Origin of the sequence: Caballeronia sp. LZ028 (genome assembly GCF_031451415.1) — a bacterium.
GTDB lineage: Bacteria > Pseudomonadota > Gammaproteobacteria > Burkholderiales > Burkholderiaceae > Caballeronia > Caballeronia zhejiangensis.
The window spans coordinates 2350573-2405725 of sequence record NZ_JARUXN010000001.1; the positions used below are offsets into that span (position 1 = coordinate 2350573).

Annotated in this window: 57 protein-coding genes and 2 tRNA genes (2 of these 59 running past the window's edge); 29 read left to right on the top strand and 30 right to left on the bottom strand. The window is 64.2% G+C overall.

Annotated features, from left to right (window positions below):
- The 8 genes from fabF to QCE58_RS11170 all read right to left on the bottom strand — a co-directional run.
- Positions 1-502, bottom strand: the start of a protein-coding gene (gene fabF, locus QCE58_RS11135) for a beta-ketoacyl-ACP synthase II (RefSeq protein WP_008342106.1). 737 nt of this gene lie to the left of the window's left edge; the window shows 502 of its 1239 coding nt (coding positions 1-502); it begins with the start codon at positions 500-502; its stop codon lies off the left edge, out of view.
- 143 nt (positions 503-645) lie between these two features.
- Complete coding sequence (acpP, locus tag QCE58_RS11140; protein ID WP_004197638.1) at positions 646-885, bottom strand: acyl carrier protein; 240 nt, start codon at positions 883-885, stop codon at positions 646-648.
- A 250-nt stretch (positions 886-1135) separates the two neighbouring features.
- Positions 1136-1876, bottom strand: coding sequence for a 3-oxoacyl-ACP reductase FabG (gene fabG, locus QCE58_RS11145; RefSeq protein WP_034473531.1), 741 nt, complete (start codon positions 1874-1876; stop codon positions 1136-1138).
- Positions 1877-1887: 11 nt separating this feature from the next.
- A complete protein-coding gene (fabD, locus tag QCE58_RS11150) occupies positions 1888-2820 on the bottom strand; it encodes an ACP S-malonyltransferase (protein WP_250458311.1) in 933 nt (310 codons plus the stop codon).
- Between the two features lie 121 nt (positions 2821-2941).
- Positions 2942-3931 carry a beta-ketoacyl-ACP synthase III gene (locus QCE58_RS11155; protein WP_008342249.1) on the bottom strand — a complete coding sequence of 330 codons (990 nt, stop codon included), beginning with the start codon at positions 3929-3931 and terminating at the stop codon, positions 2942-2944.
- The gene (gene plsX, locus QCE58_RS11160) at positions 3931-5082 is read right to left on the bottom strand and encodes a phosphate acyltransferase PlsX (protein ID WP_250434957.1); all 1152 of its coding nucleotides are present in this window, start codon (positions 5080-5082) and stop codon (positions 3931-3933) included. Before plsX ends, QCE58_RS11155 begins: the two co-directional genes overlap by 1 nt.
- A 138-nt stretch (positions 5083-5220) precedes the next feature.
- On the bottom strand, positions 5221-5400 hold the full coding sequence (rpmF, locus tag QCE58_RS11165; protein ID WP_008342254.1) for a 50S ribosomal protein L32: 180 nt from the start codon (positions 5398-5400) through the stop codon (positions 5221-5223).
- Between the two features lie 119 nt (positions 5401-5519).
- On the bottom strand, positions 5520-6140 hold the full coding sequence (locus QCE58_RS11170; RefSeq protein WP_250440015.1) for a DUF177 domain-containing protein: 621 nt from the start codon (positions 6138-6140) through the stop codon (positions 5520-5522).
- A 322-nt stretch (positions 6141-6462) separates the two neighbouring features.
- Between QCE58_RS11170 and QCE58_RS11175 the strand changes: the two genes are divergently transcribed.
- Positions 6463-7080 (top strand): Maf-like protein, encoded by a 618-nt coding sequence (locus QCE58_RS11175; protein ID WP_250521236.1) that lies wholly within the window; start codon positions 6463-6465, stop codon positions 7078-7080.
- Positions 7077-7796: an SAM-dependent methyltransferase gene (locus QCE58_RS11180; RefSeq protein WP_034473543.1), complete on the top strand. Its 720-nt coding sequence runs from the start codon at positions 7077-7079 to the stop codon at positions 7794-7796. Before QCE58_RS11175 ends, QCE58_RS11180 begins: the two co-directional genes overlap by 4 nt.
- 3 nt (positions 7797-7799) lie before the next feature.
- Here the strand turns inward: QCE58_RS11180 and QCE58_RS11185 are convergent, their stop codons facing one another.
- Genes QCE58_RS11185 through QCE58_RS11205 form a run of 5 tightly spaced genes read right to left on the bottom strand, consistent with a single transcriptional unit; the run spans position 7800 to position 11219 of the window.
- Positions 7800-8762, bottom strand: a complete 963-nt coding sequence (locus QCE58_RS11185) for a S49 family peptidase (protein WP_008342262.1) — start codon at positions 8760-8762, stop codon at positions 7800-7802.
- 25 nt (positions 8763-8787) lie between these two features.
- The gene (locus tag QCE58_RS11190; RefSeq protein ID WP_008342264.1) at positions 8788-9162 is read right to left on the bottom strand and encodes a Rieske 2Fe-2S domain-containing protein; all 375 of its coding nucleotides are present in this window, start codon (positions 9160-9162) and stop codon (positions 8788-8790) included.
- Complete coding sequence (locus QCE58_RS11195) at positions 9159-9818, bottom strand: HAD-IA family hydrolase (RefSeq protein WP_008342265.1); 660 nt, start codon at positions 9816-9818, stop codon at positions 9159-9161. The genes QCE58_RS11190 and QCE58_RS11195 overlap by 4 nt, the downstream gene beginning before the upstream one ends.
- A complete protein-coding gene (locus tag QCE58_RS11200) occupies positions 9819-10817 on the bottom strand; it encodes an RluA family pseudouridine synthase (protein WP_034473545.1) in 999 nt (332 codons plus the stop codon). It abuts the gene before it with no gap.
- A gap of 45 nt (positions 10818-10862) precedes the next feature.
- On the bottom strand, positions 10863-11219 hold the full coding sequence (locus QCE58_RS11205) for a hypothetical protein (protein WP_144403826.1): 357 nt from the start codon (positions 11217-11219) through the stop codon (positions 10863-10865).
- 495 nt (positions 11220-11714) lie between these two features.
- Here QCE58_RS11205 and QCE58_RS11210 point away from each other — a divergent pair, with 495 nt between their 5' ends.
- From QCE58_RS11210 to QCE58_RS11235, 6 genes are all read left to right on the top strand, one after another.
- Positions 11715-14984, top strand: a complete 3270-nt coding sequence (locus tag QCE58_RS11210; protein ID WP_250521237.1) for an Rne/Rng family ribonuclease — start codon at positions 11715-11717, stop codon at positions 14982-14984.
- 214 nt (positions 14985-15198) lie between these two features.
- Positions 15199-16305: a GTP 3',8-cyclase MoaA gene (gene moaA / locus QCE58_RS11215; RefSeq protein ID WP_008342271.1), complete on the top strand. Its 1107-nt coding sequence runs from the start codon at positions 15199-15201 to the stop codon at positions 16303-16305.
- Positions 16306-16387: 82 nt separating this feature from the next.
- The gene (gene mobA, locus QCE58_RS11220) at positions 16388-16942 is read left to right on the top strand and encodes a molybdenum cofactor guanylyltransferase MobA (protein ID WP_250521251.1); all 555 of its coding nucleotides are present in this window, start codon (positions 16388-16390) and stop codon (positions 16940-16942) included.
- 102 nt (positions 16943-17044) lie between these two features.
- On the top strand, positions 17045-18349 hold the full coding sequence (gene glp, locus QCE58_RS11225; RefSeq protein WP_250521238.1) for a gephyrin-like molybdotransferase Glp: 1305 nt from the start codon (positions 17045-17047) through the stop codon (positions 18347-18349).
- A gap of 60 nt (positions 18350-18409) precedes the next feature.
- Positions 18410-18685: a hypothetical protein gene (locus tag QCE58_RS11230; protein ID WP_008342276.1), complete on the top strand. Its 276-nt coding sequence runs from the start codon at positions 18410-18412 to the stop codon at positions 18683-18685.
- Positions 18686-18741: 56 nt separating this feature from the next.
- Positions 18742-19161 (top strand): GNAT family N-acetyltransferase, encoded by a 420-nt coding sequence (locus QCE58_RS11235; protein WP_051078884.1) that lies wholly within the window; start codon positions 18742-18744, stop codon positions 19159-19161.
- Positions 19162-19174: 13 nt separating this feature from the next.
- On the opposite strand, the gene QCE58_RS11240 is transcribed toward QCE58_RS11235, so the two are convergent.
- From QCE58_RS11240 to pncB, 5 genes are all read right to left on the bottom strand, one after another.
- Positions 19175-20635 (bottom strand): DNA recombination protein RmuC, encoded by a 1461-nt coding sequence (locus tag QCE58_RS11240; protein ID WP_250521239.1) that lies wholly within the window; start codon positions 20633-20635, stop codon positions 19175-19177.
- Positions 20632-21615, bottom strand: a complete 984-nt coding sequence (locus QCE58_RS11245) for a D-glycerate dehydrogenase (protein ID WP_250521240.1) — start codon at positions 21613-21615, stop codon at positions 20632-20634. Before QCE58_RS11245 ends, QCE58_RS11240 begins: the two co-directional genes overlap by 4 nt.
- A 9-nt stretch (positions 21616-21624) precedes the next feature.
- A complete protein-coding gene (locus tag QCE58_RS11250; RefSeq protein WP_034472647.1) occupies positions 21625-23037 on the bottom strand; it encodes a sodium:proton antiporter in 1413 nt (470 codons plus the stop codon).
- Between the two features lie 4 nt (positions 23038-23041).
- Complete coding sequence (locus QCE58_RS11255) at positions 23042-23713, bottom strand: lactate utilization protein C (RefSeq protein WP_008342286.1); 672 nt, start codon at positions 23711-23713, stop codon at positions 23042-23044.
- Between the two features lie 136 nt (positions 23714-23849).
- The gene (gene pncB, locus QCE58_RS11260; RefSeq protein ID WP_008342288.1) at positions 23850-25040 is read right to left on the bottom strand and encodes a nicotinate phosphoribosyltransferase; all 1191 of its coding nucleotides are present in this window, start codon (positions 25038-25040) and stop codon (positions 23850-23852) included.
- A gap of 290 nt (positions 25041-25330) precedes the next feature.
- Between pncB and fdxA the strand changes: the two genes are divergently transcribed.
- The 3 genes from fdxA (at position 25331) to QCE58_RS11275 (ending at position 26003) form a co-directional block, all read left to right on the top strand.
- Positions 25331-25654 carry a ferredoxin FdxA gene (fdxA, locus tag QCE58_RS11265; protein WP_008342289.1) on the top strand — a complete coding sequence of 108 codons (324 nt, stop codon included), beginning with the start codon at positions 25331-25333 and terminating at the stop codon, positions 25652-25654.
- Between the two features lie 119 nt (positions 25655-25773).
- A tRNA-Asn gene (locus QCE58_RS11270) sits at positions 25774-25849 on the top strand.
- Positions 25850-25927: 78 nt separating this feature from the next.
- Positions 25928-26003 (top strand) — tRNA-Asn (locus tag QCE58_RS11275).
- A gap of 66 nt (positions 26004-26069) precedes the next feature.
- Here QCE58_RS11275 and QCE58_RS11280 read toward each other — a convergent pair.
- Genes QCE58_RS11280 through QCE58_RS11290 form a run of 3 tightly spaced genes read right to left on the bottom strand, consistent with a single transcriptional unit; the run spans position 26070 to position 28779 of the window.
- Entirely contained in the window at positions 26070-26651 is a 582-nt protein-coding gene (locus QCE58_RS11280; protein ID WP_250521241.1) for an LUD domain-containing protein, read from the bottom strand.
- Positions 26648-28039 (bottom strand): lactate utilization protein B, encoded by a 1392-nt coding sequence (locus QCE58_RS11285; protein WP_250434969.1) that lies wholly within the window; start codon positions 28037-28039, stop codon positions 26648-26650. The genes QCE58_RS11280 and QCE58_RS11285 overlap by 4 nt, the downstream gene beginning before the upstream one ends.
- On the bottom strand, positions 28036-28779 hold the full coding sequence (locus QCE58_RS11290; protein ID WP_008342295.1) for a (Fe-S)-binding protein: 744 nt from the start codon (positions 28777-28779) through the stop codon (positions 28036-28038). Before QCE58_RS11290 ends, QCE58_RS11285 begins: the two co-directional genes overlap by 4 nt.
- A 110-nt stretch (positions 28780-28889) precedes the next feature.
- Between QCE58_RS11290 and QCE58_RS11295 the strand changes: the two genes are divergently transcribed.
- The 6 genes from QCE58_RS11295 to QCE58_RS11320 all read left to right on the top strand — a co-directional run bounded on the left by QCE58_RS11295 (position 28890) and on the right by QCE58_RS11320 (position 33392).
- Complete coding sequence (locus tag QCE58_RS11295; protein WP_250521242.1) at positions 28890-29633, top strand: FadR/GntR family transcriptional regulator; 744 nt, start codon at positions 28890-28892, stop codon at positions 29631-29633.
- Between the two features lie 299 nt (positions 29634-29932).
- Positions 29933-30409, top strand: a complete 477-nt coding sequence (locus QCE58_RS11300; protein WP_008342297.1) for a CreA family protein — start codon at positions 29933-29935, stop codon at positions 30407-30409.
- Positions 30410-30483: 74 nt separating this feature from the next.
- Positions 30484-31305, top strand: a complete 822-nt coding sequence (locus tag QCE58_RS11305) for an AraC family transcriptional regulator (RefSeq protein WP_250521243.1) — start codon at positions 30484-30486, stop codon at positions 31303-31305.
- Between the two features lie 137 nt (positions 31306-31442).
- Complete coding sequence (locus QCE58_RS11310) at positions 31443-32144, top strand: AzlC family ABC transporter permease (RefSeq protein ID WP_250521252.1); 702 nt, start codon at positions 31443-31445, stop codon at positions 32142-32144.
- Entirely contained in the window at positions 32141-32464 is a 324-nt protein-coding gene (locus QCE58_RS11315; protein ID WP_008342300.1) for an AzlD domain-containing protein, read from the top strand. The genes QCE58_RS11310 and QCE58_RS11315 overlap by 4 nt, the downstream gene beginning before the upstream one ends.
- Positions 32465-32627: 163 nt before the next feature.
- Positions 32628-33392, top strand: coding sequence for a DUF4088 family protein (locus QCE58_RS11320; RefSeq protein ID WP_008342301.1), 765 nt, complete (start codon positions 32628-32630; stop codon positions 33390-33392).
- 8 nt (positions 33393-33400) lie between these two features.
- On the opposite strand, the gene QCE58_RS11325 is transcribed toward QCE58_RS11320, so the two are convergent.
- From QCE58_RS11325 to QCE58_RS11335, 3 genes are all read right to left on the bottom strand, one after another.
- Positions 33401-35521 carry an ATP-dependent helicase gene (locus QCE58_RS11325; protein WP_250521244.1) on the bottom strand — a complete coding sequence of 707 codons (2121 nt, stop codon included), beginning with the start codon at positions 35519-35521 and terminating at the stop codon, positions 33401-33403.
- A gap of 149 nt (positions 35522-35670) precedes the next feature.
- On the bottom strand, positions 35671-35928 hold the full coding sequence (locus QCE58_RS11330; protein WP_250440027.1) for a hypothetical protein: 258 nt from the start codon (positions 35926-35928) through the stop codon (positions 35671-35673).
- A gap of 70 nt (positions 35929-35998) precedes the next feature.
- Positions 35999-36415: a hypothetical protein gene (locus tag QCE58_RS11335; protein ID WP_250440028.1), complete on the bottom strand. Its 417-nt coding sequence runs from the start codon at positions 36413-36415 to the stop codon at positions 35999-36001.
- Between the two features lie 297 nt (positions 36416-36712).
- Between QCE58_RS11335 and QCE58_RS11340 the strand changes: the two genes are divergently transcribed.
- The 4 genes from QCE58_RS11340 (at position 36713) to fumC (ending at position 42018) form a co-directional block, all read left to right on the top strand.
- A complete protein-coding gene (locus QCE58_RS11340) occupies positions 36713-36934 on the top strand; it encodes an RNA-binding S4 domain-containing protein (protein ID WP_008342305.1) in 222 nt (73 codons plus the stop codon).
- Positions 36935-37155: 221 nt separating this feature from the next.
- The gene (locus QCE58_RS11345; protein WP_034472804.1) at positions 37156-38604 is read left to right on the top strand and encodes an MATE family efflux transporter; all 1449 of its coding nucleotides are present in this window, start codon (positions 37156-37158) and stop codon (positions 38602-38604) included.
- A gap of 406 nt (positions 38605-39010) precedes the next feature.
- Positions 39011-40585: a phospholipase D family protein gene (locus QCE58_RS11350; protein ID WP_250521253.1), complete on the top strand. Its 1575-nt coding sequence runs from the start codon at positions 39011-39013 to the stop codon at positions 40583-40585.
- A 26-nt stretch (positions 40586-40611) separates the two neighbouring features.
- Positions 40612-42018: a class II fumarate hydratase gene (gene fumC, locus QCE58_RS11355; protein ID WP_175980381.1), complete on the top strand. Its 1407-nt coding sequence runs from the start codon at positions 40612-40614 to the stop codon at positions 42016-42018.
- Between the two features lie 27 nt (positions 42019-42045).
- Here fumC and QCE58_RS11360 read toward each other — a convergent pair whose 3' ends face one another.
- Both QCE58_RS11360 and QCE58_RS11365 read right to left on the bottom strand, forming a co-directional pair.
- Positions 42046-42567, bottom strand: coding sequence for an acyl-CoA thioesterase (locus tag QCE58_RS11360; RefSeq protein WP_250521245.1), 522 nt, complete (start codon positions 42565-42567; stop codon positions 42046-42048).
- A gap of 51 nt (positions 42568-42618) precedes the next feature.
- Complete coding sequence (locus QCE58_RS11365; protein ID WP_250460486.1) at positions 42619-42762, bottom strand: hypothetical protein; 144 nt, start codon at positions 42760-42762, stop codon at positions 42619-42621.
- 146 nt (positions 42763-42908) lie between these two features.
- Between QCE58_RS11365 and QCE58_RS11370 the strand changes: the two genes are divergently transcribed.
- Both QCE58_RS11370 and QCE58_RS11375 read left to right on the top strand, forming a co-directional pair.
- Positions 42909-43658 carry a helix-turn-helix transcriptional regulator gene (locus QCE58_RS11370; protein WP_008342310.1) on the top strand — a complete coding sequence of 250 codons (750 nt, stop codon included), beginning with the start codon at positions 42909-42911 and terminating at the stop codon, positions 43656-43658.
- A 134-nt stretch (positions 43659-43792) separates the two neighbouring features.
- Positions 43793-45793, top strand: a complete 2001-nt coding sequence (locus QCE58_RS11375) for a DUF6600 domain-containing protein (RefSeq protein ID WP_250521246.1) — start codon at positions 43793-43795, stop codon at positions 45791-45793.
- Between the two features lie 65 nt (positions 45794-45858).
- Here QCE58_RS11375 and QCE58_RS11380 read toward each other — a convergent pair whose 3' ends face one another.
- A complete protein-coding gene (locus tag QCE58_RS11380) occupies positions 45859-46830 on the bottom strand; it encodes a thymidylate synthase (protein ID WP_250440030.1) in 972 nt (323 codons plus the stop codon).
- A 148-nt stretch (positions 46831-46978) separates the two neighbouring features.
- Positions 46979-48358: a sigma-54 dependent transcriptional regulator gene (locus QCE58_RS11385; protein ID WP_008342313.1), complete on the bottom strand. Its 1380-nt coding sequence runs from the start codon at positions 48356-48358 to the stop codon at positions 46979-46981.
- Positions 48359-49013: 655 nt separating this feature from the next.
- Between QCE58_RS11385 and QCE58_RS11390 the strand changes: the two genes are divergently transcribed.
- A complete protein-coding gene (locus QCE58_RS11390) occupies positions 49014-49214 on the top strand; it encodes a hypothetical protein (protein WP_008342315.1) in 201 nt (66 codons plus the stop codon).
- A gap of 101 nt (positions 49215-49315) precedes the next feature.
- Positions 49316-49813: a dihydrofolate reductase gene (locus tag QCE58_RS11395; protein WP_008342320.1), complete on the top strand. Its 498-nt coding sequence runs from the start codon at positions 49316-49318 to the stop codon at positions 49811-49813.
- Between the two features lie 62 nt (positions 49814-49875).
- Here the strand turns inward: QCE58_RS11395 and pmbA are convergent, their stop codons facing one another.
- Positions 49876-51246: a metalloprotease PmbA gene (pmbA, locus tag QCE58_RS11400; RefSeq protein WP_008342321.1), complete on the bottom strand. Its 1371-nt coding sequence runs from the start codon at positions 51244-51246 to the stop codon at positions 49876-49878.
- A gap of 215 nt (positions 51247-51461) precedes the next feature.
- Here pmbA and yjgA point away from each other — a divergent pair, with 215 nt between their 5' ends.
- A complete protein-coding gene (gene yjgA, locus QCE58_RS11405) occupies positions 51462-52067 on the top strand; it encodes a ribosome biogenesis factor YjgA (protein WP_034472813.1) in 606 nt (201 codons plus the stop codon).
- A complete protein-coding gene (gene mog / locus QCE58_RS11410; RefSeq protein WP_250502315.1) occupies positions 52054-52662 on the top strand; it encodes a molybdopterin adenylyltransferase in 609 nt (202 codons plus the stop codon). The genes yjgA and mog overlap by 14 nt, the downstream gene beginning before the upstream one ends.
- On the opposite strand, the gene orn is transcribed toward mog, so the two are convergent.
- Positions 52659-53267, bottom strand: a complete 609-nt coding sequence (orn, locus tag QCE58_RS11415) for an oligoribonuclease (protein ID WP_250434985.1) — start codon at positions 53265-53267, stop codon at positions 52659-52661. The genes mog and orn overlap by 4 nt on opposite strands.
- 103 nt (positions 53268-53370) lie before the next feature.
- On the opposite strand from orn, the gene QCE58_RS11420 reads away from it, so the two are divergent.
- Positions 53371-54639 carry a M48 family metallopeptidase gene (locus tag QCE58_RS11420; protein WP_008342330.1) on the top strand — a complete coding sequence of 423 codons (1269 nt, stop codon included), beginning with the start codon at positions 53371-53373 and terminating at the stop codon, positions 54637-54639.
- A protein-coding gene (gene rsgA / locus QCE58_RS11425) for a ribosome small subunit-dependent GTPase A (protein WP_250434988.1) crosses the window boundary here: on the top strand, positions 54636-55153 show its 5' portion. The gene runs 409 nt beyond the window's last position; 518 of the gene's 927 nt are visible here — the first part of the coding sequence; its start codon is at positions 54636-54638; its stop codon lies beyond the right edge, outside the window. The genes QCE58_RS11420 and rsgA overlap by 4 nt, the downstream gene beginning before the upstream one ends.

Consider the following 55153-nt stretch of genomic DNA (forward strand, 5'->3'; position numbering starts at 1 on the left):
GGCCGGTGGTGCAGGCCGTGACCATCGACAGATTCGGGCCTTTCAGACCGAAGCGGATCGAAAGATGGCCGGAGATCATGTTGATGATCGACGCCGGCACGAAGAACGGCGAAATGCGGCGCGGGCCGCGATTGAGCAGTTCGGTTTGCGTGACTTCGATCATCGGCAGACCGCCGATGCCCGAGCCGACCACGACGCCCACGCGCTCCGAGTTTTCATCGGTGATTTCGAGGCCGCTGTCCTGCATGGCCTGCACGCCCGCGGCGAAACCATAATGGATGAACGTATCCATATGGCGCGCCTCTTTGGCGGGCATGTAGTCTTCGATATTGAAGCCCTTCACCTCACCGGCGAAACGCGTGGAAAAGTTCGTCGCGTCGAACTTCGTGATATTGGCGATGCCCGACTTGCCCGCGACCAGATTGGCCCAGCCGTCGGCAACAGTATTGCCGACAGGCGATACGAGCCCAAGGCCTGTAACAACAACTCGACGACGGCTCACGGTAACCCCTTATCCATAGAATGACGAAAAACAAAAGCCACAGCGGCCACAGGAAACCGCCCTGTGTGCCCTGTGGCTGTCAAATCGGTTTGCAGCGACGATGCATCGAGCTGATTGACGATGAGTCGCTGGCGCGTCCGGCCTTAGGCCTTGACGTTGGCGCGCGCGTAGTCGATCGCTTGCTGAACCGTGGTGATCTTTTCGGCCTCTTCATCGGGAATTTCCATGCCGAATTCGTCTTCCAGCGCCATGACGAGTTCGACCGTATCGAGCGAGTCAGCGCCCAGATCGTTCACGAACGAAGCTTCGTTCTTGATTTCGGCTTCCGCCACGCCCAGTTGTTCGGCGACGATCTTCTTCACGCGCTGTTCGATGTTGTCCATGCAGCCCTCCGAGGGGAAAAAAGTTCAAAAATACAAGTGCGCGCATTTTATCAGGTTTGGACCCGCAAAATACGACGCGTCAGTTCCATGCTCCACCGTGTCCTGCCCTTCATCAAGAGGGCGGCGGCCGGCATTGCATCGATTCTTCACTGCCGCGCGAAAGCGGTACGCACGATGCTCTTTCGAGCATTTTGCGCGCCCGTTCCGGCGCGGATATTAAGCGAAATTCTGCGAAATGCCTATTAAGGCCTTACATGTACATGCCGCCGTTCACATGCAGCGTCGTGCCGGTGATGTAACCGGCGAACGGCGAGGCCAGGAATGCCACAGCATGCGCGATATCTTCGGGCGCGCCCAGTCGGCCAAGTGGGATAGACGCAGTGAGCGCGGTGCGCTGCTCTTCCGGCAGGACCTTGGTCATGTCGGTGTCGATGAAACCGGGCGCGATGCAGTTCACGGTAATGCCACGGCTGCCGATCTCACGCGCGAGCGCGCGCGTCATGCCGGCGACGCCAGCCTTTGCCGCCGCGTAGTTGGCCTGGCCAGGATTGCCCGACGAACCCACCACCGACGTGATGTTGATGATGCGGCCGCCGCGCGCCTTCATCATCGGGCGCAGCACCGCGCGCGAAAGACGGAACACCGCGCGCAGGTTCGTATCGATGACGGCGTCGAACTCGTCGTCCTTCATCCGCATCGCGAGCTGATCCTTCGTGATGCCCGCATTGTTGACGAGCACGTTCAGCCCGCCGAATTCCTTGACGATGCCGTCGATGAATGCATCCGCCGCGGCGGCGTCGTTCACGTTCAGCACCGCGCCACGGCCCTTGCCGCCCGCTTGCTGCAACGCTTCGCTGATGCCCGCAGCACCGCTTTCGCTCGTCGCCGTGCCGATGACCGTCGCGCCCTGCTTCGCGAGTTCGAGCGCGATCGCGCGTCCGATGCCACGCGACGCGCCCGTGACGATTGCTACCTGGTTTTGCAGATTCATGTTGTTCGTCCTTAGCCAGCGATCAGTTTGCGCGTTTCTTCGAGCGATGCCGGATCGAAGATCGAGCCGCCGACGAGATTACCGTCGATACGCTTCGTCAGGCCCGCGAGCACCTTGCCCGGACCGCATTCGATGACGTGCGTGATGCCGTCTTTCGCCATCGCCTGCACGCACTCGACCCAGCGCACCGGACCGGCGGCCTGACGCACCAGCGCGTCCTTGATCGCGGCCGGATCGGAGACGATCGCGACGTCGACGTTATTGATCAGCGGAATCTGCGGCGCCTTCACTTCGACGTTGGCGAGATAGTCGCGCAACTGATCCGATGCGGGCTTGAGCAGCGAAGAGTGGAACGGCGCGGAAACCGGCAGCGGCAGCGCACGCTTCGCGCCCTTCGCCTTCGCCAGCTCGCACGCTTTCTCGACGGCCGCCTTCGAACCGGCGATGACCACCTGCGCCGGCGCATTGAAGTTCACCGCTTCGACGACGCCCGCCGACGAGGCTTCAGCGCACACGGCGCGCACGGTGTCGTCGTCGAGGCCGAGGATCGCGGCCATGCCGCCTTCGCCGACCGGCACCGCGTTCTGCATCGCCTGCGCGCGAAAACGCACGAGCGGCACGGCGTCCGCGAACGCGAGCGCGCCCGCCGCGACGAGCGCGGTGTATTCACCGAGGCTGTGACCAGCGACGAGCGCAGGCTTCAGGCCCGTTTCCTTTTCCCACACGCGATAAATCGCATACGCGGCCGTCAGCATGACGGGCTGCGTGTTCGTCGTCAGGTTCAGCTCTTCTGCCGGGCCTTCGGCGATCAGCTTGCCGAGATCCTGGCCGAGCGCGTCGGAAGCCTGCTGTACGGTCTCGCGCACGATCGCGTGATCGGCGAATGCGTTGAGCATGCCGATGGACTGCGAGCCTTGTCCGGGGAAAACGAACGCAAATTTCATATCGTCCTCGTTGATTGGAATGATCCGCGATGTCCTCATGGACCGCGCGCTGGAGGAGCGCGCGGGGTCAGCGATGAAGAGGGATCAGTTACGAATTGGGTAGAGGGATCTGATCGGCGAATCAGTAGCGGATGACCGACGCGCCCCACGTGAAGCCGCCGCCCACGCCTTCGATGAGAATGTTGTCGCCGCGCTTGATGCGGCCGTCGCGCACCGCGACGTCGAGCGCGAGCGGAATCGATGCCGCCGACGTGTTGCCATGCTCGCCGACCGTCACGACCATGCGCTCCGGCGGCAGATGCAGCTTGCGCGCCGTGCTTTGCATGATGCGGATGTTGGCCTGATGCGGAATCAGCCAGTCGATGTCTTCAGGCGTGAGCTTCGCCTTGTCGAGCGCTTCGAGCGCGACCTTTTCGAGCACGTTGACCGCGAGCTTGAACACCGCTTGCCCGTCCATGTGCAGGAACGCGCTGCCCTGAACCACGCCGCCGTTCACGTTGCCCGGCGTGCAGAGAATGTCCGAATAGCTGCCGTCCGCGTGCAGCGCGCTCGACAGCACGCCGGGCTCATCGGACGCCTGGAGGATGACCGCGCCCGCGCCGTCGCCGAACAGCACGCATGTGGTGCGATCGTTGAAATCGAGAATGCGCGAGAACGTCTCCGCGCCGACAACGAGCGCCGTGCGGTTCAGGCCGCTGCGAATGAAGCTGTCCGCCGTCGCGACGCCGTAGGCGAAACCGGAGCACACCGCCTGCACGTCGAAGGCCGCGCCGTTGTTCTTGATGCCGAGCTTGTTTTGCAACAGGCACGCCGTGCTCGGGAACACGAAGTCAGGCGTGGAAGTCGCGACGATGATCAGATCGATCGATTGCGGATCGATGCCCGCCGCCTCGATCGCCTTCTGCGAAGCGATCAGCGCGAGATCGCTCGTGGTTTGATCCGGTGCTGCGAAATGTCGCGCGTGAATGCCGGTGCGCGCGACGATCCATTCGTCATTGGTCTCGACGCCCTGCTTCGCGAGACGGTCCGCCAAGTCCTGATTCGTGACACGCTCGGACGGCAGATAGCTGCCGGTGCCCAGCACGCGAGAGTAAAGATTGGATTGAGCCATTATGCCTTCGAATGTAGCGCAGTACCGGACTCGCCCGGCGGGTTCGGCTGCGAGTTTGGCTGTGGGTTCGGCTGTGAAGCGGCCTGCTGGATCGATTGATCCGCGGCCGCCGACGCGGGACCCTTCGCGTCCGCCTCGCGCGCGGCGGGAGCGTTTTCTTCCATCGCGCGCACCAGGCGTTCGAGCACGCCATTTTTGACGGCATCATACCCGCGTTTGATGGCCCACTCAAACCCGAAGGCCTCGGCCGAACCGTGACTTTTGATTACAAGCCCGCGCAGGCCGAGCAAGGCCGCGCCGTTATATTGCGCCGGATCGACACGCCTCTTGAAACGCTTCAGCACGGGCAGCGCGACGAGCGCCATCAACTTCGAGGCGAAGTTGCGGCTGAACTCTTCCTTGATCATGTCGGCGAGCATTTTCGCGAGACCTTCGGAGGTCTTCAGCGCGACATTGCCGACGAAGCCGTCGCACACGACGACATCGGTCGTACCTTTATAGATGTCGTTGCCTTCCACGTTGCCGTAGAAGTTGAGCGTGCTCGCGCGCAGCAGTTCGCCCGCGCGCTTGATCGTTTCGTTGCCCTTGATGACTTCTTCGCCGATGTTGAGCAGACCGATCGTGGGCCGTTCGCGCCCTTCGATCGCCGATACGAGCGCGTGGCCCATCTCCGCGAACTGCAGCAGATGCTCGGGTTCGCAATCGACGTTGGCGCCCAGGTCGAGCACCGTGGTGTAGCCCTTCTGGCTCGGCATCGCGAACGCAATGGCAGGCCGCTCGATACCGGCGAGCGTCTTCAGCACATAGCGCGACACCGCCATGAGCGCGCCGGTGTTGCCGGCGGAAATGCAGGTCTGCGCCTCGCCCTCTTTCACGAGATTGAGCGCGACGCGCATCGACGAATCTTTCTTCTTGCGCAGCGCGACTTCGACCGGGTCGTCCATCGCGACGACTTCGCTGGCGGGAACGACGGTCAGACGCGGCTCGTCGGAAGCCTTGTACTTCTTGAGCTGAGCGCGGATGGGCTGCTCGAGACCGACGAGCATCAGGTGCGCGTCGGGATGCGAGCGCACGAAATTGACGGCAGCGGGAACGGTCACGGCCGGACCGTGGTCGCCTCCCATGCAGTCGATGGTTATCTTTACAGTCATGGAACGCGACGAATTTCGGACACAAAAAAGCGGCAGTGAAATGCCGCCTTCTCGTCGTACCGGGAAAGTGTCAAGAGCGAGTTGCGCCCGCGCGCCCGTGGAATGATTCCGGCGGGCGCATCGAGCGTCGATGAACGCTTAGTCGTTCTTCGTCTTGATGACTTTCTTGCCACGATAGTAGCCGTTCGGGCTCACGTGGTGGCGCATATGCACCTCGCCCGTGCTCGGCTCGACAGCCAGCGGAGCCGTCGGGAGGAAGTCGTGGGAACGGTGCATGCCGCGCTTCGACGGCGACTTCTTGTTTTGCTGAACTGCCATGATTACTCCAGAAAAATTTTGCGAATTCTAACACAGCCCGATCCGCCGACAGCCCTCGGCCGTTCGGCCATCGGGTGCGCACATCGCGCTACCAGTTTGTTGCGTGCTACAAAACCATTTCAGTGCTTCTTGCCGTCGGAGCCGCCCTTGAGCTTCTCCAGCACGGCAAACGGATTCGGCTTTTCGTCCTCATCCGTCACACCGCTTTCATCCGGCTCGTCGTCCGCCGTGCCCGGAAGCAGACTTTCGTGCGTCTCGGGACATACGTTGTGCTTGGGCACGAGCGGCAAGGACAACAACAACTCCTCTTCGATCAAGTCGACGAGATCGAACTGGCGCGAGCCCACGATCACTTCGACTTCATCGTCGTCGAGCGGAAATTCGTCCGCTTCTTCTTCCGTCGCCACGATCCGATATGTCGCATCGACATCGAGATGCTGCGAATACGGCTGAAGGCAGCGCTGGCACGTGAGCCACACCGAACCGTGCACCGCAAGACGCAGATACGGCTGCGGCGCCTCCGTGCCGTCGTCCTGCAATTCCGGCTGGGTCGAGCCCTCGCCTTGCCAGGTGAACACGGTATCGCCGTCTGGCACATCAGCCGGCACTTCGGCTAACATGCGCGGCATCTGCGACACACGCAGCGCGCCGGCCGATTGCCTGCCGCTCTTGGCGAATTCGTAAATGTCGAGCGCGCGCGGATCGGCGGGGCTCACAGGTTTGCCAGGATTCTGAGTCATGTGCGCTCCTGCTTGACCTTACTTGGGTTAGTGCTACCGGTGAGTGCTCAGTATGCACCGCGACTCGGCTTAAATGCAGCTTCAATGCAGGCCCGACTTGCCCGAATTTGCCCCAATGTGCATCTGGCCGGCATCATGCTGTCTGACCTCGTGCTTTCTGACTCTTCGGCTCGACCGGTTTCATCGATGACAGGAGAGCCTTCGCCCGCGCACGTACCGATGAAAAGCCCAAAATCATATCGGCTTTGTTCTTTCGAGTCAAATACTTAAGGGCTGAATCGCAGCCCGTCGTTTTTACACCCTTTTTTGTCCGGTTCGTCTCATGTCTGAAGCTTCGAAATCGCCGCCACGCCTGATTCTGGCGTCCAGTTCACCTTACCGGCGCGAATTGCTCGAACGCCTGCGCATTCCGTTCGACGTCGTGTCGCCCGATATCGACGAAACGCCGCTCGCCAACGAAACGCCCGAAGCGACCGCGGTTCGGCTCTCGATCGCCAAGGCGCGTGCGGCGGCCGGACGGAGCGGCAACGACGCGAACGCCCTCGTGATCGGCTCCGATCAGGTGGCGACCTTCGACGGCAAGCAGATCGGCAAGCCCGGCACGTACGAGAAAGCCTTCGCCCAGCTCCAGGCGATGCGCGGACGCAGCGTCGAATTCCACAGCGCGCTTTGCCTGTTCGACAGCCGCACGGGCGACGCGCAATCCGCCGATATCGTCACGCGCGTGCGGTTTCGTCGCTATTCGGACGCCCAGATCGAGACGTACCTGCGCGCCGAAACGCCGTACGACTGCGCCGGCAGCGCCAAGGCGGAAGGCCTGGGCATCGCGTTGCTCGAAGCGATCGAATCCGACGATCCCACCGCGCTGATCGGCCTGCCGCTGATCGCACTGACCGGAATGCTCGCGAACGCCGGCCATCCGGTGCTGGAGGCGGCATGAGCGGCGTTCTCTATCTGATTCCGAACACGCTCGGCGAAGGCGACGCCGACGCGCTCGCCCAAGTTCTGCCCGAACCGGTGCGCGCGCAGGCGGCCGCGCTCGCGTACTACATCGGCGAAAACGCCAAAACGACGCGCGCCTTTCTGAAGAAAGTGGGCACCGAACGTCCGATTCAGGAAATCGAGGTGCGCGAGCTGAATGTGAACACGCCGCCAGCGGAAATCGACAAGCTGCTCGCGCCGATCCTCGCCGGCACCGACGCCGGCCTCGTCTCCGAAGCGGGCTGTCCCGCCGTCGCCGATCCCGGTGCGTTGCTCGTGCGGCGCGCGCATCAGCGTGGCGTGAAGGTCGTGCCGTTCGTCGGACCGAGCTCGATCTTGCTCGCGCTGATGGCTTCCGGCATGAACGGCCAGAGCTTCGCGTTCAACGGCTATCTGCCGGTCGATGCCGGCGAACGCGCGAAACGGCTGCGCGAGCTGGAGCAACTGTCGCGCAAGGCCAATCAGACGCAGATTTTCATTGAGACGCCCTATCGCAATAAGGCGATGCTCGACGCGCTCATCGCTGGCTGCGCGCCGTCGACGCTCATTTGCGTCGCCGTCGATCTGACGCTGCCGGGCGAAAACATCGTCACGCGCACGGCGGCCGACTGGAAGAAGCAGGCCGCGCCGGACCTGCATAAGCGCCCGGCGATCTTCCTCTTGCTGGCTTCGTAAAACTCAGCGCAACTGGGGCTTGCCGCCGAGCGTGAGCGCGCGCATGGCGGCATCGCCCACGGATGCGCCGAAGCGCCGCACCACACGCTCGCTGATGCTTTCCTTTTGCGTGTAATCGACGATATCCGGCTGCTTGATGACCTCGCGCGCGACATAGCTGGCGTCGCCGAAACCATCGGCGAGACCGAGTTCGACGCTCTTTTCGCCGGTCCAGAACATGCCCGAGAACAGCTCCGGATCGTCCTTCAGACGCTTGCCGCGCCCGAGCTTCACGGCATCGATGAACTGCGTGTGGATCTGATCGAGCATTTCCTGCGCGTGCGCGTTCATCGCGGGCGTTTCCGGCGAGAACGGGTCGAACGCGCCCTTGTTCGCGCCCGACGTGTGCATGCGGCGCTGGATGCCGAGCTTGTCCATCAGGCCCGTGAAGCCGAAGCCGTCCATCAGCACGCCGATCGAGCCGACGATGCTCGCGCGGTCGACGTAAATCTTGTCCGCCGCCGCCGCGACGTAATAGCCGCCCGACGCGCACATGTCGTCGACGACCACGTACAGCGGCGTCTTCGGATACTTCGCGCGCAGCCGCCGGATTTCGCCGTTGATGATTCCCGCCTGCACCGGACTGCCGCCCGGACTGTTGATGCGCAGAATCACGCCCGCCGTGTTCTCGTCCTCGAACGCGCTCTGTAGCGCACCGTCGATGTTGTCGGCGCTGGCATCGCTGTTCGCGGAGATCTCGCCCTGCAGATCGATGAGCGCCGTGTGCTTGCCAGCCTTCGCGGCACGATCGCCGGTGAAATCGAACACGCCCCAGGCGATCAGCGCGATCACGCCGAGAAACAGGAAGCGAAAGAAGATGCGCCAGCGACGCGCGGCGCGCTGCTCGCGAATCGCGGCGAGCGCGATGCGTTCGAGCGCTTCGCGCTCCCAGTTGTCGTTATTGCGCGGCGGAATGTTGTCGGACATGCGTCGTGGATGTGTAGAGATTGAATCAGGCGGGACGCACGGCGTCGTCGGGCAGCCAGAAGACCGCGCGCCCTTCCGGCGTGTCGCGCTCTTCGACCGTCACGGCCCGCAGGCGCGCGCCGCGGCAAGGACCGCCGACGCATTTGCCGGTATCGGGCTCGTAGATCGCCCCGTGCGTCGCGCACATCAAGTATAGGCCCGAGCTTTCGAAGAACTGGCCCTCGTTCCAGTCGAGCTCCATCGGCACGTGCGCGCACCGGTTCAGATAACCGAACGCTTCGCCGCCGTATCGGACGAAGAACACGACCGCGTCGCCGCTCGCTTCGGTCGCGTTGACGCGCACGCCCGCGCCGCCATCGACGAGTTCGTCGGACGCGCATACCCGCACCGGTTCGCTCATGCGTGCTCCCGCAGCCAGCCGGCGAGCGACGCGACGCTGTCGGCGCAGTACTGCGGCTTGAGCGCCGCGAGAGAATCGGCCGGATGCGCGCCATAACCGACGCCGACGCCCGCCGCGCCCGCGTTGATCGCCATCTGCAGATCGTGCGTCGTGTCGCCGATCATCACCGTGCGCCCGAGATCCTGCCCGAGCTCGCGCGTGAGTTCCTGCAACATTGCGGGATGCGGCTTCGAGAACGTTTCGTCCGCGCAGCGCGTGCTGTCGAAGAGGCTCGTGAGCCGCGATTCGTCGAGCGCGCGATTCAGTCCGACGCGGCTCTTGCCCGTCGCGACCGCGAGAAAATAGCCGAGATCGCGCAATTCCTGCAGCAGTTCGCGCACGCCGCCGAAGAGTTCGGTTTTCTGGCCCATCGTCAGGAAATGGAAGCGGTAACGTTCGGCCAGGCGCGGATAGTCGGACGGATCGAGCGTCGGCGCGCATATCTGCAGCGCGTCCTTCAGGCCGAGGCCGATCACATAGCTCGCGGATTCATCGGCGGGAACCGGCAGCCCGAGGTCGCGGCACGCGGCCTGAATGCTGCGCGTGATGTGGACGGTCGAATCCATCAGCGTGCCGTCCCAGTCGAAAACGATCAGATCGAATTGCTGCCGCGCCATTTACTCGGTCTCCCGGTTTTTCAGTTGTTCGATGAACCGTTTGCACTCGACGGGCAGCGGCGCTTCGAATTGCAGCGGCTCGCCCGTCGCCGGGTGCGTGATTTTCAGTCGATACGCGTGCAAAAACATGCGTTTCAGCGACGGTTTCGCGCTCGGGCGGGCCAATTCCTTGTTCAGCGCGAAATCGCCGTATTTGGCGTCGCCCGCGATCGGCAGGCCGATGCTCGCCATATGCACGCGAATCTGGTGCGTGCGGCCGGTTTTCAGCTCTGCCTCGACCCACGCGTAGTCGCGCCAGCGCTCGATCAGATTGAAGACCGTATGCGACGGCAGCCCGTTCTCCTGGATTCGCACGCGCCGCTCGCCATCCGCTGCGACATATTTATGCAACGGCGCCTTGACGATGCGCCGGCGGCCCCAGTCGCTCTGCCAGTCGCCGTGACCGCACGCGTAATAGCGCTTGTCGACCCGATTTTCGCGAATCTGCTCGTGCAGCCCGACGAGCGCCTGGCGCTTCTTGGCGAGCATGAGCACGCCCGACGTCTCGCGATCCAGCCGATGCACCAGTTCGAGAAATTTTGCGTGCGGCCGCGCATTGCGCAACTGCTCGATGACGCCGAACGCGACGCCGCTGCCGCCATGCACCGCGACGCCGGACGGTTTATCGATGACGATCAGATGGTCGTCCTCGAAGAGAATCGGGAATTCGGCGGCGGGCGCGTTCGACGACACCGGCGCCGCGTCCTGCTGCGCGATGCGGATCGGCGGCACGCGCACGAGATCGCCCAGTTCGAGCCGGTAAGCCGCGTCGATGCGCCCCTTGTTCACGCGCACTTCGCCACTTCGGAGAATGCGGTAAATATGGCTCTTCGGGACGCCCTTGCAGACGCGCAGCAAAAAATTGTCGATCCGCTGACCGGCGGCCGTTTCGTCGACTTCGATCATCGACACTTGTTCGCTTGCGACCTGTTTATGGGATGTTTTGCCTAACTCATTCATTCTGAATATAATTTGCGAGCAGCCTGAAAAGGTCGACGCTTAGGATCAAGCAGCGGCCGAATTATTCAGACTGTATCGGTGCAAGCGATAAACCATCATTTTACTTGCGCCCAAGGTCGGTTGCTCACCCGGAAAATCGAGAGCGACGAGTTGCACGCACGGCGATATCACCGGCAAGGACGGAGCCCACAGGCGCGTTCGGTCGAGTCGATCGCCGACGGTAACGGATTTTTGGTCAAAAAGAATTTTATCGGCGAGAAGCGACGGCGCCCGGCAAAACCGGATGCCAGCCCGGATCGACCCTGCCGTCGAGCGGGAGAAAAAGGCAAATCGACGCTCGCCGATTTTGCGAACAACTGACGGCGAAATCGCTGCTGCGCTGATTTCTGCGAAGCGCGACAACGCCGCAAACGAGGCGAGACATGCGGCCGCGAGCCGACGGGAGCCGACAGAAACAAGTCGGGCCCGCGGCCGTGCCGGCGCGGCAAGGCAGCAAAGAGGATCGGTTACGAAGCATCGCGCCGGTTTGCGCGAGACCGCTCTTCCTCGCGGCCGCCGTTGGGAGGAATCAGGCTCTTTGCAAGAGCGCAGGCCGGTTCGGCGCGTCCATTTTGAGACGCGGAGCCGCAGCGCCGCCGTTCATCCTCGCCACGAGCCGAGCGATCTGTCGTACGTCTCGCAGTTGCTTCGCAATGCGCCCCACGGCGCGGCTGTCCGATGCGGAAGCCGCGGCCTGCTTTCGGCAATTCTCCCGCCAGAAGTCCCGCTCCAGCGTGCTTTGTGACAACACACAAAAAAGCGTGGCACGCCCACCTTCCCGCTTCGCGCGCGTGATGCATCAGTCACCGACGCCGATTCGCACGACGAGGGAGGACGGAGCCATTCTGGAGCCGTTTCATGAAACGAATGCTGTTTAACGCGACGCAGCAAGAGGAATTGCGCGTCGCCATCGTCGATGGGCAGAAGCTCATCGATATCGACATCGAAACCGCCGGGCGCGAACAGCGCAAAGGCAACATCTACAAGGGAGTCGTCACCCGCATCGAGCCATCGCTCGAAGCCTGCTTCGTCAACTACGGCGAAGACCGCCACGGCTTCCTGCCGTTCAAGGAAGTCGCCCGCCAGTATTTCCGCGATGGCGTCGAGATGCGCTCCGCGCGCATTCAGGACGCGCTGCGCGAAGGCCAGGAACTCATCGTCCAGGTCGAGAAGGAAGAGCGCGGCAACAAGGGCGCGGCGCTGACCACGTTCATCTCGCTGGCCGGACGTTACCTCGTCCTGATGCCGAACAACCCGCGCGGCGGCGGCGTGTCGCGCCGCATCGAAGGCGACGAACGGCAGGAACTGCGCGAAACCATGGCGCAGCTCGAACTGCCGGAAGGCATGAGCATCATCGCGCGCACGGCGGGTATCGGCCGTTCGGCGGAAGAGCTCCAGTGGGACCTGAACTACCTGATGCAACTGTGGCGCGCGATCGAAGCCGCGTCGCAGAGCGGCGTCGCCGGCCAGCCGATGCTCATTTATCTCGAATCGAGCCTCGTCATCCGCGCGATTCGCGACTACTTCCAGCCGGATATCGGCGAAATTCTCATCGACACGACCGAAATCCATGACCAGGCGCGCGCCTTCATGGATATCGTGATGCCCGACAACCTCTCGAAGGTGAAGCGCTATCACGACGACGTGCCGCTCTTCTCGCGCTTCCAGATCGAGCATCAGATCGAAACCGCGTACTCGCGCACGGTGCCGCTGCCGTCGGGCGGCGCGATCGTGATCGATCACACCGAGGCGCTCGTCGCCATCGACGTGAACTCGGCGCGCGCGACCAAGGGCGCGGACATTGAGGAAACCGCGACGCGCACCAATCTCGAAGCCGCCGACGAAGTCGCGCGTCAGCTTCGTCTGCGCGATCTGGGCGGGCTGATCGTGATCGATTTCATCGACATGGAATCGGCCAAGAGCCAGCGCGAAGTCGAGCAGCGCCTGAAAGATGCGTTGAAGCACGACCGCGCCCGCGTACAAATGGGCAAGATTTCGCGCTTTGGCCTGATGGAACTGTCGCGTCAGCGCCTGCGTCCGGCGCTGTCGGAAGGCAGCCACGTGACCTGCCCGCGCTGCAACGGCACGGGTCACATCCGCGATACCGAATCGTCCGCGCTGCAAGTGCTGCGGATCATTCAGGAAGAAGCGATGAAGGAAAACACCGCGGCGATCCATTGCCAGGTGCCGGTCGAGGTGACCGCCTTCCTGCTCAACGAAAAGCGCTCGGAAATCAACAAGATCGAGTCGCGCTTCAAGGTCAATGTCGTCCTGATTCCGAACAAGCATCTCGAAACGCCGCACTACAAGCTGGAGCGTCTGCGTCACGACGATGCGCGTCTCGACGATCCGCGCGCGTCGTGGAAGATGGCCGTCGAAGCGGCGAGCGAGCTCGAATCGGAGACCGGCTACAGCAAGCGCACCGAAGAGGTGAAGCCGAAGCAGGAAGCCGCCGTGAAGGGCATCACGCCCGAGAAGCCCGCGCCGAGCGCGCCGGTGAAGCCCGCGCCCGTCGAGGCCGCGCCCGCGCCGACGCCCGTTCCGGCGAGCGGCGGATTCATCGCGTGGATCAAGAATCTGTTCGGCATTCAGCCTGCGCCGCAACCCGCGCCGGCTCCGGTCGAAGCACAACCGGCCACGCGCGCGCCGCGCGAACGCGGTGAACGCACCGGCGGCGGCGATCGCAACCGCAATCGCCGTAGCGGCGGCGCCGCGCGCGAAGGCGCTGCGGCAGGCACGGCGGCGGGCGCCAACGGCGCGGCGCGCCAGGGCGGCCGTCGCGAGGATCGCGAGGCGCGTGGCGGACGCGAAGGTCGTGAAGTGCGCGAGCCGCGTGAGGCTCGTGAGGCGCGCGAACCCCGCGAAGCACGCGAGCCGCGTGAGGCACGCGAGCCACGCGAACCGCGTGAAGCGCGCGACCGCAACGCGGAACGCGCAGCGCGTCCGGAAGCAACCGAACGTCCGGAACGCCGCGAGCGTCCGGATCGTGGCGAACGCGCCGAGCGTGGCGACCGCGCTGAACGAGCCGAGCGCGCGGAACGCGGCGAGCGTCGCAAGCCGCAACCGGAAGCCGCCGTCGAGGCGCTGACGCAGGGCGAAACGGTGCCGTCGGAAATCGTCGAAGCGGCGCAAGCCAATGCCGACGCGCAAGTGGCCGGCATCGATGCGGCATCCGACGCGGCGGCCGCACGTGACGGCGAAGAGCGTCGTCGCCGTCGCCGTGGGCGTCGTGGCGGTCGTCGCGAGCGCGAAGAAGACGGCATGACGGTGAATCACGCGGCGGACGTCGCCGAAGCAGAAGGCGCAGCAGAGAGCACTTCGGCGCAAGCCGGCGTGTTTGATGCGGAAGCCGCGCAGGAAGCGGCTGCACGTCGCGAACCCCGCCCGGCCGCGCCGCAACCGGTGGAAGCGTCGGTGCAGCAACCGGCCGCTCAGCCGCTCGAAGCGAAGCCGCAAGAGCAAGCGCCCGCCGCTGCGGAGGAAGCGCCGGTCGCCAAGACTGTTGAGGCCGAGCCTTTCGAACTGAAGGCGCAAACGCCCGAACCGACGAACTTCGATCTCTTCGCCAAGCCCGCTCCGGCACCGGAGGTCGAGAATCCGTTCGGTCCGGAGCCGAAGGTCGCCGAGACGAAATTGGCCGATCCGTTCGCACCCGCGTCCGCTCCGGTCGCATCCGAAGAGCCGAAGCCCGTGGAAACGGCGCCGACGCCCGTCGAGCCGGTTGCGGCCGAGCCTGCCGAAGTCGCCGAGCCGGTGAAGACCGCCGCTGTCGCATCGACGCCCGAAGCGACGGCCGTCGAGCCAGTGAAGCCGGTCGAGATCGCGCAAGCGCAGACGCAAGCGCCGGTCTTCGCGCCGGAGCCTGTCGCAGTCGTCGCCGAGCCGGTGAAGGTCGCTGCGCCCGCCGCGCCTGCAACGTCGACGCCGATCGCCGTCGACACCCTTCAGCCGATGCTGGAGCGTGCGGGCCTCGTCTGGGTGAACACCGACGAAGGCAAGCTGCGCGAAGCCAATGCCGCCGCCGCACGCGAGCCGGCTGCGGTGCGCGTGCCGCGCGAACGCAAGGCACTTCCGCCGGCCGACACCGCGCCCATGCAGCAAGTGGAAACCAGCAAGCAGGCCCACTAAGCGCGCGCGTCCCGTTCACTCCGGTGAACGGGCAAAAGCCAGAAACGCCATCGATCCCCGATCGATGGCGTTTTTTTGCGTCGTAAAACGGCTGAACCGAGGGAAAACCGCAACTCCGTGGCAGTGCGTCCCGATGTCCCGCTTCCGTTAGAATGGAACGATCCAACCATTATTCGAACAAGGCCGAAGCGGCCGAGCCGAGCCCCGAGTCATCATGCCCCGACGCATCATTCCTCTCGCCGATGTCAGCGCGATCCCGGATTTCTCCGGCGCCGCGACATCGCCGTCCGGGCTGCTCACGGACACGCTCGCGCGCCCATTGCGGGATTTGCGCATTTCCGTGACAGATCGCTGCAACTTTCGCTGCGTGTACTGCATGCCACGCGAAGTGTTCGATAAGGATTACCAGTTTCTCCCGCACGCCGCCCTGCTCTCGTTCGAGGAAATCGAGCGCCTCGCGCGCGTATTCGTTGCGCATGGCGTGGAAAAGATTCGCCTTACGGGCGGCGAGCCGCTTCTGCGCAAGAACATCGAATTCCTGATCGAGCGGCTCGCGCTGTTGCGCACGCCCGAAGGCCGCCCGCTCGATCTGACGCTCACGACGAACGGCTCGCTCCTCGCGCGCAAGGCGAAGTCGCTGAAGGACGCGGGTTTGTCGCGCGTCACCGTGAGCCTCGATGCGCTCGACGACGCCCTCTTTCGCCGCATGAACGATGCCGATTTCGCGGTCGCCGACGTGCTGAACGGCATCGAGACGGCGCAAGCCGCCGGGCTCGCTCCGATCAAGGTGAACATGGTCGTGAAGCGCGGCACGAACGATCAGGAAATCGTCCCGATGGCGCGCCATTTCAAAGGCAGCGGCGCGGTTCTGCGTTTCATCGAATATATGGATGTCGGCGCGTCGAACGGCTGGAACATGAGCGAAGTGCTGCCTTCGGTGCAAGTGGTCGAACGCATCGACGCGCACTTTCCGCTGGAACCGCTCGAAGCCCACACGGCCGCGGAAACGGCGCAGCGCTGGGGCTATCGCGACGGCAGCGGTGAAATCGGCGTGATTTCGAGCGTCACACGCGCGTTTTGCGACTCGTGCACGCGTGCCCGGCTCTCGACGGAAGGCAAGCTGTATCTGTGTCTCTTCGCGGTTTCCGGCCACGACCTGCGCGGACTGATCCGCAGCGGCGCGGGCGACGACGAAGTCGCCACAGCCATCGCGCGAATCTGGGAGGCGCGCGGCGACCGGTATTCGCAATTGCGCGGCAGCGCATCGGCGCCATCTCGCGACGATGCACGTCGCGTCGAGATGTCGTACATCGGCGGCTGAGCGCGGCGGATCGTTCGTGCTGAGCGCTCATTCATCGTCCAGCGTCACGGCGCTCGTGCTCGCGGGCGGACGCGGCTCGCGCATGGGCGGCATCGACAAGGGCATGCAGCCGTTTCGCGGTGAGCCGCTCGCGTTGCACGTGATGCGGCGCATCGCGCCTCAGGCGGGCGCGCTTCTGATCAGCGCAAATCGTTCCATCGAAGACTACGCGCGCCTCGGCGCGGCATTCGGCGCGCGCGTTGTCGCGGACGCGCGCGCGGATTTCCCCGGGCCGCTCGCCGGCATCGCCGCTGCGTTGCGCGTTGCGAGCACCGAATTCGTTCTGACCGCGCCTTGCGACGCCCCTTTCGTCGACGAACACATCGGCGCCGCGTTGATGCAAGCACTCGACGCGCACGGCGGCGACGTTGCATACGCAGCAACAATCGACGCGTCGGGCGAAGTCATGGCCCACCCCGTTTTCGCGTTGCTGCGTGCGTCGCTCGCCGACGACCTGGACGCCTGGCTGGACGCGGGCGAGCGCAAGGTGCGCGCGTGGTACGCGCGCCACAAGGCGGTGGAAGTGCAATTTCACGACGAACGCGCGTTTTACAATATCAACGATTTACAGCAGCTCGCCGATCTGGAACGCCGCTGACTCGTTCAACCGGCTGCCCGCTCACATCGCCATTGCGGGCGCTCAACCACCGCGCGGCCATGTGCTGCTTCGCCGGATTCCGGCCGCGATCCACGCCGATTCATGACCACGTCCAAGGATTTTTCCGCCTGCGTCGCCCACTACGATCCGAATGCGCTGCCCGTTGAAGCCGCGCAGGAAATCGTGCGTCAGTGGGCCATGCCGCGCATGCGGGACGCGCAGATCGAGCGCGTGAGCCTGTTTGACGCGCTCGGCCGCGTGCTCGCCGAGGATGTGATCTCGCCCATCGACGTCCCCGCTTACGACAATTCCGCGATGGACGGCTACGCGTTCGCCGGCGATGTGCTCTCGCGCGGTGGCGATACGGTCGGCTTGTCCGTCGCGGGCACGGCGCTCGCCGGGCGGCCGTTCGAAGGCGCGCCGGGCGCGGATCAATGCGTGCGGATCATGACGGGCGCGCTCATCCCGGCCGGCTGCGACACGGTCGTGCCGCAGGAGTTCGTCACGCGCGAAGGCGACGCGATCCGCTTTTCGCCGGCGACGATCCGTGCCGGCCAGAATCGCCGCCTCTCCGGCGAGGATCTCGCGAAAGGCAAGCCGGCGCTGCTCGCGGGTCGCGTCGTGCGGGCGTCGGATCTCGGTTTGCTCGCGTCGCTCGGTATCGGCGAAGTGTCGGTTCGCAGGCGGCTCACCGTCGCCTTCTTTTCGACGGGCGACGAATTGCGTTCGGTCGGCGAAACGCTGAGCGCTGGCAGCATTTACGACAGTAATCGCTACACGCTCTTCGCAATGCTCAAGCGGCTCGGCGTCGAAACCGTCGATCTGGGTATCGTGCGCGACGATCGCGCCTCGCTCGAAAAGGCGCTGCGTCATGCGACCGAAAGCGCCGATGTCGTCATCAGTTCGGGCGGCGTGTCGGTCGGCGATGCGGACTTCACGCGCGCGCTGATGAATTCGCTCGGCGACGTCGCCTTCTGGAAGATCGCGATGCGCCCCGGCCGCCCGCTGGCATTCGGCCGGCTGTGGTCGGGCGAGCGCCCGGGCGCGGGCGAGTCGGCGCTCTTCTTCGGGTTGCCGGGGAACCCGGTCGCCGTAATGGCGACGTTCTACTTCATCGTGCGCGAGGCGCTTCTGGCGATGTCGGGCGCGATGCGCCAGCCGCTCACGGTCATCCGCGCGCGCGCCGCCGAGCCGATGAAAAAGCGCGCGGGCCGCACCGAGTTCCAGCGCGGAATCGCGACGCGCGACGACGACGGGCGCTTTCGCGTCGTCACCACCGGTCCGCAGGGTTCCGGCGTGCTGAGTTCGATGAGCGAAGCGAACTGCTTCATCGTGCTCGAGCACGCGCGCGGCGACGTCGAAGCGGGCGACGAAGTCGAAATCGTGCCGTTCGACGGCCTGATCTGATCCGGCGCCGCCGCCAGCCGGTACAAACATTCCTACATCGATAGACGGGGCTTTCCTTCCATGAAAAAGCAGATTTCATTCATCGCACCGGGACAGACCGCCAAGGCGCTGATTCTCGTGTACCTGACTTTCAGCGTGCCCATTGTGCTGCTCGGCGTCGTGGTCGCGTTCGTGCGATACGGCTCGGTGGAAGTGAGCACCGTCACGAGCGCGCTGCTCCTGAACGCGATTCTCGGTTTCATCCTGCTGTGGATCGCGTGCCACGCGTACAACTGGGTGGCCTCGCGTTTCGGCGGCATCGAGATCGTGCTCTCCGACGCGCCGGAGGAAGCGTGAGCGCCCCGATCATCCGCGCGGCCTCGCCCGCCGACGTCGCCGCGATCTTCGGCCTGATGTACGAGCTGGCCGAGTTCGAGAAGCTCACGCATCTGTTCATCGCGACGGAGCAAGGCGTGCATGACGCGCTCTTCGGCGCACGACCGGCCGCTGAAGCGCTCGTCGCGGAAGTCGAAGGCGAAATCGTCAGCTATGCGCTCTTCTTCCAGAACTTCTCGACCTTCCTCGGCAAGCGCGGCCTGTATCTCGAAGACCTCTACGTGCGTCCTTCGATGCGCGGCAGCGGCCTCGGGACGCTGATGCTGAAAAAGCTCGCCGCGCTCGCGGTCGAGCGCCAGTGCGGCCGCTTCGAATGGTCGGTGCTGGACTGGAATCAGAACGCCATCGATTTCTACGAAAAGATGGGCGCGACCGTGCTGCCCGACTGGCGCATCGTGCGCGTGACGGGCGAGCCGCTCGAACGCCTCGCGTCCTGAATCGCGTCCTGCATCACGGCTCGTCGTCGCCTTCGGGCGATGACGGATCGCCGAACGCCTCGCCCAACAACCCCGCCGCCTGTTCGCCGGGCAACGCCTCGACATCCCGAAGGCGCTTGCCCATCTGCCGCGTGCGCGTCTGCGCCGCTTCGATCGAGCGCGTCACCGTTTCGAGCTGCGACTTTGTTCGCGCCAGCACTTCGCCGAACTTGCCGAACTCGGTCTTCACCGCGCCGAGCACCTGCCACACTTCGCTGGAACGCTTCTCGATGGCCAGCGTGCGGAAGCCCATCTGCAGGCTGTTGAGGAGCGCGGTCAGCGTCGTGGGTCCCGCGACGGTCACGCGAAACTCGCGCTGCAACGAATCGCTCAGGCCAGGACGGCGCAAGACTTCCGCGTAGAGACCTTCGGTCGGCAGGAAGAGCAATGCGAAGTCCGTCGTGTGCGGCGGCGCGACGTACTTCTGCGCGATCGATTTCGCCTCCGCGCGCAAGCGCCCTTCCAGCGCGCGCGACGCGTCCTCGACACCGGCCGGGTCCGCGCGTTCCTGCGCATCGATCAGACGCTCGTAGTCCTCGCGCGGAAATTTCGCGTCGATGGGCAGCCACACGGGCGTAGCCACGTCGCCCGGCGCACCCGGCGCGTCGTGCCGGCCAGGCAGCCTGATCGCGAACTCGACGCGTTCGTTGCTCTTCGGAACCGTCGCGACGTTCTTCGCGTACTGATCGGGCGTGAGCAACTGTTCCAGCAGCGCTTCGAGCTGCACTTCGCCCCAGATGCCGCGCGTCTTGACGTTGCTCAGTACCTTCTTCAGATCGCCGACACCCGCCGCGAGCGTCTGCATCTCGCCGAGTCCGCGATGCACCTGCTCCAGCCTGTCGGAGACGAGCTTGAACGACTCGCCGAGCCGTTGCTCCAGCGTCGCGTGCAACTTTTCGTCGACGGTGCGGCGCATCTCGTCGAGCTTCGTCGCGTTGTTCGCCTCGATGTCCTTCAGGCGCGCTTCGAGCGTCGCGCGCACTTCGCCGAGCCGCCGCTCGTTCGCTTCGGAAAGCTGCGCGAGATGCAGCGACATGGAATCGGCGAAGCGCTTCAACGCGTTGCCCTGATCCTCGCGCGCCTGCTGGCTTTGCTGTGCGAGCTGCTGCGCAAGCGCGTCGAATTGCGCGTTCTGCACGTTCGACGTGCTCGCCAGTTGCGTCGAAAGCGTCTGATGGAATTGCGCGAAGCCGCTTTGCGATTCCATGCGCGAGACGCGCGCGCTCTCCGCGATATCGCCACGCAAGCCGCGTTCGAGCCGTTCCTGCGCGCGCGCGTGTGCCTCGCCCATGTCGTTGACGCGATCGGTGAGCGCTTCAAACTCGTCGAAGATAACCGCGTTCGAATTGCGCCGCATCGTCATGACGAGCGCGACGAGCGAGACCACCAGCGCGATCGCCAGCACGGCGATCGCGCCAACCAGCAGTTCCATCATTTCTTCAGTACGTCCGGATTGATCGGGTTCGGCGGATTGCCTGCGCGCGGCCCTTCGCCCAGCGCGGCGATGAGATTGTCGGCCGCGAGATTGGCCATCGCGCGGCGCGTGCCTTCGGTCGCGCTCGCGATATGCGGCGTCAGCACGACGTTGTCGAGCAGCAGGAAATCCGGGTTGAAATTCGGCTCGCCCTCGAACACGTCGATGCCCGCCGCCGCGATGCGCTTGTCGCGCAACGCCGCGATCAACGCCGCGTCGTCGACGATGCCGCCGCGCGCGATATTCGTCAGCGTCGCCGTCGGCTTCATCAGCGCGAGTTCGGCCGCGCCGATCGTATGATGGCTTTCCTTCGAGTAAGGCACGACGAGCACGACATGATCCGCGCGCTTGAGCAGATCTTCCTTCGACGCGTACTCGGCATTCAGCTCGCGCTCGATTTCCGGCGCGACGCGCGAACGGTTGTGATACATCACGCGCATGTTGAAGCCGGCCGCGCGCCGCGCCAGCGCCTGCCCGATGCGCCCCATGCCGATCACGCCGAGCGTCGAGCCGTAGACATCGGTGCCGAGGAACGAGTCGAACGACCACTTCTGCCACTTGCCCGCGCGCAGAAAGTGCTCGGATTCGGTGACGCGACGCGCCGCCGCCATCATCAGCGCCCAGCCGAAATCGGCCGTGGTTTCGTTCAGCACGTTGGGCGTGTTGGTGCCGAGCACCTTGTGCGCGTCGAACGCCCGCATGTCGAAGTTGTTGTAGCCGACCGCCATGTTCGCAACGACCTCCAGATTCGGCGCGCCCGAAAGCTCTTTCTCGCCGACCATCTCGCCCGCCGTGAACGCGCCGTCCTTGTCGGCGAGACGCCGCGCGAATTCTTCCTGCGGGAGCACGTCGCCGAGATTCACATCGACATCGAAATGCTGCTTCAGTCGCTCGATCACGTCGGGAAAAGTGGGACGCGCTACCAGCACTTTCTTCTTCATCGGTTGCTCCTAGAAAAATAGCCAGCCTAGAACGGCGAAAAGCGGCAAGAGAATCGCGCCCGACCACGCCATGAAACCGAAGAAACTCGGCATGCGTACGCCGCGCGATTCGGCGATCGCCTTCACCATGAAATTCGGCGCATTGCCGATATACGTGTTCGCGCCCATGAAGACCGCGCCCGCGGAGATGGCGGCGAGCGTCGTGGCGTCGCTGGTCATGAGCGTGCGTGCGTCGCCGCCCGCGAGATTGAAGAAGACGAGGTAGGTCGGCGCGTTGTCGAGAAACGACGACAGAAGACCGGTCGCCCAGAAATACGCGATGTCGACGGGCTTGCCCTGCGCATCCGACACCGCGTGCACGATGCCCGCGAACGCGCCCGATTCACCCGCGCGCAGGATCGTGATGACCGGCGCGATGGTGATGAAGATCGCCGCGAAGAGCTTCGCGACTTCCTCGATGGGCGCCCAGTCGAACGCGTTCCCCGCGCGCGCGCTTTTCGGCGTGAGCGCGAGCGATGCGAGCAGCACGGCGACGAGCAGCACGTCGCGCACGAGATTCTGCAACTGGACATGCGTGCCGAAGATGTCGAACGTGATGCCGGGTTTCCAGATGCCGCTCATCAGCACGAGCACGACGATCGCCGCGAGCAGCGCGAAATTGATCTTGCCGTCGATGCCAAGCGGAGGCGTATCCGGCGTCGGGTCGAGAAACGCGGGCCGCGCGTCGTGCCTGCGCCAGTAGAAACTGTCCAGCACGAAGAACACCGCGAGGAGCACGGCGCAGACGAAGAGCATCGGCAGCGCGAGATGCACGGTAGTCCAGAAGAAGCCGACGCCGTTGAGAAAGCCGAGAAAAAGCGGCGGATCGCCGAGCGGCGTGAGCGAGCCGCCTGCGTTCGCGACGAGAAAGATGAAGAACACGACGACATGCACGACGTGCTTGCGATTGTCGTTCGCGCGCAAAAGCGGACGGATCAGCAGCATGGCCGCGCCCGTCGTGCCCATGACGCTCGCGAGCGCGGTGCCGAGCGCGAGCAGTCCGGTATTGAGATGAGCCGAGCCGTGCAGGTTGCCGCGCACGCAAATGCCGCCCGCGACCGTATACAGCGCTGCGAGCAGAATGATGAACGGCACGTACTCTTCGAGCATCGCGTGGACGAGCACGCTGCCCGCCGTGCCGACACCGAACGCAAGCCCGAACGGCGCGAGGAACGCGATCGCCCACCCCGCCGCGATCTTGCCGAAATGGTGATGCCAAACCTTCGGCGCGACGAGCGGAAACACCGCGATGGAAAGCAGGATGCCGACGAACGGTATGCCCCATGTGGCCGGGAGCGTCGCGCCGTCGGGCGTCGCAGCAGCGGCCGGCGCCGCGATCAGCGCCAGCATCGCGCAAGGCACGTACAAAACCAGACGCCGCATTGACTCACGCTCCGCGCACGACGATCACATGCACGCGATACGGCCCATGCGCGCCGAGCACGATGGTCTGTTCGATATCGCCGGTGCGCGACGGACCCGACACGAAGTTCACCGCGCGCGGCAACTCGCCGCGCTCGGCGCGCATCAACGCGAATGCATCTTCATGCGCGGCGACGATGCGCGACGCCGGCACGATCGCGATATGCGTCTGCGGCAAGAGCGCGCCGGATGCGGGCGTCTGCGCGCCCGAGAGCAGCACGAGCGAACCGGTTTCAGCCGTCGCGCAGAAGCAGCCGGTGATGCCGACGAGATCTTCATCGGCAGGCTTGCGAAACGCCGCCCGAATGCCCGCTTCGGACCAGCGCAGATGAGCAAGCGCGGGCCACGCGACGACATCGACGGGAAGGTTCAGCGACTGGAGATAGCGCACGGCTTCGGCGGGCGCATCGTCGAGCGATTCGACTTCGGCGACGGTCGTGGAGAGACGCTCCGCTTCGAGCGTGAAGCGCGCGATCAGCTCGTCACGCGTCTGAGGCAACGGAGGACGCGGACCCGCCGGATGTCGCTCGACATACTCGTCTGCGCCAGCGCGCTCGGCATCTGTAGCCGTGCCGCGACGGCCCTGCGCGCTGCGAATGCGCGCGAGAATATTGCGGCGCGCGTCCGATGTATCCATGGTGCCGTCCTCGTGTTGGCGTGCTTGAGATTCGTGCGCGCCGCGATGATTTACGACGCGTCCGAATTATAGCGAGCGGCATACACGCACGAACCTCGGCCGAACGGCATAGGCCGAATGGACGAATGCGCGTCGCTCAGTCGTCGCCGACCGGCTGCTCGATGCCGAAGACCTGACGCAGATAGGCGAGATACGCCTTGTCGTCGCACATGTTTTTGCCGGGCGAATCGGAGAGTTTCGCGACCGGCTGACCGTTGCATCGAACCATCTTGATGACGATCTGCAGCGGCTGATAGCCGAGATCGTTGGTGAGATTCGTGCCGACGCCGAACGCGAGCTGGCAACGTCCGCGAAAACGCTCGTACAGCTGCAGCACCTTCGGGATATCGAGCGCGTCGGAGAACACGAGCACTTTGGTGCGCGGGTCGCAGCGGTTTTCTTCGTAATGCCGGATGAGGCGCTCGCCCCAATCGAAGGGATCGCCCGAATCGTGGCGCGCGCCGTCGAACAGCTTGCAGAAGTACATGTCGAAGTCGCGCAGAAACGCCTTCATGCCGTAAACGTCCGACAGCGCGATGCCGAGGTCGCCGCGATATTCCTTCGCCCACATCTCGAAGCCGAAGATCTGCGAGTCGCGCAGACGCGGGCCGAGCGCCTGACACGCCTGCAAGTACTCATGCGCCATCGTGCCGAGCGGCCGCAAGCCGTGCTTCATCGCATAGAAGCAGTTGCTCGTGCCGGCGAACTGCGCGCCGAGCTTGTCCTTCAGCGTCAGCACGACTTCCTCGTGCCACTGCCCCGAAAAACGGCGGCGCGTGCCGTAATCGGCGATCTTGCAGTCCGAATATTCGGGTGGCGTGGCGAGCAGCTTGATCTTGTCGCGCAGGCGCTCGCGGCCGGTTTCATACTCGGGCTTGCGCTGCGTGTTGCGGAAATAGACTTCGTTGACGATCGCGAGCACCGGAATCTCGAAGAGAATCGTGTGCAGCCACGGCCCTTCGATCTCGATGTCGATCTCGCCGTTCTTCTTGGGCGACGGCGAAATGCGGATCGACTTTTCATTCAGATGGAAGAGCGCGAGGAAATCGATGAAGTCGCTCTTGATGAAGCGCATGCGCCGCAGATAATCCAGTTCCTCTTCCTTGAAGCGCAGATTGCAAAGCTGGCGCACTTCGTCGCGAATTTCATCGATATACGGCACGAGATCGACATTCGGCGTGCGGCAGCGGAAGCGATATTCGACATGCGCCGCGGGGAAGTGATGCAGCACGACCTGCATCATCGTGAACTTGTAGAGGTCGGTATCGAGCAGCGAATTGATGATCATGGTTCTGACGGGAACATCCACGCGAATGGACCGCGCGCTTTGCCTGCTTGCCAGCGCGCAGCCCGAGGCCTTTAGGGTCATGTTACCCGAATGTCCGCGCGGACATGATCCGCGCCCTGCCCTTTTGCGACGCCGCGCATACATACATCACGAATCGATATAAAGAGCGCTTCGCGCGGCGCGCGCCCACTTTTACCGTTACGCTACAATATGCGTTTCGGCAAGCGCACCTTCCGGCCCATGCAGCCGCCAGGGCGCCGCCCCCACGAATTCCGCATGCAGGAGCCTGAATGACTCACGTTGTGACCGAAAGCTGCATCAAGTGCAAGTACACCGATTGCGTGGACGTGTGCCCGGTGGATTGCTTCCGCGAAGGTCCCAACTTTCTCGCGATCGATCCCGACGAGTGCATCGACTGCGCCGTGTGCGTCGCCGAGTGCCCGGTGAACGCTATCTACGCCGAAGAAGATGTGCCTGGCGACCAACAGCACTTCACCGAACTGAACGCTGAACTCGCGCGTAACTGGCCGAGCATCACGAAGACGAAAGGCTCGCTTCCGGAAGCGGACGAGTTCAAGGACGTCAAGGAAAAGCTGAGTCTGCTCGAGCGTTGATTGTTGCGCTCGCCGACGCACGCGCTTCATTTGATTGCAAAAAATGCGTATCAAATGAAGATTGAGCGTTGACACGCCAAAAGCAGCCCCCTATAATTCCGCTTCTCTGCTGTAGATGTTCCCCGATAGCTCAGTCGGTAGAGCGCCGGACTGTTAATCCGTAGGTCCCTGGTTCGAGCCCAGGTCGGGGAGCCAAAAACTCCAGCAAGTCGGTTTCAAAAGAGCTCGGTCAGTTGGCTGAGTTTTTATTTCAGTTGTAGATGTTTCAGTTGTTCCCCGATAGCTCAGTCGGTAGAGCGCCGGACTGTTAATCCGTAGGTCCCTGGTTCGAGCCCAGGTCGGGGAGCCAAAAGCTTCTGTCAAAAAGCCCAGTCGCATGACTGGGCTTTTTGCTTTGTGCGCTGACTTCATCGCTTCACGCAAGCCACACGACGGTCAGCGAGCGCACGCCCTGCGCGCCGCGAATCAGCACGCCTTCGATATCCGCCGTCGCCGACGGCCCCGTCACGAGTACCGCATATCGCGCCGCTTTGAAATCGTCGCGTCGATACACCTGCTGCAAGCCCTCGACGAGTTGCGCCGGGTCGAGCAGCACGACGAGATGCTGCGACAGATAGCCGATCGCGTTCACGACGTACTCTTCTTCGCTGAACCACACCGAGCCCGTTTCAGCGACGCCGAAGCGCCCTCGCACGATGCCCACATCGACATCCTGAAGCGATGCCGGCACGGTATCGGATGAAAGCGGCCGCGTGCCGTCGACGCCCGGAACCGCCGATGCAATCACCTTCGCATCGGCAAAGCGTGTCGCGATCAGCGCGTTCACGTCTTCGAGACTGGCCGCTTCGACGCATGTGCCGCCCATCGCGGTGAGCGCGGTCGTAAAGCGCGCCTTCAGTTCGCCTTCCGGCGACGGGAACACGGGCACGTCCGGGCGCGGACGCGATGCGGGCTGCGCCGCGCGGATCTTCGAGAGAAAAGCTTCGCGAGTCGTCATTTATCGAGCTTCCGGTTTTTCCTGTACCACTCGTGAAAAGTCTCGGCGGGCGCTTCAGGCAGATCGCGGCCGCGTCCCCAGATATTGAGCGGGTTGTAGAGCACGAAGTTGGGCAGGCGCTTCAACGCGCCGCCGAGCGATGCGACCGTTGCACGATAGAGCGTCGGGCTCGCGAGCAGGCGCCCCGCCATCTTCAGCACTTCCTGCTTCACGAACGGCACTTCGTGCTTCTCGGCGATGACCTCGCGCCACTTGTAGATCTGCTCGTGAATGTTCACCTTCACGGGACAGACATTCGTGCAACTGCCGTTCATCGTCGACGCGAATGGCAGCGCGCTATAGCGCTTCAAATCGTGCGTCGGATTGATGATCGCGCCGATCGGACCGGAGTACGTCCCGCCATACGAAAGCCCGCCGCTTCTGCGATACACCGGACACGTATTCATGCACGCGCCGCAGCGGATGCACTTGAGCGAGTACCAGAAATCGTCCATCGCGAGGCGTTCTGAGCGGCCGTTATCGACGAGGATGAAGTGCATCTCCGTGCCCGGACGCGGCGCGCGAAAATGCGACGTGTACTGCGTGATCGGCGAGCCGAGCGCGCTTCTCGACAACATTCGAACGAACACGCCGAGATCGCTGATCGTCGGAATGATCTTTTCGATGCCGATCGACGCGATATGCAGCGGCGGCACGTTCGCCGAAAGATCCGCGTTGCCCTCGTTCGTGCACACGACGACCGTGCCCGTCTCCGCGACCGCGAAGTTGCAGCCCGTCATGCCCGCCGTCTTCTCGCGCACGAAATACGGCCGCGTGTTCATGCGCTGGCTTTCCGCGAGATAGTGGATGTCGCTGTTCCGCGGATCGGTGCCGATCGTCTTGCCGAACAGTTCGGCCACGTCCGCGCGCAGCTTGTGCACGGCCGGCACGACCATATGGCTCGGATCCTGATGATCGAGTTGCTGGATGCGCTCGCCGAGATCGGTTTCCATCACCGTGATGCCGCGCGGTTCGAGATAGTCGCGCATGTAGCACTCGTCGGTGAGCATCGACTTGCTCTTCACGAGCGACGTCATGCCGCGCTCGCTCATCAGCTTGAAGACGAGCGCGTTGTGCTCCTCGGCGTTCGCCGCGAAATGCACGACGACGCCGTTTTTCTCGGCCTGATCGACGAACTGCGCGATGTAATCGGCGAGATTGGACAGCGTGTGTTCCTTGATCGCCGATGCGAGATTGCGCATCGTCTCCCATTCGGGGATGCCGTGCGCCTGCGCGTCGCGCTTGCTGCGCAAGTCCCACAGACGCTTGTCGTGGAACGCGACGTGATCCGGCTTCTGCAGGAACGCGCCCGCCGCCTTCGCGTGATCGATCCGAACGCTTTTGCTCATGCGCGCGCTCCGTTCAGAACCTGCGCGATGTGGATGAACTTCGCATCGGCTTTCATGCGCTCGGCGCAGCCTTGCTGATGCATGAGACACGACATGTCACCCGACACGATGTACTCCGCGCCCGCGCCGACGTGATCGCGCACCTTGTCCTGACCCATCCGCACGGAGACGGCCTCTTCCGTCACCGAGAACGTGCCGCCGAATCCGCAGCATTCGTCGGCACGCGCGGGCGCGACGAACTCGATACCCCTCACGCGTTCGAGCAGCGTGCGCGGCTTCGAATACGGCGTTCCGGCCACTTCCGAATTCGACGTTTCGCGCAGATGCCGCACCGCGCTGCAACTGTTGTGCAGCCCGACCTTGTGCGGAAATTCGGCCCACGGAAACTCGCGCACCTTCAGCACGTCGTGCAGGAATTCGACGAGCTCGAACGTATTGCGCCGCACCTTCTGCACGGCGCTCGTCTGCTCGATCGCGGTGAAATGCTCGCGTACGTGATGCGTGCAACTCGCCGATGGCCCGACGACATAGTCGTAGTCGGCGAAATTGCGCGCGAACACGCGCTCGGCGCCGGCAGCCTCCTTGTGTGCGCCGCTATTGGCCATCGGCTGGCCGCAACAGGTCTGATCCTGCGGATAGTCGACGTCCACGCCCAGCCGTTCGAGCAGTTCGAGCGTGGCGATGCCGACTTGCGGATAAAAAGCGTCGATGAAACAGGGGACGAACAAGGCGACTTTCATGACGGGTTCGGCGATTTGGTAAGCTTGGTCTGACCAAGACTTTAATGAGATGCCTCTTTCGTGTCAAACTCGGGCATTCCCCGGCTTTCACCTCGCATTCACGTCGAACGATGACTTTCCAGCCCGTCCATGCGCATTCCTACGCCCGCGTGCGTCTCTCCGATGTCGTGTCGGGACAGATCCGGGAATTGATTTCGAACGGCACGCTGCTGCCGGGCCAGCGCCTGCCCGCCGAGCGCGATCTGGCGGAGCAGTTGAACGTGTCGCGTCCGTCGCTGCGGGAGGCGTTGATCCGTCTGGAGTCGGACGGATTCATCCGCGCGGCCGGGCGCGGCGGTTTTGTCGTATCGGATGTGACCGCGCCGCTCGTGTCGCATCCGCTCGCCGCCCTGCTCGAGCAACAGCCGAACGCGAGCGCCGACGTTCTCGAACTTCGCCACGGCCTCGAAACGCTCTCGACCGCCTACGCCGCCGAGCGCGCCACCGACGACGATCTGGCGCGCATCGCCGCTGCCTTCGACGCGCTGCAAAACGCCGTCGCCGAAAAAAGCACGCGCATCGCGGAGAGAGACGCGGCGTTCCATCTCGCCATCGCGGACGCGACGCACAACGTCGCGCTCACGCACGTCATGCACGGACTCAATGAACTGGTGCGCGAATCGATGCTCACGTCGCACCGTCTCGTCGATTACGACGACGAAGTCGAAGCGAACCTGATGACGCAGCATCGCGCGATCTTCGATGCGATCGTAGCGCGCGATCCGGCGCGGGCGCGGGAGTGCGCGGGCGCGCATCTCGATTACGTGCGCACGCTGTATCGCGATGTTTCCGCGAAGAAAAACCGCGCGGCCTGATCCAATCACATTACGAATCTGTAAGCCGCAAGAAAGTGATGATAGGACGTCGCCTACACGCATTTCGGACACGCACGGCTAACGCGGGCGGCGCATCCTCGCGATACTGAAACCGTCGAAAACAACATGCGAAGGAGGACAACATGCCTTATCTACTCGGATGGCTGCTCGGCGTGCCGGTCATCGTGCTGGTGATTCTGTATCTGATCTTTCATTGACCGCATGCGGGCACGAGATGCATCGAAGAGCCAAGGGCGTCGATACAATACGACGCCCTTTCTCTTTTCCGAAGGATGACGATGAACCGCTCCGTCCTCGCGCTCGCCGCATCGCTCGCACTTTTCTCCGGCGCCGGACTCGCGCACGCGGAGGAAATCGCGAGCGTCAACACCAACTTCCGCTTCACCGGATCGGACCGCGTGACCGTCGATGCGTACGACGATCCGCTCGTCCAGGGCGTCACCTGCTATGTGTCCCGCGCGCGCACGGGCGGCGTGAAAGGCACGCTGGGCATCGCCGAAGATCCGACGGAAGCGTCGATCGCGTGCCGCCAGGTCGGGCCGATCAAGATCGCCGAACCGCTCAAGCAGAAAACCGACGTGTTCTCGGCCGGCATGTCCTTCATCTTCAAGACGCTGCATGTGGTGCGCGTCGTCGATACGAAACGCAATACGCTCGTCTATCTGACTTACAGCGACCGCATCGCGACCGGCAGCCCGAAAAACAGCGTGACGGCGGTTCCGATGCCCGAGGGCACGACCATACCGGTGAAGTGACACGCAACTGTCCGGCCGGGCGCGAAGCAAAGTTGTAAACTGGGCGATTCCGCTTATCTCAGAATTGCTCGATCATGCACGCCGACCGTTTCCGCAATGCCGCACGCTACTGGCGCTCGCCGCTCGTGCCGGACGCGGACATGGTCACGGCCGAATACTACGATCACGAATTCTCGCCGCACTGGCATGACGCCTATACGGTGCCCGTGATCGAGGCCGGCGCGGAGTGCTTCGACTATCGCGGCGCGCATCACGTCGCCGAAGCCGGTTCGGTGCCGGTGATCAATCCCGGCGAAGTGCATACCGGCGCGCGGGCCGTCGATGCGGGCTGGCGCTATCGCGTGTTCTATCTGCCGGTGCCGTTCGTCGAAACTCTCGCGCGCGACCTGTCGGGGCGGCCGGAATCGTCGCCGTGGTTTCCGGATGAAATCATCCGCGATCCCGATCTCGCGCGGCGTTTGCAGATCGCGCATCGCCTGCTGGAAAACGGCGCCGACCCGCTCGCCGCGGAACTGGCGCTCGTCGATGCAGTGACGACGCTGCTCGGACGCCACGCGCTCGAACGTCCGCGCGTCGCGCCGCTCGCCGCCGACGCGCACCGCGTCACGACGATGAAATCCCGCCTCGCCGACGATCTCCTCGAACCCGTCACGCTCGCCGAACTCGCGCAGACGGTCGGTCTCTCGACCTTCCACGCCGCGCGCCTCTTCACGCGCGAAACCGGTCTCGCGCCGCATGCGTGGCGCAATCAGCTGCGGATCGTGCGCGCGCTGCCGGCGTTGCGCGCGGGCGCATCCGTGACGGATGTCGCGGCGGCGAGCGGTTTCACGGATCAGAGTCACTTCACGCGCCATTTCAAGCGCACGTTCGGCGTGCCGCCCGGCCGCTGGCGTTAGGCGGTCCGGCCTCGGGAAAGCGCAAGAACGTACAAGCATTCTCATCGACGTTTTGCGTATCCTCGCTTCCATAGGAGGAAATCTTGAAAGCAACACCTTTGCGCGAATTCGCCGCCGGCGCACGCGACACCATCCCGATGATGATCGGCGCCGCGCCCTTCGGCGTGATCTTCGGCACGCTCGTCACCGCAAGTCCGCTCACGCTCTGGCACGGCCAGTTGATGTCGCTCGTCGTGTTCGCGGGCTCGGCGCAGTTCATCGCGGTCGGCCTGATCGCGTCGCACGCGAGCTTCGCCGTCATTCTGGCGACGACGCTCGTCGTCAATCTGCGTCATGTGCTCTATTCCGCGACGCTCGCGCCGTATGTCGCGCATCTGCCGCGCCGCTGGCGCTGGGCGCTCGCGGGCATGCTCACCGACGAAGTTTTCGCCGTCGCCTACGCGCACTATCAGAAGCGCGCGCCGGGCGAGATCGGGCCGCACTACTTCTTCGGCTCCGGCGTCGCGATGTATCTGAACTGGCAGTTGTGGACGCTCCTCGGCCTCTTGTTCGGCGCCGCGTTTCCCGGACTGAAATCGCTCGGGCTCGACTTCGCGATGGTCGCGACGTTCATCGCGATCGTCGTGCCGCAGCTCGTCGCCGTGCGCTTCGTCGCGGCGGCGCTCGCATCGGGCGTGCTGTCCTTCGCGTGGCAAGACTGGCCGTACAAGCTCGGCCTGCTCGCGGCGGTGTTCGTCGGCGTGGCCGTCGGCATGCTGCTCACGCTGATGGAAAACCGTCCGCAAGCGAAGGGCCACGCGAAACATCGTCTGAAGAACGCGAAGGAGCGCACGCAATGAACTACGTCACGCTGATCTTCGGCATGGCGGCCGTTACGTTCGCGATCCGCGCCGCCGTGTTCGTGCTGGGCGAACGCCTGCCCTTTCCGCCGATCGTCCGCACCGCGCTTTCGTTCGTGCCGGTGACGGTGCTCACCGCGATCATCGTGCCGATGACCGTCTCGCCGCACGGCAACGGCGCGGAAATCACCTGGCGCAATCCGCAGCTCGTGGCTGCGATCGTCGCGATCATCGTTTGCGCGTTCACGAAACGGCCGCTTTTGACGATTGCCGTGTCGCTCGCGGTGTTTTTCGCGTGGCAGTTCGCCGTGCTGCGCTAAACGTTTTCTCTCCATCAGCCGTTAAACGGCTTTCAAAGAGCATCGAAGAATCCTCAAGTTCCCGAAGCGCGCGCCGATAACAGAAACGAATGGACTCCGCCTGAGACGCGGCGCCGACAGCTTTTCCCGCCTTCGGAGATCGAAGGCGGAACCGGGAACCAACATGCGTCAAATCACCTTATCGTTACGCGACGAGACCATCGCTTCGCTGCAGCGCGATTTCGAAGCGTTCACGCGTCTGTCGCTGAAGCTGGATCCGCAATTCGTCACGCCTTCGTTCGAGGACTTCCTGCGCGCGAAGCTCCTGGACAACAACACGCCGCTCACCGAGCAGGCGGTGCAGCGCATGCTCACGCACGGCCAGTACGCGTGGGCGAAGCGCGCGCTCGACAAGGAGTTTCCGGACGTCGTCGAGATCCTGATCCGGCAGGCGGCCGAGCACGGCTTCGCCTTCGCGATCCGCGCGGACTGGACCGCCGAGGATCTCGTCAAGGCATCGCGCGCGTGGGCGACGGCGATCGTCACCGAAGCGGACGGCGACGTATCGCAAGTCGACATGCTCGCCTCGCAGATCAAATCGGCGGCGGCGGATATTCGCGAAGTCGAGGAAAAGATGCAGACGCCCGCATGGCGTCTCGCCGATTCGCTACGTCAGCGCGTGTATGAAACCAAGATTTCGGTGGAGACGAGCATCGGTTCGACCGCGCGCGAGAAGCTCGGCGAACTGCGCTGCCTGCTGCGGCTCGGCATCTTCTATGGCTCGATCCAGAAGCAGGAAGCGCAGCAAGTGCTGGAATATCTGCGCTCGCTGCGGCCCGAGCTTTTCGTCGAAGAGCCTTACGACGGCTACACACGCTTCGCAGCATGGCTGCGCAGCATCTTCTCGCCGTCGCCGCGCGCGCCGCGTGCATCGCGCGCGCAGCGCTGAGATTCAGGTCAGTCCCACATTCCCTTTAGGCGCGCCGCGATATCGATCTTCGCTTTCGCGGCCGCAGCCAGCCCCGCCGCCGTCGGCGCAGCGGGCGCGATGACGGGCGGCCACGCGGCCGCTTCGAAGTTCTGCATCAGATGCGGCGGAATGAAACGCGTGCGCTGCGCCCATACGTGACGGTCGCCGAGATGCGTCTGGTTGTACACGTAGAAGCGCTGCGGCGTGATGATGTGCAGGTCTTCCTTCGCGCGCGTCATCGCGACGTATAACAGCCGCCGTTCCTCGTCGAGTTCTTCGTCGCTGCCCGTGCCGAGATCGGACGGAATGCAGCCGTCGACGCCGTTCAGCACGAACACGTTGCGCCATTCCTGGCCCTTCGCCGAATGGATCGTCGAGAGAATCAGATAGTCTTCGTCGAGCAGCGGCACGCCGGATTCGTCGCTGGTCGCGTCGGGCGGATCGAGCGTCAGTTCGGTGAGAAAGCGCTCGCGCGTGGGATACGTCGCCGCGATGCTTTCCATCTGCAACACGTCGCCGATGCGGATCGCCGCGTCCTCGTGATTGCGTTCCAGATGCGGCTCGTACCAACGCCGGATCATTTCGAACTCGGCGGGCCAGCCGGAGTCGCGGCCGCAGAGCTTCGCCATCAGGCCGACGAAACGCGGCCAGTCCTCCGACGCGCGCGCGGGCGCCTGAAACGCGGCGATCGCATTCGACGCCACCGCGTCCGGCGCGCTCACGCTGTCGAGCAGGCGCCCGGCGATCGCCGGTCCGACGCCCGGCAACAACTGCGCGACGCGAAAGCCCGCGACGCGATCGCGCGGATTCTCGGCCCAGCGCAACACCGCGAGCACGTCCTTGACATGAACGGAATCGAGAAACCTCAGTCCGCCGAACTTCACGAACGGAATGTTCCGGCGCGTCAATTCGATTTCGAGCGCCGCGCTGTGATGCGCGGCACGAAACAGCACCGCTTGCGCCTTGAGCTTCATGCCGCCTTCGCGCGCTTCGAGCACTTTTTCGACGACATAGCGCGCCTGATCGGCTTCATCGGCGACGGCAACGACGCGCGGCTTTTGCGCCGATGCCTTGTCGGTCCACAGATTCTTCGTGTAGCGCTCGGTCGCGAGGCCGATCACCGCGTTCGACGCTTCGAGAATCGGCAAGGTCGAACGATAGTTGCGGTCGAGCGTGACGGTCGCGGCGGGCGGATCGAAGTGGCCGGGAAAATCGAGGATGTTGCGCACCGTCGCGCCGCGAAACGAGTAGATGGATTGGGCATCGTCGCCGACGACGGTGAGGCCGCGCCCGTCCGGTTTCATCGCGAGAAGAATGGATGCCTGCAGACGGTTCGTGTCCTGATATTCGTCGACGAGAACGTGATCGAAGCGGCTCGCGAGATCGGCGGCAATCGACGGCTCCGCCGCGAGATGCGACCAGTAGAGCAGCAGATCGTCGTAATCGAGCACGCTTTGCGCCTGTTTCGCGCTGACGTACGCGGCGAAGAGGCGCTTCAGGTCCGCTTCCCACTCGCGGCACCACGGATACGACTGATCGAGCACGGTCGCCAGGGACGCGCCGGTGTTGACGACGCGCGAGTAGATCGCGAAGCACGTCGATTTGGCGGGAAAGCGCTTTTCCTTCGACGACAAACCGAGCTCGTGCCGCACGAGGTTCATGAGATCGGCCGAATCCTCGCGATCGTTGATGGTGAACGACGGCGCGAGCCCGACGAGATCGGCGTAATCGCGCAACAGCCGCGCGCCGACGCTATGGAACGTGCCCGACCACGACAAACCCTGCGCGATTGCGCTTCTCGTGCCGAGCGCGTTCATTGCGATGCGCGACACCCGCCGCGTCATTTCGAGCGCCGCGCGGCGCGAAAACGTGAGCAGCAGGATGCGATGCGGATCCGCGCCTTTCACCAGCAGATGCGCGACGCGATGCGCGAGCGTGTTGGTCTTGCCCGATCCCGCGCCCGCGATGACGAGCAGCGGCCCGCCCGCGCGCCCCGGTTCGTCGACGCCGAATTCGACGGCCTGACGCTGCGCCTCGTTGAGCTTCGCGAGATAGTCGGCGACCTGTTTCGTGGTGGATTCGTCGGCGGTGTCGGGGAGCGTGAGCACGGGAGAAAGGCGGCGGGAAATGAGTGACGCACACTGTATATCCATACAACCCGCACGCGCAAGCCTTTGGCTCGACAAGGGTTTTGGCCCCAAATGCAACGAGCCCGGCTCGCACGGAACCGGGCTCGCATCGCTGCAAAAGATTTGCGTCAGTCGGCCTTCTTCGCGTTCTTGAGCTTCGCTTCGGCGGCGGCTTCATTGGCGTCCGATTGCGCCTCGGTCTTTTTCTTGTCGGCCTTGGCTTGCGCGACGGCCGCCTTCTTGTCGGCCTTGCTCTGTTCCTTCGCGGCCTTTTGATCGGCGGCAGTCGGCGTATCCGACGCCGTCTGTGCGAACGATGCCACGCTCGCGCTCGCGAACGTCCCCGCGATCAGCGCGGCCAGCAGTGCATGAGTTTTTCGATTCATGGTCTTCTCCCTTGTTCGATGCCGCGAGCCGCGCCAAACGCGAGCTCGCGGCGATTCCCGGTTCCCCCGCTTAATGCTGCAAGCCGGTGTCCTTCGGTGCGTTCGGCTCGGTCGCGTTCAATTCGGCCTTGGCGGCGTCCTTGTCCGCCTTGCGATTGATCTTCGCGTTCTTCACCTCTTCCTTGTACTGCGCCTTGGCCTGCTCGGTTTGCGCCTTCAATTCGGCCTTCGACGCCTTCTTCGACGCGCTGTATTCGGCGTTCGCCTTCGCATTGGCATTGCGGCGCTCGACGAGCGGATCGGTCGGCGCGGGCGCGACGAGGTTCTGCGGCGGCGGCGTCATCGGCTGTTGGGCTTGCATCGGCTGCACTTGCGCTTGCGTTTGCGTCTGCACCGGTGCGGACTGGGTCGCGGTTTGCGCATAAGCGCCCGAAGCGGCGAACGTGGCGATGGCGGAGCTGATCAAAAGGATTCGTGCGCGAGTCATGAGCTAGTCCTCTTTTTAGTTGGCGTCGGCGGCGCTCTTACGACGATGAAACGAGCGATCCGCGCGACTTTTGTCGATTGGAAAGATGACCGAAGCTGCATCGATCAAATGGTCGGACCGGCGGTCAATCGGGCAAGTTCGCGAAAATCAGTCACTGTTACCGACGGTTTCATCTGGCTACATTTGCCAACGAGCGCGCTTGAGTGGGGATTACCGGTCCTCGCGATCCCTGAGCACGGCGCATGCCCGGCGTGGTTTATCATTGAGCCCTTCCCGCATTCCCGCCTTGCCCGCCTCATGCCGCCACTCCAATTCACCCTCACGGGCGACTTCATCGAACTCCACAATCTGCTCAAGCTGATGGGCCTCGCGGACAGCGGCGGCTCGGCGAAGGCGCGCGTCGCCATGGGCGATGTCACCGTCGACGGCCAGGTGGAACTGCGCAAGACCTGCAAGATCCGCGCGGGTCAGCGAGTGAAGCTCGACGGCCAGACGATTTACGTGCGCGCGCCCGATTAAGCGCGCGGCGATTTGCGCGCACACGCCGCGCAATTGCGAAAATCCGGGCATAAGCAAACGCGTCATCGACATGCCGCACGCGACGCAATAAGCTGACGGTCTGTTCTTTCGTTCTGGTTTCAGCGTCGGTTCCCGTCAGCGCGTTTGCGCTTCGATCCTTGCCCCCTCGCGTTCCAGTCCGGCCGCACTCATTGCGGCCTTTTCGTTTCGATCCGATCAACATGCAACCGCCAGTCACGCGCGCCGCGCGCGCGCATCAAGGACCGCCGAGCCTCTCGCGTCACGCCGTCGACACGGCGCGTCTCGCCGCGCCGCTTGCCATCGCGCAGCTCTCGCAGATGGCGATGGGCGTCACCGACACCATCCTGCTCGGCTCGCTCGGCCCCGATGCCCTCGCCGCGGGCGGCCTCGGCGCGAATCTCTTTTTCGTCGTCGTGACGCTCCTGCAGGGCGTGCTGACGTCCGTTTCCGTGTCGGTGGCGCATGCGCGCGGCGCGAATGCCGATCATCGCGTGCCAGGCATCTACTGGACCGGGTTCGTGCTCTCCTTGCTGCTCGCCGTGCCCGCGTTCGTGCTGCTGAGCTACGCCGAACCGATCCTGCTCGCGTTCCACGAACCCGCGACGCTCGCGAAGAACGTCGGCGAATACTGCGCGGTGCTGCGCTGGGGGACGCCCGGCAGTCTGATCGGCGTCGGGATGATGCGCGCGTTTCTGCCCGCCATCGGCGCGGCGCGCAGGCTCTTGTGGATCTCCATCGGCGGCGTGTTCGTCAACGGCTTTCTCAACTACGGCCTGATCCACGGCGCGTACGGCCTGCCGCGCGAAGGCTTCCTCGGCTCGGCGGCGGCGACGACGATCACCGTCTGGGGCATCGCGATCGCGCTCGTCGCGGTGCTGCATCTGCGGCCGCGCTACCGGCATTTCGTCGCGCGCGCGCGCCCGCGCCTGCCGCTGATGGGCGAACTGTTCAGCATCGGCTGGCCCGTCGCGATCACCTACGGGGTCGAATCGACGCTCTTTCTCGCCACCGGCATGATGGTCGGCCTGCTCGGCGAAGCGCCGCTCGCCGCGCATCAGATCGCGCTCAACGTCGCGTCGGTCGCGTTCATGGTGCCGCTGGCGATCGGCCAGGCGGCGAACGTGCGCGTCGGCTACTGGGTCGGCGCGGGCGTGCCTGTCGCCGCGCGTCACGCGGGCTTCGTCGCGCTCGCGCTCGGCGTCGGCTTCATGATGTGCTCCGGGCTCGTGCTGATCGCCGTGCCGCGCGCGATCGTCGGGCTGTATCTGCATCTCGACGATCCCGCCAACGCGCATACCGTCGCGCTCGCGGCGTCGCTGCTCGGCGTCGCGGCGGTGTTCCAGATCGTCGACGGCATGCAGACGGTCGGCTCCGGCTGCCTGCGCGGCCTGAAGGACACGCGCATTCCGATGCTCGCCGCCGCGTTCGGCTACTGGGGCGTCGGCTTTCCGACCGGCTATGTGCTCGCGTTCCACTTCGAACTCGGCGCGAAGGGCCTGTGGTGGGGCCTCGCGGCCGGGCTCGCGAGCGTCGCCGTGCTGATGACGCTGCGCTTCCATCGCATCAGCCGGCGCTTCATCGAAACCGGCATCACGCCACGGCCGGACGACGCCGGCGCCGCGAGCGCCGCGCCGCACGGTCACGTCTGATAAGCACACGATCCGCGCGCCGATTTGCATAGCACGAATGCTTGGTTGGGCCGCGCGGCGCGCATTGCTACGATGAACCCGTCTCCTCCTTGAGACATCTGTGACAGGGGTTGTAGGCCCGCTCTAGCCAGCGGGCTTTTTTTCGTCCGTACGCCACCGCCCAGTGCAACGTTCGGCGCTTTCCCGATTTCCCATAGAATAATTTCGAGATCCGGCGCGAGTACGCTCCTTGCTACTTTCGTGCTGAAGACCGAAAACGCGAAAACGTCGCCGAGCGCTTCACGAGCGGCGACCAGAACGGGGAATCGAAGTGTCGGAAAACCGGGGATTGCGGGAAATCGCGCGCCGCGACGCGCGCGCACGAACATTCGGCGCCGCCGTGCGCAACATCGCCGTCATCGTGACGATGACGACGCTCGTCGCCGCTTGCGAGACGCGCCCGCCCGCGACGGCGTTCGACCGGCCGGAGAGCCACGCGCTGGCATCGACGGAAACGACGCCCCTCGCGACCGCCCTCGCGCCGCTCGAGAAACGGCATCCGGACGAGTCGGCGGTGCGCCTGCTGCCGACCGGCACCGACGCGCTGCAGGCGCGCATCGCACTCGCGCGCGCGGCGACGAAGACGCTCGACATGCAGTACTACATCGCCAACGAGGACAACACCGGCAAGCTGCTGCTCGGCGCGGCGCTGTATGCGGCGGATCGCGGCGTGCGCGTGCGCATGCTCGTCGACGATCTGAACTTCAAGGACATCGACCAGATCATGGCGGCGCTCAATTCGCACGACAAGATCGAGATTCGCGTGTTCAACCCGTACGGCAGCGCGCAACGCAGCTTCTCCGAGCGCACGCAGAATTTCTTCACGAATCTCAGTCACTTCACGCGCCGCATGCACAACAAGGCGATGATCGCGGACAACCAGATCGCGATCGTCGGCGGCCGCAATCTCGGCGACGAGTACTTCAGCGCGAGCCCGACCTTGCAGTTTCGCGATCTCGACGTCTTCGCCGCCGGTCCGGTCACGCAAGAAATATCCGCGAGCTTCGACGATTACTGGAACAGTTCGCTCGCGTACCCGCTGCGCGCGCTCAACAAGCAGAAGTTCGACGCCCGCGAACTCGACAAGACCCGCGACGACTTGCGCAAGCACTGGCGCGAGCAGGCCGATCCGCTGAACGCGAAGCCGCTCAATGCGACGCCGCTCGCGCAGCAGATCGCGCGCGAGGAAATGGACCTCGTGTGGGCGCCGACGGAGTTCCGGGTCGATTCGCCATCGAAGATCGAGCATCCGAGCGACGACTACAAAAGCCCGCCGATGGAGCGCCTTGTCGCTCTGCTGAAGGACGCGCAGAGCGAATTCCTGATCCTGTCGCCCTACTTCGTGCCGCACGACGCGGGCGTGAAGGCGCTCGCCGGTCTGACGAAGCGCCGCGTGCGCGTCGCGGTGCTGACGAATTCGCTCGCCGCGACCGATGCCGTCGCCGTGCAGGCGGGCTACGCGCCGTATCGCATTCCGATGCTGCAAAGCGGCGTCGAACTGTACGAGTTCAAGCCGATTCAGGTCGAAGGCGAAAGCAGTCCGCGCGCGGGTCTCTTCGGCTCGCAGTCGCGCGCGAGCCTGCACGCGAAGGCCTATGTGATCGATCGGAGTATCCTCGTGATCGGCTCGATGAATCTCGATCCGCGTTCGGCGAAGCTCAATACCGAGCTCGCGCTCGTGATCCACAGCAAGCCGATCGCCGAGGAAGCCGCGAAACTCTTCGAGAACGGCATTTCGCCGAAGGTGAGCTGGCAGGTGCAACTGGCGAGCGCGGCGGTGACGGAGGAGCTTCGGCGCACGGGCGCGCCGCAGTCGGGCCTCGTCTGGATCACCGAGGAAAACGGCAGTCTCGTCACCTACAATTTCGATCCCGAGGCAGGTCTTTATCGCAATGCGATGACGGGCCTCTTCATGATGCTGCCCGTCGACAAGCAGCTTTGATCCAACTTCGTAAGGAAACTCACGCCATGTCACACGATGCGAAGGGCGACGTACGGATGGAGAAGGACACGTTCGGCGAGATCGCCGTGCCGAACGACAAGCTCTGGGGCGCGCAGACGCAGCGCTCGCTGCAAAACTTCAAGATTTCGACGGAAAAGCAGTCGCCCGAGCTGATCACCGCGCTCGCGATCATCAAGCACGCCGCCGCGGAAGTGAACGAAGGCCTGAAGGTGCTCGACTCGAAGAAGGCGAAGGCGATCGTTCAGGCGGCCGAGGAAATCATCGACGGCAAGCATCCCGACGAATTTCCGCTTGCCGTCTGGCAAACCGGCTCGGGCACGCAGACCAACATGAATCTGAACGAGGTGATCGCCAATCGCGCCAGCGAAATCATGGGCGGTCCGCGCGGCGAGGAGCGCCTCGTGCATCCGAACGACGATGTGAATCGCGGCCAGTCGTCGAACGACGTGTTTCCGACCGCGATGCACGTCGCCGCGGCCGTGGCGATCAAGAAGCATCTGCTGCCGTCGCTGAAAACGTTGCGCGATACGCTCGACAAGAAGGCGAAGGCGTTCGACAAGATCGTGAAGATCGGCCGTACGCACTTGCAGGACGCGACGCCGCTCACGCTCGGGCAGGAGTTTTCGGGATACGTCGCGCAGCTCGATCAGAGCATGAAGCACGTCGAGGCGACTTTGCCGCATCTGTATCAGCTCGCGCAGGGCGGCACGGCGGTCGGCACGGGGCTGAACGCGCATCCGGAATTCGCGGTGAAGGTCGCGCAGGCGATCGGCAAGCTCACCGGCCTGCCGTTCGAGACCGCGCCGAACAAGTTCGAGGTGATGGCCGCCGCCGATGCGCTCGTCGCCGCGCACGGCGCGCTGAAGACGGTCGCGGCGAGCCTGATGAAGATCGCCAACGACATCCGCTGGCTGGCGAGCGGACCGCGCTGCGGGTTGGGCGAGCTGTCGATCCCGGAGAACGAGCCGGGCAGCTCGATCATGCCGGGCAAGGTGAACCCGACGCAATCCGAAGCCGTCACGATGCTCTGCTGCCAGGTCTTCGGCAACGATGTCGCGGTGAACTTCGGCGGCGCGAGCGGCAACTTCGAGCTGAACGTGTTCCGGCCGATGATCGCGCACAACGTGCTGCAATCGGTCCGCCTGCTCGCGGACGGCGCGCAGAGCTTCAACGATAACTGCGCGGTGGGCATCGAGCCGAACGAGAAGCGCATCGACAGTCTGCTGAACGAATCGCTGATGCTCGTGACGGCGTTGAATCCGCATATCGGCTATGACAAGGCCGCGCAGATCGCGAAAAAGGCGCACAAGGAAGGCACGACGCTCAAGGCCGCCGCGCTCGCGCTCGGTCACGTGACCGAGCAGCAGTTCGATGAATGGGTCAAGCCGGAGGAAATGGTGGGAAAAAGGTAAGCGCGTTCTTGCCCGAAGAGCGGCGGGTTACACCTTCCCCGCTGCCACCTCTTCCGGCTTCAGCTCGACGATTGCATCGAGCGCGTCCTTCACGTCCATCGCGTATTTCGCGAGGCGCTTTTCCTCTTCCGTTTCCGGCACGAACGCAGGCACGGGCGTCGGCTGGCCTTTTTCATCGACGGCGACGAAAACCATCAGGCAATCGGTCGTCTGCTGAAGCTCGCCGACTTTCGGATCGCCCGCATGCACGGAAATGTGGATGTGCATGCTGGTGCGCCCCGTCGTCACGACGCGCGCGCGCAACTCGACCAGATTGCTGACGAGAATCGGCCGCCGAAAACGGATGTTGCCGACGCTCACCGTGACCGCATAGCGCCCGGACCACATCGCGGCGCAGGCGTAGGCGGTTTCGTCGATCCATTTCATCAGCGCGCCGCCGTGCACCTTGCCGCCGAAATTCACCGAAGTCGGCTCGGCGAGAAAGCGGAAAGTGGTTTCCGCACGGCTTTTCGGGACGGCGGGAATGGGGGATGAGGTCGGCGTATTCATGGGAAGCCCGTCTGATACGGAAATGAATGCCGATTATAGGGTCGGCAATATTCAATCGTGGACGGTGATGCCCTGATCGATCGTGCCGTACATCGTGATGCTGCCGCCGCTGCCCGCCGACGACGACGGCGCGCCCGCGCAGCCCGCGCAGAGCACGAGAACGCCTATAGCGCTCGCGAGAATGAATCTGGCCATGGAACTCTCCCCTGCTGCCTCGAAATGCCAGCGGTCATTCTAGCGCCGCGCCTCGCGCATCGACATTTCGGCGCACGGTGAAACGTCGGTTGCGCGATCGCGCTAGAGTGGACGCATCGACTACTTCGCCCGATACGGAAATCGCCATGAACCCCGCTTTCGACGACGCCGATTCCCGCGCGCGCCATTTTCCCGGCTTGTCGCGCATCGGCGCGCTGATCGCGGATCCGGGCCGCGCCGCCATGCTCTGGTCGCTGATGGACGGCACCGCGCGCCCCGCCGGCGAACTGACGATGATCGCGGGGCTGTCGCCATCGGCGGCAAGCGGGCATCTCGCGCGGCTGACCGAAGGCGGACTGCTCGCGCTCGAAGTGAGCGGACGGCATCGGTACTACCGGATCGCGACGGCGGATATCGCCGCGGCCATCGAAGCGCTCGCCAATCTCGCGCGGGCGAGCGCGCCGCAGCGCGCGCCGGAACGGCCGCCTTCCGCCGTGCCTGTCGAAATGCGTTTCGCGCGCACCTGCTACGACCATCTGGCGGGCGAACTCGCCGTGCAGCTCTTCGAGCGGATGATCGCGCGCAACTGGCTCGCCGCCGCCGATCGTCACGACGCCGCGCACGGCCCCGCCGCGCTCGACGCCACGCCCGAAGGCGCGCAGGCGTTCGCCGAACTCGGCATCGATCTGAAGGCGCAGCGCGCGCGGCGGCGACGGTTCGCGTGCACCTGCATCGACTGGAGCGAGCGCCGGCCGCATCTGGGCGGCGCGCTCGGCGCGGCGTTTCTCGACGCGTGCGAGTCGCACGGCTGGATCGAGCGCACGGCGAAACGCCGCGTTCTGCGCGTGACGCCCGCGGGGCATCGGCATTTCGAAGGCTTCCTGTCCGCGCGATAAAGCTTTGTTACGCGCGCCTGCGAGCCGTTACAAACGGCATCGTACGGATACAGGCGCCGGCGATACATTGATCCGACAGGTCTCGCGAACTCAGTGCGCCGAACGGAACGCACGCGCGGCCGCCGGAGAACGTAATGAAGATCAAGATCGCCGCTTTGTGCGTGCTTTTGTCGGCATCGGGGCTTAACGCGTTTGCGCAAACCGGACAAGGCGATCCGCCCGGACGCATCGCGCGGCTCAACTACATGGCGGGCACGGTGACGACCGAGCCAGCGGGCGCATCCGACTGGTCCTACGCGCAGATCAATCGTCCGCTGACGACGGGCGATCAACTCTGGAACGACGAGAACGCGCGCTCCGAACTGCATATCGGTTCGACGGCGGTGCGGCTCGGGTCATCGACGGCGCTGTCCGTCCTCGCGCTCGACGACAACACCGCGCAACTCAAGATCGCCCAGGGCACGCTGTCGACGCGCGTGCGCGAACTCCCGCCGGGCACGACCTACGAGATCGACACGCCGAACACCGCGCTCGCGATCACGACGCCCGGCGAGACGCGCGTCGACGTCGCGCCCGATGGCCGCGCGACGACCGTGACGGTGCGAAGCGGCGGCGTGACCGCGTACGGCGACGGTGGCCCCGTGCAACTCGCGGGCGGGCAGCAGATGACGTTCGAGGGCACGAATCTGCAGCAGGCATCGGCGAATGCGGCGCCCGCGCCCGACGCGTTCGATCAATGGGCCGCCGGGCGCGACGCATCCGAAGATCGCTCGATTTCGGCGCGATATGTATCGCGCGACGTGCCCGGTTATCAGGATCTCGACGCCAACGGAACGTGGCGCAACGATCCGTCGTACGGGCCGGTCTGGACGCCGACCGCCGTGTCCGCCGACTGGGCGCCGTATCGTCAGGGACATTGGGCCTGGCAGGATCCGTGGGGATGGACATGGATCGACGACGCGCCGTGGGGCTTCGCGCCGTATCACTATGGCCGCTGGGCGTATATCGGATCGCGATGGGCGTGGGTGCCCGGCCCGATGGACGTCAGCGCGCCGCCCGCGTACTCGCCTGCGCTCGTCGGTTTCGTCGGCGATGGCGATGGCGATGGCGGCCCCGACTGGAACGTCGCGCTGACGGTCGGCGGCATCGCGGCGGCGGGCGTCGCGTGGTTTCCGCTCGGCCCGGGCGAAGCATGGCGTCCGCATCGGGATGGCTGGAGTCCGCGTTATTTCGAACGCGTGAACCGCAATGTCTATGTGCGCAATACGTACGTCAACTATCACGCGCCGCGCGGGCTGACGGCCGTGCCGACGAACCTGTTCGTGCTTGGCCAGCCGGTCGGACGTCAGCCGTACGCGGTCGATCCGTCGCGCTGGCGCCATCCGCGCTTCTTCGCGGGCGCGCCGGGCATTGCGCCGACGCGCGACAGCTTCGCGCCCGGTGGGCGACGCGCGAGTTATCAGCCGCCGCAGGCCGGATTCGGACGACCGGTGGTCGCGACACGCGCGCCCGTCGCGCCGCCGGCTTTTCATGACCGGTACGTGCAGCAGAATCGCGATCCGCGCGGCGGGTACGGCGCGCGCAACGAACAGGTGCATCTCGTCGCGACGCATGGACCGGCGCGGTCGGTCATCGCGGGCGGCGCGTTGCCGGCGCCGGTTCCCGCTCACCCTGCGCAGCCGCATGGCTACGGCGTTGCGCATCCGCCGCAGGCTGCGCAATTCGGCGCGAACGATCCGCGCTTCGCGCATGGGGATTCATCGCGCGGACATGCCGTTTCGCGCGAGCCGCGCGCGCCGCAGCAGGCGTATCAACCGATGTGGCAGCGTCAACGCGCAAACGATGCGCCGCACGTCGATCAACGCATGCCGATGCATTCGATGCAGCCGCAGCCCAATCACGCGTCGCCGGAGGCGTATCGCCAGGCGCGGGTCGAACAGCCGCGCCATGAGATGCCGCCGCCTCATCCGCAGCCGGAAGCGCAGCGGCCGCAGCCTCACCAGGAGCCAACGCGTCAGCCGATGCATCAGGAAGTTCGTCAGGCTCCGCCGCCGCAGATGCAGAATCGGGAGCCTCATCAACCGCAACAGCCGCAACAGCAACGTGGCGGCGGCAACGAGCACCATCGCGGTTAAGACCTCAAAAACAAAACGCGCGGCCTCGACCGCGCGTTTTCTTGTGCAAACCGACGAAACCCGGCTTATACGGCCATCGGCGCCGTGAGCGCGTCGTGATGCTTGTAGCCTTCGAGCGCGAAATCCTTCGGCTCGATCTTCTCCAGCCATTCCGGTTCATAGCGCTTCGTCACCGCGTAATCCGGCACGCGATCGGAGATGATCAGTTGCGGCGAAGGCAGCGGCTCGCGCTTCAGTTGCTCGTGCAGCATGTCGAGCTGGTTTTCGTAGATGTGCGCGTCGCCGATGAAGTACGTGAACCAGCGCGGCTTGTAGCCCGTCAGCCGTCCGACGAGATGCAGCAGCGCCGCACCTTCGGTCAGATTGAACGGCGTGCCGAGGCCGACGTCGTTGCTGCGGATGTACAGACACAGCGAAATCTCGCGCGTCACCGCGTTCGGGATGAACTGATACAGCAGATGGCACGCGGGCAGCGCGATCTCGTCGAGCTTCGCCGGATTCCACGCGTGAAACAGAATGCGCCGGTCGGTCGGGCGCTCGATGATCGTGTCGAGACATTGACGCAACTGATCGATCGCCTTGTACAGCAGCACCTGCTCGCGCCCGTTTTCGACGAAACTCGTCACGAGCTGATAGCCGCGATTCGTGGCGTCGGCGATCTGGTCGCCCGCGCAGGCGTCGACGAGCTTGTACGCGGGCCACTTGCGCCACTGCACGCCGTAGACGTCGCCGAGATCGTCCGGACCCTGGCGATACGGATTCTCGAGCCAGTCCGGATTCTCGTTGGCGTTGGCGTCCCACACCTTGCAGCCGAGCGCGCGAAAGTCCGCCGCGCTCTTCGACGCGCGCAAAAAGCCCACGAGTTCGCCGATCGCCGACTTGAACGCGAGCTTTTTCGTGGTCACGGCCGGGAAGCCTTGCTGCAGGTCGAAACGCAGCATCGCGCCGGGCATGCTGATCGTGCGGATGCCCGTGCGGTTTTCCTGCCAAGTGCCGGTATCGAGAATCGTCTGGACGAGCTCGAGATACTGTTTCATTCGATGTTCCCTGGGTACGCTGCGCGCCCTCGCGAGCGGAAGGCGTAAATGATCGATTTTACCAAGCGATGGATGCGGGCGCTTAGTGCAGCGGCACGAAAAAACGGGCGCCTTGTGGCGCCCGTCCGGTGTTCGTCCGACCTGGCTGTCAGCCGCGCGTGGCGTGTTCCGAGGGCGCATCGACCTCGATGTGACGCATGCCATGCGCGCTCAACAGCCGATACAGCGTCACGCGCGAGATGCCCAATTCGTGCGCGGCGTCGCCAAGACGCCCGCGATGGCGCAGCAGCGCGAGTTCGATCGCCTGTCGTTCGGCGGCCTCGCGCGCCTGTGCGAGCGAGACCGGCGCGACTTCGACGTATTCGCCGAGTTCGAGATCGCGCGCTGTGATCTGACGCCCTTCCGACATCACGATGGCGCGCCGCACGCGGTTGATGAGCTCGCGCACGTTGCCCGGCCAGCCGTAGTTGTGGATCGCGGCGATCGCATCCGGCGAGAATCCGCGCAGCCGACGGCTCGCGTCCTTCTTGAAGCGGTCGAGCATGTGCTTCGCGAGCAGCTCGATATCCTTGCCGCGCGCGCGCAGCGGCGGCTCGTCGATCTGCAGCACGCACAGCCGGTGATACAGGTCCGCGCGAAAGCGCCCTTCGATCATCGCGGTCTGCATGTCGACGTGCGTCGCGGAAATGATGCGCACGTCGACGGGCGTCGAGCCGTGTCCGCCGAGGCGCTCCACCTTGCGCTCCTGCAGGAAGCGCAACAGGCTCGCCTGGCTTTCGAGCGGCAGGTCGCCGATTTCATCGAGGAACAGCGTGCCGCCATTGGCCGCTTCGACACGGCCGATCTTGCGTTGATTCGCGCCCGTGAAAGCGCCGCGTTCGTAACCGAAGAGCTCCGATTGCAGCAGATGCGCGGGAATCGCGCCACAGTTGATCGCCACGAACGGCTGATCGCGGCGCGCCGAGCGCTCGTGAATGGCAACAGCCGTGAGTTCCTTGCCGGTGCCGGATTCGCCGGAGATGAACACGGGCGCATCGGTCATCGCGACTTTGCGGATCGAGCGGAAGAGCGCGAGCATCGCGTCGCACGAACCGACCATTTCGCCCTCGGCGCGGCCCTCGCTGCGCGCATCGTTCGACGCGGCGTCATGCAGCGAAACCATGCCGTACGCATGACCGACGGAATCGACGATGCGGTCGTTGGACGTCGGCAGCGTCACGTAATCGAAGCAATAGTCGCGAATGAGACGCCGCACGGCAGCGTCTTCCAGTTGCCCGGCAACCGTGGCCGCGACCCAGCCCACGTTGGTCATCGTCAGCGACGATTCGAACGCCGCCAGTTCATGAGATTCGAAATGACTCGACAGATCGAGCAGCCCGCCGGTCGCCAGATCGCTGCGCAAAGCCTTGCGCGTGTCGCGCGCGTTCGCGACGATTTCGATATGCCAACCGCGCTCCTCGAATCGCGCGCACAGCGTCTCGCTTGGATCGCGAGTCACATAGATGAGTTGCCGCCGAGCGACGTCCATTATTCAGATCCTTTGTTCAACATTCGTTGAAAAGGTCACGTAGTTCAAGGCTCGCGCTACATCGCAAACTTCGTTGCCCTCGCACGTTGCTCGCAAACGTCTGGAGAGGATTTGCCATTCGAACCGTCGCCCCCGGGACACGGCGCGAAACACCACGCACCCTTCCACGAAACCCTTTATGTCTGATTCTGCGCCGTTTTTGAGAGACTACTATAACCCAGAAACCCCGGAAACAAATATCGCGAGAGTCGCCGGATTAGCCACAAAACCTTGACAGGACGGCCTTGGCAAGAATTTCTCACACGATTATCAACGAGATTGCGCACAATTTAATAAGACAAAATCTTATACCGATTTCGCCGGAAGTTCACGTTTTTCTGCCTTCATGTTTCAGCAGTGAAACGTTTACAGCCGAATTTTTGCTGCGGACTTTCGTCGGATTTTCGCGATTCATTGCGCAGCAACGCTCTGCCGGACATGGCACGCAATTCGCTCCAATAGAACCGCGCTCGAAGGTAAGAAATACTCGCTGCCGAACGAGCGTTCATCTTTATCCCTGCATTCGACTCCCGCTTAATCGTTTTACCGAGAAAGCGATTACTTTATTTCCGGATATTTCCGTGGCGGGAATTTATTACTTGGTTATGTCGTCACGATGGCACGCGATAGTTCTTTAAGGCGCGGAGAAACAACCGACGCGCATCAAAATGGCGAGAACGCGGACGAATCCGCCGCGTCGGGCCTGCCCGACGATCGTCCGACTGGCTCGGGCGTCAGCGTGACGCTATGGGACGAGATCGCGCCGCCCCCATGGCACACGACGCTGCCGCTCGGCGACGAAGCGCCGGAGGCGTAGGCCCGCGCGGCGCGCCGAGCGCTGGCCGCGCCGCAAGCGTCGGTTAGAATCGTCACCCGGCCGCGCTGCCCGCGCGCGCCAGCTTGCCGGACTTCTATTCCATGACGACGCTGACTCTGATCGTCGCCCGCGCGCGCAATGGCGTGATCGGACGCGAAAACCAACTGCCCTGGCGCCTGCCCGAGGATCTCGCCTTCTTCAAGCGCACGACGATGGGCGCGCCCATCATCATGGGCCGCAAGACGCATGAATCCATCGGCAGGGCGCTGCCGGGGCGGCGCAATATCGTCGTGTCGCGCGACGGCACCCGGCGCTACGAAGGCTGCGATGTCGTGACGAGCCTCGAAGCGGCGCTCGCGCTCGAACCGGCGAAGGAAGCGTTTCTGATCGGCGGCGCGCAGTTGTATCAGGATGCCATTGCGCGTGCGGACAAGATGATCGTCACCGAGATCGACGCCGATTTCGATGGCGACACGCGCTTTCCCGCGCCCGATCCCGAGTTGTGGCGCGAAGTGTCGCGCGAGCCGCATCGCGCAGCGGCGCCGAACGATTTCGCGTTCGCCTTCGTGACTTACGAGCGCATCGCCTCGTCGGAATGAAGCCGGAATGAAAAAAGGCTCCGGATGCGCTCCGGAGCCTTTCTGTTCTCGACCGGCGCGGCTTACTGGCCCGCGACCGTCATCCGCTCGATCAGCACCGAGCCGATTTCCTTCGTGCCGCGCACGACGGTATCCGCGCCGATTGCCTCGATATGGCGGAACATCTCCTGCAGCGTGCTCGCCACGGTGATTTCCTCGACGGCATGCACGATCTTGCCGTTCTCGACCCAGAAACCCGACGCGCCGCGCGAGTAGTCGCCCGTCACGTAGTTCACGCCCTGCCCCATCAGTTCGGTAAGCAGGAGGCCGGTATCGAGCTTCTTCAGCATCGCTTCGAAGTCGTCCTCGGGCTTCGTGTGCGCGCTCGTCATCGTCAGATTGTGCGAGCCGCCCGCGTTGCCGGTCGTCTGCATGCCGAGCTTGCGCGCGGAGTACGTCGACAGGAAATAGCCCTGCACGACGCCATCCTCGACGACGTTACGGCGTTGCGTACGCACGCCTTCTTCGTCGAACGGGGCGCTGCCCATGCCGCCCTTCACATGCGGATCTTCGACGATCTGGATATGCGGCGCGAACACCGGCTTGCCGAGGCTATCGACGAGGAACGTAGTCTTGCGATACAACGCGCCGCCGCTCACCGACTGCACGAACGCGCCGAGAATGCCCGCCGCGAGCGGCGCTTCGAACAGCACGCGGCACTTGCGCGTGTCGAGGCTCTTGGCGTTGAGCCGCGCGAGCGCCCGCTCGGCGGCGTAGCGGCCGACGGCTTCGGGCGCCGCAAGCGCGGATGCATCGCGTTTGGACGTGTACCAGTCGTCGCGCTGCATGTCGCGGCCGGCCGCGGCGATCGGCGCACACGCAATGTAGTGACGCGAGTACGGATAGCCCGCCATGAAGCCGCGCGACGTCGCGAGCACGAACTGCGAATGCTGCGCGGAAACGCTCGCGCCTTCCGAATTGGTCACGCGCTTGTCGACGGCGAACGCTGCGGCCTCCGCGCGGCGCGCGATCTCGGCGGCCTCTTCGGCGTCGATGTCCCACGGGTGATAAAGATCGAGGTCCTGCGGCGACTTTTCCAGCAACTCGGCTTCCGCGAGGCCGGCCGCGCTGTCCTCAGCCGTGAAGCGCGCGATGTTGTACGCGGCCGCGACCGTGTCGCGCAATGCGTCGCGCGTGAAGTCCGCAGTGCTCGCGTTGCCGCGCTTCTTGCCGATGAACACGGTCACGCCGACCATCTTGTCGCGATTGTGCTCGATGGTCTCCACTTCGCCGCGCCGCACGCTCACCGACAGGCCGTCGCCCTCGGAGATCTCGGTGGCCGCATCGCTCGCGCCGAGTTCCTTCGCGTAGCGCAGGATGTCGGAGGCGATCTCCTTCAGCTCATCCTGCGTATGCGGGAAGTAGCGTTGCTTGACGTCCATGTCTGCTGCCATTTTTGGTTGCCTTTGGAAGTCGGGCGTGTCGCGCCCGCGCATGTCGTGATTGCTTCGGGATTCCCTGCCAGATGCGCTCGTCGTCGAGCATCGCAAAGCGGGACCGGCGTATCACGCGATCATAGCAAGGACGGCGTGCATTCACCCGCCAAGGTTTGTCGCAGCGCCGGCCGCGACCCGGCAAAAGCGATGCGGGCGCAAGCTACAATGTCGGGATGAACCGTAAAACCCGCATTCAACCGATCGATTCCGGCCGCGACGACGATCGCGAGGCCGACGAAAACGGCTACGACCGTCCGAGCAAATCCCAGCTCAAGCGCGAAATGCACGCGCTGCAGGAGCTGGGGGAAGCGCTCATCGCGCTGCCCAAGGATGCGCTCAAACGCATGCCGATGCCCGAGGATCTCGGCGACGCCGTGCGCGAGGCACGCCGCATCACCGATCACGAAGGCAAGCGCCGTCAGTTGCAGTACGTCGGCAAGGTCATGCGCTCGCTGACCGAAGACGAAGTCGCCGCGCTGCGCACCGCGCTCGACACCCATCGCGGCGTGAACAAGGCCGAAACCGCGCGCATGCACTGGATCGAGCGCACGCGCGAACAATTGCTCGCCGATGACGCCGCGCTCACCGAATTCATCCGCACGCATCCGGGCGTCGATCCGCAGGAAGGCCGCACGCTGATCCGCAACGCGCGCAAGGAGCGCGAGCAGCAAAAGCCGCCGCGCTATTACCGCGAACTCTTCCAGTGGATCAAGAACGCGTCGGGCGCGCAAGACGACGATGTCGAAGACGACGAGGACGATCGCGATGACGACGCGTGACGAACTGATAGTCGGACTGGTGTCGATCAGCGATCGCGCGTCTTCCGGCGTCTACGAGGACAAGGGCTTGCCGTCGCTCGTCGAGTGGCTCGGAGCGGCGCTCTCGACGCCGTTTCGGGCCGAGACGCGGCTGATTCACGACGACGCCGCGACCATTTCCGCGACGCTCGTCGAGCTCGTCGATACGCACCGCTGCGATCTGGTGCTGACGACAGGCGGCACCGGCCCGTCCCGCCGCGACGTGACGCCCGAGGCGACGCTCGCCGTCGCCACCAAGCCGATGCCCGGCTTCGGCGAGCAGATGCGCCAGATCAGCCTGAATTTCGTGCCGACGGCCATTCTCTCGCGGCAAGTCGCGGTGATTCGCGAAACGGAAGACCACGCTGCGCTCATCATCAATCTGCCGGGCCAGCCGAAGTCGATCCGCGAAACGCTCCAAGGTCTGAAAGACGCAGACGGCAGAACGAAAGTGCCGGGCATTTTCGCGGCCGTGCCGTATTGCATCGATCTGATCGGCGGGCCGTATATCGAAACGCGGCCGGAAGTGGTCGCCGCGTTTCGTCCGAAGAGCGCGATCCGCCCGCCGAAGAATTAGGACGCGGCTGCGCTCGCCGACGGAATCAGGAAATGCTGGCGGTAGTACTTGAGCTCGTCGATCGACTCGTGGATATCGGCGAGCGCCGTGTGCATCGCACGCTTCTGAAAGCCCTTGTAAATCGCCGGCTGCCAGCGGCGGCACAGTTCCTTCAACGTGCTGACGTCGAGATTGCGATAGTGGAAGAACGTCTCCAGTTCGGGCATCCAGCGCGCCATGAAGCGTCGGTCCTGGCAGATCGAGTTGCCGCACATCGGCGACTTGCCGGGCGGCACGTAAGCCCCGAGAAAATCGCGGATCTGGCGCGTGGCTTCGGCTTCATCGACCGTCGACGCCTTCACGCGCTCGGTCAGCCCCGAGCGGCCGTGCGTGTTGCGATTCCACTCGTCCATGCGGCCGAGCGCTTCTTCCGTCTGATGAATCGCGAGGACCGGGCCTTCGACCATCTTGTCGAGCGTCGAATTCGTGACGACCACCGCGATCTCGATGATGCGATCGTTGTCCGGATCGAGGCCGGTCATCTCCATATCGAGCCACACGAGGTTCATGTCGCTGCGCACGAGCGCGTTTTCTTCTGATTCGGGCGTGGTGGAGATGTCGGTCATGAAAAGCGGCCTGAAAGATGGGAAAGCCATGCCGCACAGTTTCTGAGCGCGCCGGCACGGCCTAGAACCTATAATTCTCGCATAGTTCAATCGGAATTCCCGGATGACCAACCTCACTCTCGCCTTCTCGACGATCTTCGTCGTCGCCCTCGTCGCGATGGTTTCGACCAAGCTGTGGCTCGCATCGCGCCAGATCCGCTACGTCGCCGCGCATCGCAACGGCGTGCCCGCGCAATTCAGCGGCACGATCCCGCTCACGGCGCATCAGCGCGCCGCGGATTACACCGTCGAGCGCACGCGCCTCACCATGATCGAAGTCGTCACGAGCGCGGTCGTGCTCGTCGCGCTGACGCTGCTCGGCGGCGTCCAGGCGCTCGATCTCGCCATTTCGGACTGGCTCGGCCGCGGCTATCTCGGACAGATCGCGCTGGTGGCGTCGGTGGTGGCGATCACGAGCGTCATCGATCTGCCGTTCGACTACATCCGCCATTTCGTGATCGAGGAAAAGTTCGGCTTCAATCGCATGTCGAAGAAGCTCTTCTTCGTCGATCTCGTCAAGGGCACGGTGCTCGCCATCGTGATCGGCGCGCCGCTCTTGCTGCTCACGCTCTGGCTCATGGATCGCGCCGGCACCTTCTGGTGGCTGTGGACGTGGATGGTCTGGGTGGCTTTCCAGCTGCTTGCGATGATCATCTATCCGACCTTCATCGCGCCGCTCTTCAACAAGTTCGAACCGCTGAAGGATGAAGCACTCGTCGCACGCATCACGAATCTGATGTCGCGCACGGGCTTCGCCGCGAAAGGCCTGTTCGTGATGGACGGCAGCCGCCGCTCGGCGCACGGCAACGCGTATTTCACCGGCTTTGGCGCGGCAAAGCGCATCGTGTTCTTCGACACGCTGCTCGCGCGGCTTTCCGGCAACGAAATCGAAGCGGTGCTCGCGCACGAACTCGGCCATTTCAAGCGCCGTCACGTTCTGAAGCTGATGGTCGTCATGTTCGGCATCAGCCTCGCGATGCTCGCGCTGCTGGGCTGGCTCATTCAGACGACGTGGTTCTACGAAGGTCTCGGCGTGCGGCCGTCGCTCGTCGGCAGCAATAACGGGCTGGCGCTCGTGCTCTTCATGCTCGTGCTGCCCGTGTTCATGTTCTTCATCACGCCGCTCGGCAGCCTGACATCGCGCAAGAACGAGTTCGAAGCCGATGCTTTCGCCGCCAGCCAGACCGATCCGAAGGATCTCGTGAACGCGCTCGTGAAGCTATATGAAGACAACGCGTCGACGCTCACGCCCGATCCGATCTACACCGCGTTCTACTACTCGCATCCGCCCGCCTCGCAGCGCATCGACCGCCTGATGCAGCACGCCGCATGACGCGCGGGTTCAAGCGGTCAGGTGCGGCGGCACGGCTCGAAGGCACGGTGATCGCCGCGCACGGGCGGCACTATCTCGTCACGCCCGAAGACGGCGGCGCGATGCTCCAGTGCTTTCCGCGCGGCAAGAAAAGCGAGGTGGCCGTAGGCGATCGCGTGTTCTACGAGCAGTCGTCGGCGGATCAGGGCGTGATCGTCGAGATCGCCGAACGGCGCAATCTGCTCTATCGCTCGGATCAGTTCAAGTCGAAGCTCTTCGCGGCGAATCTCGATCAACTTCTGATCGTGCTCGCCACCGAGCCGCATTTCAGCGAAGACCTGCTCGGACGCGCGCTGATCGCGGCCGAGGCGCACGGTCTGGAATCGCTGATCGTATTGAACAAGATCGATGTCGAAAGCGCGTTGCCGCTCGCGCGCGAACGTCTCGCGCCGTATCGCGAACTCGGCTACACGGTGATCGAGCTCTCGGCGAAGATGGCGCCCGGCGACGTTCATCCGCAACTCGACGCACGCCT

Bases quoted from the DNA above. Each gene is read 5' to 3' on its own strand.
- fabG (WP_034473531.1), bottom strand. From the start codon at position 1,876: ATGAATCTGCAAAACCAGGTAGCAATCGTCACGGGCGCGTCGCGTGGC.
- pncB (WP_008342288.1), bottom strand. From the start codon at position 25,040: ATGATCATCAATTCGCTGCTCGATACCGACCTCTACAAGTTCACGATG.
- fabD (WP_250458311.1), bottom strand. From the start codon at position 2,820: ATGAAATTTGCGTTCGTTTTCCCCGGACAAGGCTCGCAGTCCATCGGC.
- QCE58_RS11295 (WP_250521242.1), top strand. From the start codon at position 28,890: ATGACTTTCCAGCCCGTCCATGCGCATTCCTACGCCCGCGTGCGTCTC.
- plsX (WP_250434957.1), bottom strand. From the start codon at position 5,082: ATGACTGTAAAGATAACCATCGACTGCATGGGAGGCGACCACGGTCCG.
- QCE58_RS11375 (WP_250521246.1), top strand. From the start codon at position 43,793: ATGAAGATCAAGATCGCCGCTTTGTGCGTGCTTTTGTCGGCATCGGGG.
- QCE58_RS11255 (WP_008342286.1), bottom strand. From the start codon at position 23,713: ATGGATACATCGGACGCGCGCCGCAATATTCTCGCGCGCATTCGCAGC.
- QCE58_RS11180 (WP_034473543.1), top strand. From the start codon at position 7,077: ATGAGCGGCGTTCTCTATCTGATTCCGAACACGCTCGGCGAAGGCGAC.
- moaA (WP_008342271.1), top strand. From the start codon at position 15,199: ATGCCCCGACGCATCATTCCTCTCGCCGATGTCAGCGCGATCCCGGAT.
- QCE58_RS11330 (WP_250440027.1), bottom strand. From the start codon at position 35,928: ATGAATCGAAAAACTCATGCACTGCTGGCCGCGCTGATCGCGGGGACG.
- QCE58_RS11300 (WP_008342297.1), top strand. From the start codon at position 29,933: ATGAACCGCTCCGTCCTCGCGCTCGCCGCATCGCTCGCACTTTTCTCC.
- QCE58_RS11235 (WP_051078884.1), top strand. From the start codon at position 18,742: ATGTACGAGCTGGCCGAGTTCGAGAAGCTCACGCATCTGTTCATCGCG.
- QCE58_RS11395 (WP_008342320.1), top strand. From the start codon at position 49,316: ATGACGACGCTGACTCTGATCGTCGCCCGCGCGCGCAATGGCGTGATC.
- acpP (WP_004197638.1), bottom strand. From the start codon at position 885: ATGGACAACATCGAACAGCGCGTGAAGAAGATCGTCGCCGAACAACTG.
- QCE58_RS11310 (WP_250521252.1), top strand. From the start codon at position 31,443: ATGATGATCGGCGCCGCGCCCTTCGGCGTGATCTTCGGCACGCTCGTC.
- fdxA (WP_008342289.1), top strand. From the start codon at position 25,331: ATGACTCACGTTGTGACCGAAAGCTGCATCAAGTGCAAGTACACCGAT.
- QCE58_RS11305 (WP_250521243.1), top strand. From the start codon at position 30,484: ATGCACGCCGACCGTTTCCGCAATGCCGCACGCTACTGGCGCTCGCCG.
- QCE58_RS11175 (WP_250521236.1), top strand. From the start codon at position 6,463: ATGTCTGAAGCTTCGAAATCGCCGCCACGCCTGATTCTGGCGTCCAGT.
- QCE58_RS11200 (WP_034473545.1), bottom strand. From the start codon at position 10,817: ATGAATGAGTTAGGCAAAACATCCCATAAACAGGTCGCAAGCGAACAA.
- QCE58_RS11285 (WP_250434969.1), bottom strand. From the start codon at position 28,039: ATGAGCAAAAGCGTTCGGATCGATCACGCGAAGGCGGCGGGCGCGTTC.
- pmbA (WP_008342321.1), bottom strand. From the start codon at position 51,246: ATGGCAGCAGACATGGACGTCAAGCAACGCTACTTCCCGCATACGCAG.
- glp (WP_250521238.1), top strand. From the start codon at position 17,045: ATGACCACGTCCAAGGATTTTTCCGCCTGCGTCGCCCACTACGATCCG.
- QCE58_RS11170 (WP_250440015.1), bottom strand. From the start codon at position 6,140: ATGACTCAGAATCCTGGCAAACCTGTGAGCCCCGCCGATCCGCGCGCG.
- QCE58_RS11350 (WP_250521253.1), top strand. From the start codon at position 39,011: ATGACGACGCTCGTCGCCGCTTGCGAGACGCGCCCGCCCGCGACGGCG.
- rpmF (WP_008342254.1), bottom strand. From the start codon at position 5,400: ATGGCAGTTCAGCAAAACAAGAAGTCGCCGTCGAAGCGCGGCATGCAC.
- yjgA (WP_034472813.1), top strand. From the start codon at position 51,462: ATGAACCGTAAAACCCGCATTCAACCGATCGATTCCGGCCGCGACGAC.
- QCE58_RS11320 (WP_008342301.1), top strand. From the start codon at position 32,628: ATGCGTCAAATCACCTTATCGTTACGCGACGAGACCATCGCTTCGCTG.
- QCE58_RS11345 (WP_034472804.1), top strand. From the start codon at position 37,156: ATGCAACCGCCAGTCACGCGCGCCGCGCGCGCGCATCAAGGACCGCCG.
- QCE58_RS11195 (WP_008342265.1), bottom strand. From the start codon at position 9,818: ATGGCGCGGCAGCAATTCGATCTGATCGTTTTCGACTGGGACGGCACG.
- mog (WP_250502315.1), top strand. From the start codon at position 52,054: ATGACGACGCGTGACGAACTGATAGTCGGACTGGTGTCGATCAGCGAT.
- QCE58_RS11155 (WP_008342249.1), bottom strand. From the start codon at position 3,931: ATGGCTCAATCCAATCTTTACTCTCGCGTGCTGGGCACCGGCAGCTAT.
- QCE58_RS11385 (WP_008342313.1), bottom strand. From the start codon at position 48,358: ATGGACGTCGCTCGGCGGCAACTCATCTATGTGACTCGCGATCCAAGC.
- QCE58_RS11420 (WP_008342330.1), top strand. From the start codon at position 53,371: ATGACCAACCTCACTCTCGCCTTCTCGACGATCTTCGTCGTCGCCCTC.
- QCE58_RS11360 (WP_250521245.1), bottom strand. From the start codon at position 42,567: ATGAATACGCCGACCTCATCCCCCATTCCCGCCGTCCCGAAAAGCCGT.
- orn (WP_250434985.1), bottom strand. From the start codon at position 53,267: ATGACCGACATCTCCACCACGCCCGAATCAGAAGAAAACGCGCTCGTG.
- mobA (WP_250521251.1), top strand. From the start codon at position 16,388: ATGGGCGGCATCGACAAGGGCATGCAGCCGTTTCGCGGTGAGCCGCTC.
- QCE58_RS11240 (WP_250521239.1), bottom strand. From the start codon at position 20,635: ATGATGGAACTGCTGGTTGGCGCGATCGCCGTGCTGGCGATCGCGCTG.
- QCE58_RS11335 (WP_250440028.1), bottom strand. From the start codon at position 36,415: ATGACTCGCGCACGAATCCTTTTGATCAGCTCCGCCATCGCCACGTTC.
- QCE58_RS11380 (WP_250440030.1), bottom strand. From the start codon at position 46,830: ATGAAACAGTATCTCGAGCTCGTCCAGACGATTCTCGATACCGGCACT.
- QCE58_RS11185 (WP_008342262.1), bottom strand. From the start codon at position 8,762: ATGTCCGACAACATTCCGCCGCGCAATAACGACAACTGGGAGCGCGAA.
- QCE58_RS11370 (WP_008342310.1), top strand. From the start codon at position 42,909: ATGAACCCCGCTTTCGACGACGCCGATTCCCGCGCGCGCCATTTTCCC.
- QCE58_RS11390 (WP_008342315.1), top strand. From the start codon at position 49,014: ATGGCACGCGATAGTTCTTTAAGGCGCGGAGAAACAACCGACGCGCAT.
- fumC (WP_175980381.1), top strand. From the start codon at position 40,612: ATGTCACACGATGCGAAGGGCGACGTACGGATGGAGAAGGACACGTTC.
- QCE58_RS11245 (WP_250521240.1), bottom strand. From the start codon at position 21,615: ATGAAGAAGAAAGTGCTGGTAGCGCGTCCCACTTTTCCCGACGTGATC.
- QCE58_RS11230 (WP_008342276.1), top strand. From the start codon at position 18,410: ATGAAAAAGCAGATTTCATTCATCGCACCGGGACAGACCGCCAAGGCG.
- QCE58_RS11280 (WP_250521241.1), bottom strand. From the start codon at position 26,651: ATGACGACTCGCGAAGCTTTTCTCTCGAAGATCCGCGCGGCGCAGCCC.
- QCE58_RS11210 (WP_250521237.1), top strand. From the start codon at position 11,715: ATGAAACGAATGCTGTTTAACGCGACGCAGCAAGAGGAATTGCGCGTC.
- QCE58_RS11290 (WP_008342295.1), bottom strand. From the start codon at position 28,779: ATGAAAGTCGCCTTGTTCGTCCCCTGTTTCATCGACGCTTTTTATCCG.
- QCE58_RS11190 (WP_008342264.1), bottom strand. From the start codon at position 9,162: ATGAGCGAACCGGTGCGGGTATGCGCGTCCGACGAACTCGTCGATGGC.
- QCE58_RS11340 (WP_008342305.1), top strand. From the start codon at position 36,713: ATGCCGCCACTCCAATTCACCCTCACGGGCGACTTCATCGAACTCCAC.
- QCE58_RS11315 (WP_008342300.1), top strand. From the start codon at position 32,141: ATGAACTACGTCACGCTGATCTTCGGCATGGCGGCCGTTACGTTCGCG.
- QCE58_RS11365 (WP_250460486.1), bottom strand. From the start codon at position 42,762: ATGGCCAGATTCATTCTCGCGAGCGCTATAGGCGTTCTCGTGCTCTGC.
- QCE58_RS11250 (WP_034472647.1), bottom strand. From the start codon at position 23,037: ATGCGGCGTCTGGTTTTGTACGTGCCTTGCGCGATGCTGGCGCTGATC.